Below are 57,671 nucleotides of genomic sequence, written 5' to 3'. Positions count from 1 at the left end.
TATCATGGCCAGTTGGCAGCAGATTATTATGCCGGAAACACGTCTATTTTTGACGCATGGTCACCTTTATCATCCCGGTGCACTTCCCCCGTTGCGTCATGGGGATGTCTTAGTCTATGGTCATACTCATCTGCCGCAGGCAGAGTGGCAGGATGAGGTGATTTGCTTTAATCCTGGCTCCGTTAGCATCCCTAAAGGGGGATATCCGGCGAGTTATGGCATGTTGGACGGCGCTGTTTTACAGGTTCTGACCCTACAAAATGATGAGCCTATCGCCCAGTTGGCATTGAAAAAACCAATAATATAAATAGTATTTACCCCCATTCAGGGTGCGCGTAGCAGAGTGCGGCCTTGAGGCGTCAGGGGAATCTCTTGATTAACAATTGCGCGCGTCTCATCGCGCCTAGATAGAAGGTTTTAGAGGATGGTGGAGCAAAATCCAGCAGCAGTCATCGAGTGGGTTGATATTGTTGATGAGCAAAACGAGGTTATTGCTCAATCCAGTCGTCAACAAATGAGAGCTCAACGACTACGCCACCGTGCTACCTATATTGTGGTGCATGATGGAATGGGCAAAATTCTGGTACAACGCCGAACTGAGAGCAAAGATTTCTATCCCGGCAAGCTTGATGCGACCGCCGGTGGTGTGGTGCAAAGTGGCGAGAATTACCTTGAATCTGCGCGGCGCGAAGCAGAAGAGGAGCTAGGTATCGCGGGTGTTCCGTTTGCCGAGCATGGGCAGTTCTACTTTGAAGAGGCCTGTTGTCGTGTGTGGGGGGCGTTGTTCAGCTGTGTATCTCATGGCCCATTCGCCTTGCAGGTGGAAGAGATTGATGAAGTTCGTTGGATGCTACCGGAGGAGATCACCGCGCGTTGCGACGAGTTTACACCAGACTCTCTGAAAGCCCTGTCACTGTGGTTAACCCGCAACAACGAACAGGATTACGGCAAGATTACGCCACGGGAAGATTGAGTCCAGATTATGGTTAATGTCCCGGCCAGCAGGCCGGGATGCTGAATCAACTTCACTGTGGGGCGGTTGGGCCAGCCAGCTATCTGAGCAAAACATGCTGGCGAATAACAGCGGCGATGCCCGGCTGCTCATTGTCGGCGATAACCAAATCAGCCCGCTGCTTGATGGCGTCAGCGCTGTTACCCATCGCCACGCCCAGACCAGCGCTCTCCAGCATACTCAGGTCATTAAAGTTATCTCCGAAAGCCACCACCTCGCGCATACTGATGCCCTGAGACTCAACCCATTGCTGCAAGCGCATACCTTTACTGTTGCCCGCCTGGGCGATATCCACTTGATCATGCCATGACCATTCACAGGCCAGCCCCATCTCATCTTCAACCATGGTAGCAAAGGCTTTCAGCTGTGCGGTATCGGCGTGGGAGGTGGCGAACTTCCAGATGGCGGTGGCGCTGTGGGCGGCATCTAATAAGCTATCGACGTGGAGCAGTGTCGGGCGCTGGGCGGCGGGTAATGACTCGGCCCAACTCAGTGAGCGGGTGACATGCCCGCTGGTCTGCTGGTAGAGCATTGCATCATCGACATACATCAGCCCGTGGATATGGGTTTGCTCTAGCAACTGCAAGACCTGAACCGCTTGCTTAGGCTGCAATGGATTTGAATCCAACACTTTTTTGCCATGATAATCATAAATATAGGTGCCGTTACAGCAAATGGCGGGTGTATCAAGCTCTAACGCCTGATAAAACGGATGAATAGCCACATGATGACGGCCAGTTACCACCACCACCTTAACCCCTTCGGCACGGGCTTGAGCCAGTGCTGATAAAGATTCCGGCAGAATACGTTTTTTGTGATCCAGTAGTGTTCCATCCAGATCCAGTGCAATTACGCGATAGGTCATAGCAGTCCCAGACTTATTGAAGGGGCGAGTGAAATAGTATGTTTCAATATGATTTTCTGATAGTACACCGGATAAGCCACTGATTAAACCAGACTGTATATCGGCTAAGAGTAAGCAGGGTAAGCTTATCGCCACGAGGTCAGAGTGTTGCTATAGAGTGTTGTTATGCCCACTCAGTCAGGTAAGCTAGGCTAAAATAGTGTGTTAATAATCGATATTTGCTTAAGGCCGAGTGGGATGAATCAGACTCATTCGGCTAAACAGTGTTGCCCAACAGGCTCGACTAAGGAGTAGAGATGAAGCAAGTGGTTTACGTGGCAAGCCCAGACAGTCAGCAGATCCATGTCTGGCAATTAGATTCCGCCGGTGCATTAACCTTGCTGCAACAGGTTGAGGTTCCGGGCCAGGTGCAGCCGATGGTCATCAACCCGAATCAGCGCCATCTGTATGTTGGGGTGCGCCCTGATTTTGCTATTGTCAGCTACAACATTGCCGATGATGGCACCCTGACTGCCGCAGGTATGGCACCGCTCCCCGGTAGCCCGACCCATATTGGCACTGATTTACAAGGCCGTTTCCTGTTCTCTGCCTCTTACAGCTTCAACTGTGTCAGCATTAGCCCTATTGATGAGCATGGCGTGGTTCAGGCACCTATTCAGCAATTGGATGATTTACCAGCACCGCACTCAGCGAATATTGACCCAACGAATCAAATCTTGCTGATACCTTGCCTGAAAGAGGACAAAGTGCGGTTATTTGATTTAAGCACTGATGGCAAGTTAACGCCGCACGCACAGGCTGATATTAAAGTTGCTGCTGGTGCAGGGCCGCGCCACATGGCCTTCCACCCGAATCAGCAGATTGCCTATTGCGTCAATGAGCTTAATAGCTCAGTGGATGTGTATCAAATCAGTGATAACGGGCAGGAGTACCAACTGATTCAGACTCTGGACGCCATGCCTGCTGATTTTACGGGCACCCGCTGGGCTGCTGATATCCATATCACGCCAAATGGTCGCCATCTCTATATCAGCGACCGAACTGCCAGCCTGTTAGCTATTTTCAGCGTATCGGAAGATGGCCGTGAAATCTCACTGGTAGGGCATCATCTGACAGAAGCGCAGCCGCGCGGCTTTAATATTGACCACAGTGGCAACTTCCTAATCGCATCGGGTCAAAAATCTGATCATATCGCAGTGTATCGGATTGATCAGAACAGCGGCGAATTGACGACGCTGAGTCGGTATCCGGTCGGAAAAGGCCCTATGTGGGTCAGTATTGGCGCACCACGGGCGTAACTGCAATTAACAGCCCGAAAGGGCTGTTTCCATACCCGCTACCGCACTTATCACGGCATCGGTGAGTCGGGTCAAAGCTTCGGGTGAGATGATATAAGGCGGCATAAGGTAAATAAGCTTGCCAAAAGGCCGAATCCACACGCCGTGTTCGACAAATCCCCGTTGCAGACGGGCGACATTAACCGGTTCTTTCATCTCCACTACGCCGATCGCCCCCAACACCCTCACATCCGCCACGGCGTGATGCTCTGCCAGCGGCAGTAGCGCCTGCTTCAATTGGCTCTCTATCGCGCTCACCTGCTGTTGCCAGCGATTCTCCGCCAACAGATTAAGAGTGGCGGAAGCCACGGCGCAAGCTAATGGATTTGCCATAAAGGTTGGCCCATGCATAAAGCAGCCAGCATCACCATTACTGATGGTTTCTGCTACCTTACGGCTGGTCAGTGTGGCGGATAATGTCAGATAGCCGCCGGTCAGCGCCTTACCCAGACAGAGAATATCGGGCACGACCTGCGCGTGTTCACAAGCAAAAAGCTTGCCGGTACGGCCAAAGCCAGTGGCTATCTCATCGGCAATCAACAAAATTTGATGCTGATCGCACAGCGCTCTAACCTGCCGTAGATAGGTGGGGTGATAAATTCGCATCCCGCCTGCGCCTTGCACTATCGGCTCTAGGATCACCGCCGCAATCTCGTCACAGTGCGCGGCAATCATGGTGGCGAAATCAGTGATATCGTCAGGGTTCCACGCCTCATCGAAACGGCATTGTGGCGCAGTGGCAAACAGATTTTCGGCTAAATAGCCCTGATACAAGCTGTGCATTGAGTTCTGAGGATCACAAACCGACATCGCACCGAAAGTATCGCCGTGGTAGCCATGGCGCAGGGTCAGGAGCCGCTGACGCCGTTCCCCTTTGGCCTGCCAGTATTGCAGTGCCATTTTCAGCGCCACTTCGACCGCCACCGAACCCGAATCCGCTAAAAAAACGCACTCCAGCGCCGGGGGAGTTATGGCGACCAACTGCCTGCACAGCTCCACAGCGGGGGGGTGGGTAATGCCGCCAAACATCACGTGCGACATCTTATCTAACTGCTGATGTGCGGCCTGATTCAGTGCCGGATGATTATAGCCGTGAATAGCTGACCACCATGAAGACATGCCATCAATCAATCTTCGACCATCTGCCAGCTGTAGCTCAACCCCCTCAGCGGCAACCACCGGATAGCAGGGCAGAGGGTCGGTCATTGAGGTGTAGGGATGCCAGATATGGCGTTGATCAAAAGCCAGGTCAGAAGGTGTCATGAGAGTTTACTGTAAACCAATTTGCTACAAGAATGGTTGACAGTATATCGAGTTTATTTACACTGACGACACTTTTTTCTCTTCTTTGGAGAAGCCGTAATGGCAAATTATATCCGCTGGACAGTCGGGCAAGCCCAGGCCCTGTTTGAGAAACCGCTGCTGGATTTACTGTTTGAAGCTCAGCAGATCCATCGTCAGCATTTTGATCCCCGCCAGGTGCAAGTCAGTACCTTACTCTCGATTAAAACCGGTGCCTGCCCGGAAGATTGCAAATATTGCCCACAAAGCTCGCGTTACAAAACCGGGCTGGAGAGCGAACGGCTGATGCAGGTTGAGCAAGTGTTGGCGTCCGCTAAAAAGGCCAAAGCGGCCGGCTCCACCCGCTTCTGTATGGGGGCTGCGTGGAAAAATCCCCATGAGCGCGACATGCCTTATCTGGAGAAAATGGTTGAGGGCGTCAAGGCGATGGGCATGGAAACTTGCATGACACTCGGCACACTGGATAAACAGCAAGCTCACCGTCTGGCAGATGCAGGGTTGGATTACTACAACCACAATCTCGATACCTCACCGGAATTCTACGGCAGCATCATCACCACCCGCAGCTATCAGGAGCGTTTGGATACCCTCAGCGAAGTACGCGATGCCGGTATCAAAGTCTGTTCCGGCGGCATCCTTGGACTGGGGGAGACAGTCCGTGACCGCGCCGGATTGCTGGTGCAGCTAGCGAATCTGCCCAAGCCCCCTGAAAGTGTCCCCATCAATATGCTGGTCAAAGTGAAAGGCACGCCGCTGGAAAATAACGATGATGTCGATGCGTTTGAGTTTATCCGCGCCATCGCGGTGGCGCGCATCATGATGCCCACCTCTTACGTCCGGCTCTCTGCCGGCCGCGAGCAGATGAACGAACAGACACAAGCCATGTGCTTTATGGCGGGTGCCAACTCCATTTTCTACGGCTGCAAATTGCTTACCACACCGAATCCAGAAGAGGATAAAGATAGGCAACTGTTCCGCAAATTGGGGCTGAATCCCCAACAGACCGCCACTGAGCAAGGGGATCGCGAGCAGCAGCAAGTATTGACCGAGCAATTGTTGCACAGCGATTCATCACCTGAAGACCGCGTTCAATTTTATAACGCGGCGGTGTAATGAGCTGGCAAAGCAAGATAGAGCAAGGGTTGCAACAGCGGCGTGCTGCGGCGGCCTACCGCAGCCGTCAGGTCAATGATGGGGCTAACGGGCGCTGGTTGCAGTCCGGCGAGCGGCAATATCTCAACTTCGCGGGTAATGATTATCTGGGACTCAGCCAGGATGCCGCGGTGATTGCCGCCTGGCAGGAGGGCGCACAGCGCTACGGGGTTGGCAGTGGTGGCTCGGGCCATGTGACCGGTTACAGCCAGCCCCATGCCCGATTGGAACAACAACTGGCCGATTGGCTGGGTTACCCGCGTGCACTGCTCTTTATCTCCGGCTATGGGGCGAATCAGGCGGTGTTGGCGGCCCTAACCAATGCCGATGACCGCATATTGGCCGATAAACTCAGCCACGCCTCGCTACTGGAGGCGGCTACGCACTCGCCGGCTCAGTTGCGGCGTTTTGCGCATAATCAGCCGGATTCACTGCAAAAGCTGCTGAGCAAGCCCTGTTGCGGCCAGACTCTGGTGGTCACCGAAGGCGTTTTTAGCATGGACGGTGACTGCGCGCCGCTGGCCGCGTTACAGCAACACAGCGCCGCCGCAGGGGGCTGGCTGATGGTGGATGATGCGCACGGCATTGGTGTGCATGGCGAGGGGGGGCGTGGCAGCTGCGCGTTACAAGGGGTGAAACCCGAGCTGCTGGTGGTGACCTTTGGCAAGGCATTTGGCCTTAGTGGCGCCGCGGTGTTGTGTCAGGAGCCGGTGGCTGAATATCTGCTGCAATATGCCCGCCACCTGATCTACAGCACGGCGATGCCCCCTGCGCAGGCCGTTGCTCTGCAAGCGGCACTATTACGCATTCAGCAAGGTGATGATCTACGCCAACAGCTTCAGCAACGTATCACACAATTTCGTCGCGGTGCGGCGGATTTACCCCTGTCATTAGGGGCTTCAGACACCGCTATCCAACCGCTATTGGTGGGGGATAACCGGCAAACAGTGGCACTGGCACAGCAATTGCGCGCGGCCGGTTTATGGGTGACGGCAATTTGCCCACCCACTGTCCCGCCGGGCGGGGCCAGATTGCGCATTACCCTTAGCGCCGCGCATCAGCCGGATGATATCGACCGATTACTGGAGGTGCTTTATGGCGCTTGCCACTGAAAATCTGCCGTCAGCATCAGTGGATAAATCCGCGATTGCCGCTGCATTTAGTCGGGCAGCGGGCAGTTATGACACGGCAGCCGATTTACAGCGCCAAACGGGGGAGACCCTGCTGGCGCTGGGCCATCAGCATAGCGGGGTGGCGGTGCTGGATGCAGGATGTGGCACCGGTCATTTCAGTCGCCGCTGGCGTGAGCTGGGCAAGCAGGTCATTGCGCTGGATCTTGCCGCGGGCATGTTGGATCACGCGCGCCTACAGCAGGTCGCAGACCACTATTTACTGGCGGATATTGAGCATATTCCGCTGCCAGATCAATCAGTTGATATCTGCTTCAGTAATCTGGCGGTGCAGTGGTGCGCGGATTTATCGGTGGCATTGGCACAGCTGTATCGCGTTACGCGTCGTGGTGGCATTATCCTCTTCTCTACCCTGGCGGAAGGTTCACTTGATGAGTTGGGGCAGGCGTGGCAACAGGTGGATGGCAAGCGCCACGTCAATGATTTCCTGCCATTTCAGCAGATTAGCGCCGCTTGTCTGGAGTACCGCCATCAGCTGATACCACAGTTATATCAGCAACAATTTCCAGATGTGATAGCCCTTATGCGCTCGCTACAAGGTATTGGCGCTACCCATTTACATCAGGGGCGTGAGGCCGGCTTGAGTGGTCGTCAACGTCTGCTGGGGCTGCAACGGGCTTATAACAGGCAAGCGGATCACTACCCGCTGAGTTACCATTTAGTTTATGGGGTTATCTATCGTGATTAAATCTTGGTTTATTACTGGCACTGATACTGATGTCGGTAAGACGGTCGCCAGTTGCGCCTTATTGCAAGCCGCCGCCCGGCAGGGCCATCGAACTGCTGGCTATAAGCCGGTCGCTTCCGGTAGCCAGATGACGGCGGCTGGTTTACGTAACAGTGATGCGCTGGCACTACAGGCGAATAGCAGTGAGGCGCTCGATTATGTGCAAGTCAACCCGCTGACGCTACTGGAAGCTACCTCGCCACATATTGCCAGCGAAAGTGAAGGGCAGCAGATTCATTTATCTGCCCTATCGCAAGGCTTACGGCAGCTTGAACCATTAGCTGACTGGATAGTGGTAGAGGGGGCTGGCGGCTGGTTTACCCCACTCTCCGCGCAAGCCACTTTTGCTGATTGGGTGCAGCAGGAGCAATTGCCGGTGATTATGGTGGTTGGGATCAAGCTGGGATGCATCAATCATGCACTGCTGACTGCGTTGGCTATTCGGCAAGCGGGTTTGACTCTGGCCGGTTGGGTCGCCAATGAGGTCATGCCAGCAGGAGGGCGGCAAGCAGAGTATCTGGCGACATTGACCCGGATGCTCGATGCACCGCTACTGGGTGTTGTCCCCCATCTGACTGATCTTAATCAGTATCCGGTCACTGAACGTCGTGATCTGGGTGGCTTTCTCGACTTGAGCTTACTCTTCACCACAGACTTACACTCCACCACAGACTTACACTCCACCACAGATAAGTTAACGGCGTAAGTGCGAACTGATAAAAGGGAGGTTGATGACAAACCTATTTTGTCACTCCGAAACTGGCGGGGCGACTGCACCGATGGGCGCTCCGACGGTTCACGCCGTTACGACCCATTCGGCACATTTCCCCGCTTATCAACTTTGCCAGCAGTCTGAGGGCTAATAACCACTATTAGCCCGATAATTTTTGCGGCGCCATCGCCGCGGTCGGCCTGATGAGTTGCTACGCTGGGCTGCATCAACTGGCCAAATGCTCAATAATCATATCCTCATCCAACTGATCCAAAGTCCCTTGCGCCACATTTCTCCCGCCCGCCATCAGGCAAAATCGATCCGCCACATGCTGAATCAGTGGTAATCGATGCTCAACCAATAAAACGGTCAAACCCAGGCTACGACTGAGTTGATGCAGGATATTGCCGATATCTTCACTCAACGGCGGCAAAGTGCCGCTCCCCGGTTCGTCGAGGATCAGTAGCTCCGGCTCCGCCACCAGCGCTCTGGCGATAGCCAACTGCTGTTGTTGATTGCGGGTGAGTTCGCCACCGCGTTGGCCACGTTTGTCATACAACTGGGGGAACAAATCAAATACCCAGCCTGGAATATGGCGCGACTTATGACGGCCCGCCAACACGGCGATCAGCATGTTCTCCTCGACACTCAATTGAGAAAAAATCTGCTGCCCTTGAGGAACATAACCGATACCCAGCGCAGTGCGCCCCTCGACCGGCTGCTGTAGCAAGTTTTGCGGCGGCTCATGGTTGGGCTGCCAAGTCATAGTGCCACTCTTAATTGGCAAATGGCCCATGATGCAATTAATTAACGTGGTCTTCCCGACACCATTGCGCCCAATCAGACAGGTGCATTGCCCACGGGGAAGCTCCAGATTGATATCCCAAAGGATATGATTCTGTCCATAGTATTGATTTACGGCGGTTAAACTCAGCATCAGTGCTTCTCCTCAGTCGATCTCAGTGGTTCACAGGTGGCCCAGTGTTCTGTAACGGCTAGTGAAGGATTAACCAGCAAATCTGCATACTTGATAGTGGCAGTACAGCATAAAACACCACACTTATGGCGGGTGGTTGTTAGTGTAAATTGAGCTAAATTTGGCTAATAGCGGTATAAAAACGCAATAACGGGCTATTTCTACTGCTAATCACCCCGCCTATTGGATAATTATCAGCCTATTGATGCGCTGCACCGATTTAGGTCATTTAACCTCTAATTTCTCTATTTCACAGAGATATAAAGCAACTCTTGGGCCAAGTTGGCGTAGATAGCGGTAAAACGCGTATGTTAACGAGCTGTAAATGGTTTTGACGTGGGGCGATAAGTGAAAGTCATTTAACCGGTGAGAAAAAGGCGGTGAGTGGCGGATGAGTTGCACCCAAGCGGTGCTCTGATGGAGATCTTGGTGCAGAAAAAACAGATCGGTGAAAATGATTGGCGCAGGGAGCGCAGAGGAGGAAACTTTAGACTTAGTAAGTCGAGTAGTTAGTTCTATTTGAAATATATGCTGAAATAAAAATGTAAAAAAAACACTAAAAAAGCTAATTAGTCCCTATTTCATCGTGAAGCTTTGCTTTTCGCCAACTCCCAGCCCCCATGGGGTTGAATGAGTTATCCACCATTCCTGTGGATAACCTTGTGCATTAGCCATAGAAAACTGATGGCAAGCGAGAGCGGGCGCGGCTTCTGACCCTGTTGTCCGGATTCTCTACTTTTAAAAAATACTATTTATTTTCAATTGGTTAATTAAAATCAAGCATCCTAAATTATAATCAGTGGTGATGGGTGGTCTTTAATCAATTAACTATCACTAAAGTGTTTCTGTTAACCCTTGGGGATAAAAATACCTTTACAGTGCAGCTACCGTCTGGGTGTCGCTGTCACGAAGCAATTCGGTGCGTAATTAAAGAAATTCCTACATTTTGGTGCTTGAAGCTGGTTTTATATCCAGTATCATAGGGGTGGCAAAATTTTATGGGGCTTTCATAATTAGCCTCCTGATAGTGTGTGTTCCTCCGGCGGGTAGCAAATTGATGAGTAAAGCATTCAAACTACATTCTGAGTTTAAGCCTGCGGGCGATCAACCTGATGCCATTCGTAAACTGGAGGAGGGGCTGGAGAATGGTCTGGCCCACCAGACACTGTTAGGGGTGACGGGATCAGGTAAAACCTTTACGGTCGCCAATGTCATTGCTGACTTAAATCGGCCAACTATGGTGCTGGCACCGAATAAGACATTGGCCGCCCAGCTTTATGGCGAGATGAAAGAGTTTTTCCCCGATAACGCGGTAGAGTATTTCGTCTCCTACTATGATTATTATCAACCCGAAGCCTACGTCCCCAGCTCCGACACCTTTATCGAAAAAGATGCCTCGGTAAACGAACATATCGAGCAAATGCGGCTGTCCGCCACCAAAGCACTGCTGGAGCGGCGAGATGTGATTGTGGTGGCCTCGGTCTCCGCCATTTATGGTTTGGGTGACCCCGATTTATACCTGAAAATGATGCTGCATCTGACCAAGGGCATGATTATCGATCAGCGCTCAATATTACGCCGCTTATCAGAGTTGCAATACAGCCGTAATGATCAAGTGTTTCAACGGGGTACTTTTCGAGTGCGTGGTGAGGTTATCGACATCTTCCCTGCCGAGTCTGATGAGTGGGCGCTGCGGGTTGAATTGTTCGATGAAGAGGTTGAACGGCTCTCGATATTTGATCCACTGACCGGCCAGTTGCAGCATGAGGTGCCACGTTTTACGGTTTATCCGAAAACGCACTATGTGACCCCAAGAGAGCGCATTTTACAGGCCATGGAAGAGATCAAAGTCGAACTGGCTGAACGGCGTAAGGTACTGTTAGACAACAATAAACTGTTAGAAGAGCAGCGCATTGCTCAGCGGACTCAGTTTGACCTCGAAATGATGAATGAGTTGGGCTATTGCTCCGGCATCGAAAACTACTCCCGCTACCTTTCGGGGCGCGGCCCGGGTGAGCCGCCGCCGACGCTATTCGACTATCTGCCCGCCGATGGTTTGCTGATTGTCGATGAGTCCCACGTGACTATTCCGCAAATTGGCGGCATGTACAAAGGTGACCGTTCACGTAAAGAGACACTGGTCGAGTATGGATTCCGGTTGCCATCGGCACTGGATAACCGCCCGATGCGTTTTGAAGAGTTCGAGGCCTCGGCACCACAAACTATTTATGTTTCAGCAACGCCGGGCAAGTATGAACTGGAGAAGTCCGGTGGTGATATCATTGAGCAAGTGGTGCGGCCGACCGGCCTGCTTGACCCATTGATTGAAGTACGGCCTGTCGCCACGCAAGTAGATGATCTGTTATCCGAGATCCGTATTCGTGCTGCGATTAATGAGCGGGTGCTGGTGACCACCTTGACCAAACGAATGGCTGAGGATCTGACTGAGTATCTCACCGAGCATGGTGCACGGGTGCGTTACCTGCATTCGGATATCGATACCGTGGAGCGGGTAGAGATTATTCGTGATTTACGTCTGGGTGAGTTTGATGTGCTGGTGGGCATCAACTTGCTGCGGGAGGGGTTGGATATGCCAGAAGTTTCACTGGTTGCTATTCTCGACGCCGATAAAGAGGGTTTCCTGCGCTCTGAACGCTCCTTAATCCAGACCATTGGCCGCGCGGCACGTAACCTCAATGGCAAAGCCATTCTCTATGGTGACCGAATTACCGCCTCGATGGAAAAAGCCATTAGTGAAACGGAGCGGCGGCGCGCTAAACAACAAGCTTACAATGAAGAGCGTGGCATTATTCCGCAGGGGCTTAATAAGAAAATTGGTGACCTGCTACAACTGGGTCAACCCTCTACCCGTGGTAAAGGGAAAGGGCGGGGTGGTAAAGCGGCAGATCCTAATAATTACATGTCATTACCACCGAAAGCACTGGATCAGAAAATCCGCGAGTTGGAAGCCAAAATGTACACTTACGCGCAGAATCTGGAGTTTGAGCAGGCGGCAGAACTACGTGATCAAGTTCATCAATTGCGGCAACAGTTTATCGCCATCTCCTGATGAACTTAGCTCGCTAAGGGAACGGGTGATTAATCGGGAATTTTGCTTGTCGCATCAGCCAATCCTGATTACTGTGTGCGGCTGATAAAATTGTCACCTAATAAAGTGTGAGATAAATAATGAGTGATCACTTATCCAAAGACCCGCTGCACGGTATTACGCTGGAGCAATTGCTGACCAAATTGGTGGAGCACTATGGCTGGGAGGAGCTGGGATACCGTATCCAGATCAACTGTTTCACCAGTGATCCCAGCATTAAATCTAGCCTGAAGTTTTTGCGCCGTACCCCATGGGCACGGGCTAAAGTGGAAGCACTCTATATCCATACCATTGATAATGCGGCGTTGCAGGCTAAATCCAGGGAGTCACGCTCTTAGCTCATTCTAGGTGGAAGCAGTACCACCCAGTTGTTGCAAAGTGGCTTCCAGTGCCAGACGCAGTAGCTCGCGGTCATGGCGATAAGGAATATCTTTAGCTTCCAGCGGTTGCTGGACAATAATTCGATCTGTTACGCCACTGATATCAATCTGTGGGCTGACAATTGCCGCATCAATAATTTTGCGGCCAATTTTGCTCTCCATAATAGCCAGTTTTTCTTGCAGTGAGAGCGCCGCCGCCGCCACACTTAGTTCGCGTCCCAGATTGCCAATATAGATCATACTGGCAGAGCTGCGGCGTAAAGCTTGGGTTAAATCATCCAGCAGCAGCAGTGGCATCAGGCTGGTTAAAAAGCTGCCGGGGCCGATCAGAATGACATCTGCCTGACCAATGGCTTCGATTGCCTCCCGCGTCGCGTGGACATGAGGTGACAACAGCATCTCTTGCGGCATCTGAGCTAACTGGTCGATATTCACCTCACCATAAACCGGGTGTCCTTCACTATCGATAGCCAGCAAATCTACCGGGTGTTCGGACATTGGGATGAGCCAGGCATCCACTTTCAGCAAGCTACGTACCAGATTGATGGCTTCAATTGGCCGAATACTAAGATGATCCAGTGCTTTGAGCATTAGATTTCCCAGATTGTGGCCCGCCAATTCACCATTACCAGTAAATCGGTATTCGAACATGGCAGAGGCCACACTTGGCTCAGTAATCAATTGATTAAGGCAGTTTCGGGTATCGCCCCAGGCAATTCCGCCTTCTGAACGGCGTATGCGCCCGGTCGAACCGCCATTATCGGTGGTGGTAACAATACCTGTCAGGCGCGAGCCTAAAGGGGAGAGGGCTGACATCACGCGGCCCAGTCCATGACCGCCGCCTAATGCAACCACCCGATCGAGATCCGCTAATGTGCGATTTCGCATATTTTTCCTGTCTAAATATTGTTGCTTGGTTCTAATTACGGATACCTGCCATCTTTTCAATTGTAGGTGCCTTTATGCACCTTGAAATCTATTGGGTATCGCTAATGGTGGAATTGCTGCATAAGTTAACGGATTTGTCGCGACAACGCGATAAAAGTCATGATTTTCGTGATTTTAAACAAGGTATTAGCCGTCAGTAAAATAATTATCAATCACCGTGAGTTGTATTAGCTAAGTCGTTGTATATAAAAATATATAGCGAAAAACTGCGATTGGCTATCCTGTCGTTTTAGCGTTAGAATCTTGAGGAAAAGTGGGGTTTTTAGCCTGTTGCTGCTGTTATTGACTCCACTTTTTAAAACCATGGTTCAGTACAGTGCACAAACTGCGACTGAACATAAACTCCTAGCCTTGGTGTCTACGTTGTCCGGTGTCGCGAATACGTTTTTCGTTTACCGGCAATATGATGCTCTGGCCGTGGCTTTAAGCCACCAGGGTGCGAGGTAGAAATGCCTGCATCTCCCGTATTTGGAAAGGTGTTATGGTACAACTTACTGACGCATTTGCGCGCAAGTTCTATTATTTGCGCCTATCGATCACCGACGTGTGCAACTTTCGCTGCACCTACTGTCTGCCCGATGGCTATCGCCCCGACGGGCTAAAAAGTTTTCTGAACCTTGACGAGATAAGCCGCGTTAGCCGCGCCTTTGCTCTGTTGGGAACGGAAAAAATCCGCCTGACCGGTGGTGAACCCTCTATGCGGCGTGATTTTACCGATATTATCGCCACTATCCGGCAAAATCCCGCGATCCGCACATTAGCGGTGACCACCAATGGTTATCGTTTAGCGCGTGATGCCGCACAATGGCGGCAAGCTGGGCTGACGGCGATTAACGTCAGTGTCGATAGCCTCGACCCACGGCAATTTCATGCCATCACTGGGCAAGATAAATTTCATCAAGTCATGCAAGGCATTGATGCGGCTTTTGAGGCCGGTTTTGACAAAGTCAAAATCAATGCGGTGTTGATGCGCGATGTCAATGATCGCAATTTGAGCGCCTTCCTGAATTGGATAAAACCGCGACCGATCCAACTGCGATTTATTGAACTGATGGAAACCGGCGAGGGCGGTAATCTGTTCCGCAAACATCATATCTCCGGTGGCGTCATCCGCCAGCAATTACTCCAGCAAGGTTGGCAGCAGAAAGAGCGTGCGCGCAGTGATGGCCCGGCTCAGGTCTTCCATCACCCTGATTACTTGGGGGAAGTGGGGCTAATTATGCCGTACGAAAAAGAGTTCTGCGCCAGTTGTAACCGCTTGCGTGTTTCAGCGCTGGGGAATCTGCATCTATGCTTATTTGGCGAACAGGGCATTACGCTGCGTGATCTGCTGGGTAGCGACGATCAGCAAGATGAGTTGATGGCACGGATTCAGAGTGCACTGCAAACCAAAAAACAGACCCACTTTTTGCATCAGGGCAACAGCGGCATTACGCAGAACTTATCGTTTATTGGCGGCTAATGCCCTAAAACGTCAGCACGAAGGATTGACTTATGACACAACTGACCCACATCAACGCCGCAGGCGAAGCCCACATGGTGGATGTGTCCGCTAAAGCCGAAACCGTGCGCGAAGCGCGGGCGGAAGCTTTTGTTGAGATGCAGGCGGCGACCCTGGCCATGATTATTGAGGGTAGCCACCACAAAGGTGACGTGTTTGCCACGGCACGAATTGCCGGCATCCAAGCCGCTAAGCGCACTTGGGAACTGATCCCTCTGTGTCATCCGCTACTGCTGACCAAAGTGGAGGTTCAACTGGAAGCGCAGCCAGAGCACAACCGGGTGCGTATTGAGTCCTGCTGCCGCCTGACCGGCAAAACTGGGGTCGAAATGGAAGCCCTGACGGCGGCTTCAGTGGCGGCGCTGACCATTTACGATATGTGCAAAGCGGTACAAAAAGATATGATAATTGGCCCGGTTCGCCTGCTGGCGAAAAGTGGCGGGAAGTCCGGTGATTTTAAGGTGAACCCATGATTCAGATCCTCTTTTTTGCTCAAGTACGTGAATTGGTGGGCACTGACCGCCTGCAACTGGCCGCGGAGTTTCCCACCGTCGAAGCCCTGCGACAGTCGCTGTGTCAACGAGGTGAGCGCTGGCAGTTAGCACTTGAAGAGGGCAAGTTGCTCACGGCGGTCAATCAATCATTAGTTAGCGCCCAGCATCCACTGGTAGCGGGTGATGAAGTGGCTTTCTTCCCACCGGTAACCGGGGGTTGATGATGGATCACACCCGAATCTACGTTGGGCCAGAAGCGTTTAACGTCGGCGATGAATATCATTGGTTATCGCAGTGTGATGAAGATGGTGCCGTTGTGACCTTTACCGGCAAAGTGCGCAACCACAATTTGGGTGAGAGTGTCAGTGCATTGACGCTGGAACACTACCCCGGCATGACCGAGAGAGCGCTGGCTGAGATTATTACCGAGGCTCGTAGTCGTTGGGCCTTACAGCGGGTCGCCGTGATCCACCGCGTCGGGCCGCTATTCCCCGGTGATGAAATCGTCTTTGTCGGCGTGACCAGTGCTCATCGTGGCATGGCGTTTGATGCGGCTGAATTCATTATGGATTACCTTAAAACGCGTGCGCCTTTTTGGAAACGGGAAGCTACTGCGCAGGGTGAGCGTTGGGTTGAATCGCGGGACAGTGATCATGCGGCCGCTAAGCGTTGGTAAATGGTACGTAAACCCATGTAAAGATCAGTGCTAAATGCCTATTTTTACTCCCTTGTTTAGGGTGGTTCTGTGGTAACCTAAAAGAGTCGGTGGGCTGTCAGTTGATAGCCTGTTTCATTATTTATATGCATAAGGTAACTACCATGGATCGCTATCCACGCTCTAATGGTTCTATTGTCGAACGTGCCAACACTGGCATTCAGGCATATATGGCGCAGGTATACGGCTGGATGACCTGTGGTCTGTTATTAACGGCGGTTGTCGCCTGGTACGCAGCGAATACCCCTGCGGTACTTAACTTTATCTTCTCTAGCCAAATCACCTTTTTCGGGCTGATTATTGCTCAGTTAGGTTTGGTGTTTGTGATTTCTGGCATGGTTAATCGCCTGAGTGGTTCGATGGCAACCAGCTTGTTTATGCTCTATTCCGCGTTAACGGGTCTTACACTCTCGAGTGTATTGATCATGTATACCGGTGCCTCCATTGCCAGCACCTTTATCATTTGTGCGGGTATGTTTGGCGCGATGAGCTTCTACGGTTACACCACCAAGCGCGATTTGAGCGGCATGGGCAGCATGCTGTTTATGGGTCTGATCGGTATCGTTCTGGCATCGGTTGTTAATATCTGGCTGAAAAGCCCAGCCTTAATGTGGGCTGTGACCTATATCGGCGTGTTGGTGTTTGTTGGCTTGACCGCGTATGACACCCAGAAGCTGAAAAATATGGGTGCACAGCTAGATGCTAACGATAAAGATAGCTTCCGCAAATACTCTATCGTCGGCGCATTGACCCTGTATCTTGATTTTATCAACCTGTTCCTGATGTTGTTGCGGATTTTCGGCAACCGTCGTTAATAGGACGTCGCCAGCTTAAGCTGGTGGCTTGAGGTTTTGAAGAAGGACACGAGGTTATTGATAAAGTGCCGGTTGCGGAGAGAACAGCTAGATCGTAAAGACGCCGTCAATCCATCCCTGGAGGCTCGAGCCGCGCCATCCTTGGCGCGGACGCTTTACTCTTCTATCCGTCCTCTCCGTTCCAGATCGCGTCATCGGGTTTTGTCAGTAGTCTGAAGGACACCAATCTGGTGTCCTTTTTGTTTGGGCCGAATATCAACTGAAACCAGATCTGATCCCCTGCCAACTAAACTTAATCCCTTAGGCTATTTTCCGCCTAAACATCCCATAAGCCGCACTCCCCGTCGTGGCGGTGATCACCAACAGCGGCCACAAACTGTGCCAGATAATATCGAAACTGGCATCCTTGAGATAAATCTGTTTGGTGATATCAGTAAAGTGGCGAATAGGATTTATCCAAGTGATGTTTTGTAGCCAAACTGGCATGTTCTCTACTGGCGAGACATAACCAGAAAGTAGGATCGCCGGCATCATAAACACAAACACGCCGATAAATGCCTGCTGCTGAGTGGAGCACAGTGATGAGATTAGCAAGCCAAAACCCACTAATGACAGCCCATAGAGCAGCATGGTGCCGTAAAATAGTGCCAGTGAGCCGGCAAACGGGATCTGGTAGAAAAAGATGCCAATAAACAACACGATACTTGCCTGGAAGGCGGCAACAATCAGCGCCGGAACGGCCTTGCCGATAAAAATCTGCCAGGTGGTCAGTGGGGAGACCAGCAACTGTTCCAGAGTGCCTTGCTCGCGCTCACGCGCCACCGAGAGTGCAGTCACAATCAGTACGCCGATGGTAGTTATCATCGCAATCAATGACGGCACTACAAACCATTTGTAGTCCAGATTTGGGTTATACCAATTTCGAATTACTAACTCACTGTTATTGGGCTTAATTTGGCCAGCGGTTAGCTCTAGCTGGTAATCACGCACGATTTGCTGAATGTAGTTCGCCGCAATCTGCGCACTATTAGAGTTGCGCCCATCCAGCACTAACTGTAACTGAGTGGTTTTACCGTTCGCCAAATCCGCACTGAATTGTTCCGGGAAGCGAATTAACAGCAGCGCTTTCTGGTTATCAATCACCGGTTGGATCTCTTGCGGGCTATGCAGCAGCAACACATGGGAAAATGCTTCGGCTTTCGCCAAGCGCTGGGTGAGTTCCACCGAGGCTTTGCCGCTATCTTCGCTGTAAATGGCGATAGTGGCGTTGGTCACTTCCAAAGTGGCGGCGAACGGGAATAAGATCACCTGCAATATCACCGGCATGATTAATATCGCACGGGTTTGCGGTTCGCGTAATAGCGACTGTAACTCTTTAATAATCAATGTGTAGAGGCGATGAAACATATTTTGCTTCCTTCCTTTAATCTCACCGATGCTTAATCTAATCTGCGTTGCGTTTTCCATGCCGTCAGGCCGATAAACACGGCCGCCGAGGCTATCAGAAACAGGAGATTAACCACCAACACGGTTGTGATATTTCCCGCCAGGAATAGGGTTTGCAGGCTGCTGACAAAGTAGCGGGCAGGAATGATATAGGTCACAGCGCGCACTATCGCAGGCATGCTATCAATTTCGAAAATAAAGCCCGATAGCATCACCGCCGGCAGAAATGCGGCGTTCAGTGCCACCATGGCCGCATTGAATTGATTGCGGGTGATGGTTGAAATCAGTAGCCCCATCCCCAGCGTGCTGGCTAAAAACAGGCTGGTCATGACAAACAATATCCACAGTGAGCCGCGATAGGGCACGCCCAGAATAAATATCGCCACCACCATGCAGAGTGTCATGGCTATCATGCCGAGGACGTAATAGGGGATAAGTTTTGATAGCAGTAACTCGCTGCGCGTGACCTGAGTCGACAGCAGCGCCTCCATGGTGCCGCGCTCCCATTCACGGGCGATCACCAGTGAGGTCAGAATTGCGCCAATGACCGTCATGATAATGGTAATTGCGCCGGGAATAATAAAGTGTCGGCTGATGGCGGCGGGGTTAAACCAATAACGAACCTGAACTTCAATCAGCGGATCACTCTTTTGCCCTAGATTTTGCGCCTGTTGTTGCTGCCAGAGTTGCCACACGCCTTGCGCGTAGCCTTGCACAAAGTTGGCGGTATTTGGCTCGCTGCCATCGGTAATCACCTGGATCGGCGCCTGACTCTCTGGCCGCGCCAGTTGCTCGGCAAAATCATTTGGAATGACGATTAAGCCGCGAATTTTCCCCGCTTGCATTGCCTGAATCAGTGCCGGACGGTTATCACTGATTTGCGGCGTAATATAGGGCGAGCTGGCAAAGGCATTCGCCAGATCCTGCGCCGGTTTGCTCTGCTGCTCCATTAAAATGCCGAGGTGCAGTTTGCTGGAGTCCAGATTGATGCCATAGCCAAAAATAAACAGCAGCAGCAGCGGGATGACGAAGGCGATCAGCCCGCTGCTGGGATCACGTAGAATTTGGCGGGTCTCTTTCCGGCATAAGGCAAGCAGGCGACGCCAGGAAAACCCGGTGTCCTGATAAGTTTCGCCCTCATTTACCGACGATCTATTTGTCGGCGACTGATTTATTGGTAATGGATGTGGCTCGGTCATGACGATTGCTCCTGATCGTTTTGTTGGTCATAGCGCTGAACCAACCCGATAAATGCCTCTTCCATTGATGGGTTAAGAATTTCATCAGTGGCCACCTGCTGCTTTAGCTCATCCGGTGTGCCCGCCGCAATAATTTTGCCACGGTAAACCAGCCCGATACGGTCGCAGTACTCCGCCTCATCCATAAAGTGGGTGGTCACCATGACGGTCACCCCTTTATCGACCATCCCATTGATATGCAACCAGAACTCGCGGCGAGTTAGCGGGTCGACCCCTGATGTTGGCTCATCAAGAAACAAGATATCCGGCTCATGCATCAAGGCGCAGGCTAGCGCCAGCCGCTGTTTAAACCCCAGTGGTAGTGAGTCCGGCGTCTGCTTAAGAATCGGCGTAAAATTAAAGGCTGAGGTCATGTCTGCTATTTTGTCGCGCTGCGTTTTGCCTCGCAGGCCATAAACACCAGAGAAAAATTTTAGATTTTGTTCAACTGTCAGATTGCCGTACAGCGAGAATTTTTGCGCCATATAGCCCAAATGTTGTCGCGCCTTGCCGGAGCTGGTTTTCAGATCCATCCCCAGCACCAATGCATTACCGGAACTGGGTACTAGCAGGCCACACATCATCTTAAAAGTGGTCGATTTACCGGCACCATTTGGCCCGAGTAGGCCGAAAATCTCACCGCGCTTCACCTTAAAATTCACATGGTCAGTGGCGGCGAAATCACCAAATTTTTTGGTTAACTCTTGGGCTTCAATCACCGTCTCATCATGGCTGCCTTCCACTTTCGGCATGATTTTCGCCAGTGCTGATTCACTGGCTGGGCCACCGCCCAACAGGTCGATAAAGGCATCTTCAAAGCGGGGTTCAGCCTCCATCATCTCGGCATTGGGCTGATTGAGCAGGGGCAGTAGTTGGCGGTGATCAACCTCCGGCTTGAGGATCAGTCGCACATATCTCCCCTGAATCACCCCGTCACTGACCTGCGGCAAGGTGAGGGCGTGTTGCAACAGTTTGCGGTGGGTGCCCGTTTGGGCGGCCACCATAATTGTCCGGCCACTCATGCGCTGGGTGAGACTCTGCGGCGCACCGCTATACAGCAATTGACCCTCATTCAGCAGCAAGACTTCACGGCACTGTTCCGCTTCATCCAAATAGGAGGTGCTCCAGAGGATGAGCATACCGTCGCTCGCCAACTCATGCACCATGCGCCATAACTCGCGGCGTGAGATGGGGTCGACCCCCACACCCGGCTCATCCAGTAGCAGGACTTTAGGTTGACCGACCAGAGTACAGGCCAGGCCCAGCTTCTGTTTCATCCCGCCGGACAGTTTGCCCGCTAAGCGTTCAGTAAAGCGGGTCAAATCAGTAAAGGTCAGCAGGCGTTCAAATGTCTGGCGGCGCTGTTCGCCGGTCACCCCGCGCAGATCGGCATACAGCGTCAGGTTCTCCATCACCGTGAGATCTTCATATAAACCAAACTTCTGCGGCATATAGCCGAGAATTGAGTGCAACTGCCGATCGTTTTCCAGCGGATCGAGGCCCACTACTGTCATCTTGCCCTGACTGGGTTTGAGTAAGCCGGCCAACATACGCAGCAAGGTGGTTTTACCGGCGCCATCCGGCCCGACTAAACCGGTGACCGCGCCACTGCGGATCTCGGTCGTCAGGCTGGCGACAGCAGGATGATCCAGTCCGGGGAAGCGCTTTTCAACGCCATCCAGAGTAATGAGATGCTGGATTCCATTCATAGCTTATGCCGCCTTAAGGTTGTGCAAAACGGACGGTGACCGGCATACCTTGTCGTAGCGACTCATCAGCGTCTGTGATGATAATTCGCAAGCGATAAACCAGGTCGGTGCGCAAATCCGGCGTTTCGACACTTTTAGGGGTAAATTCGGCGGTCGGCGACACGAAACCTATCTTGCCGTGATAAGGCTTGTCCGGGCGTCCATCGGTAAAAACTTCCACCTGTGTACCGGGGATAGCTCTATCTAAGTTGCGCTCACTGACATAGGCGCGCACCCAGACCGGATCGGTCAGTGAGAGGGTAAAGACAGTATTACTGGCGGATAAAATGGTTCCCGGTTCAACCGCCCGGGTCAGCACGGTGCCTGCTGATGGGGAGAGTAGGATGGTGTCTTGCAGATTGAGCTGGGCTTGGGCCAGTTCAGCCTCAGCCTGGGCCAGATTGGCCTCCGCCTGAGCAATTTCCTGCGGACGATTACCACTTAAATATTGAGCGAGCTTATCTTTCGACGCTTGCAGATTGGCCTGCGCCTGATTACGCGCCGTGCGGGCATTTTCCAGCTCGTTAGCGGAGGTCGCTTTGCTGGCCCACAACCCCTGCTGCCGTTTCAGGAAGCTATCGGCGTAGCTGAATGCAGCCTCACGTTGGGAAACCTCAGATTTCACCTGCGCTATCTCTTCGTCGCGATAGCCCGCCTTTAGCAACGCCAGCTGCGCCTGCGCACTTTGCACATTGGCTTGCGCCTGCTTGAGCGCATTGAGATAGGGGCCGTCATCCAGTTTCCCCAGCAGTTGCCCCGGCTGAAGCTCATCCCCCTCATCAACCGCCAGCGATGCCAGACGGCCGCCGACCCGGAAACCCAGATTCACCGTGCGGATATCCACATTGCCGTATAAGGTCAATGATGAGTCATGTTGCTGACGATAATAACGCCATCCGTAACCCATCGTCGCCAACAGGGCGACAATCACAACGGCCACTATAATCTTCTTGCGATTCATAATGCTCCCTATCTGTTACTGGCTTTTATCACCACGGCCATGATCTTGATGAAAAAACAGTCGCGATTTCACTTGGATGCCTTGGCCCGCAATCCGTAAAGAAGCAGGTCAATATGTTCGATAAGCACTTGATTAATCATCTCAATTTCAGCTGGCCCCATCTCCTGCCAACCCGCTTGTCGGCGGATTGTCTCCCGCCCCATACGAAAAGCTAAAACCTCACCAATCAATGCATGGGTATGAAGAATGGTTTTAGTCGCGCTGGCATCAGCACCAATGAATGCGGCCAGTAGCAGGTTCAATTTTTGGTGTAATGGTGCAATGGCTTGAGCATGAATCAGCGGATAGGCCTCACTGGGCGAAAGTTGCTCGCGCGCCATGATTTTGCTTATATTTAAGGTCTCTGGCTGTGTCATCAAATGGCTAAATTCCAGTAATCCACGGCGAATATAGTGCAACTGTTGCTCGGCAGTTTGATCCTGAGGGGGGCGCTGGAGGAATTGATTAATCTCCTGCGCTAATGGCGCAAACGCCTGCTGAATAAAATCAGCAATTTGCTGAGCCACCGCCAGATATAACCCCTCTTTGGAGTTGAAATAGTAAGTGATGGCGGCGATGTTCTGACCCGCCCGCTGTGCAATATCTCGTGTCGTCGCGCCTTTCAGCCCCAGTTCGCCGAATAGTTCGGTTGCTGCCTGAATCAATTGCTGGCGCGCCTGCTCACCACGGCTGGTCACTGACACAGAGGTTGTTAAAGCATGAGGGGTGGAATGGGACATAGGCTCCTTACTCGGTTAACGGGTTTTATACCAATACCATTTGCGCCAATATTAATAGGTGGCCAAATAATAAATCAATCATATGATTAACTTTAGGATCACTCTATGAGTCTGTAAAGTTATGGTGCGTCAAAGCCCTATTTTTGTGAGCAGAGCGGGATTAATAGTCAGTAACAAGTCAGTTTTTTGGATGTATGTCGCATTAAAAAACTGAATAAACGTGTAAATATCCCTTTTATTGCTAAACATCTGTTATAATCAGCCGCAATGGTGCACTGCAGTTTGTGCCAATCCTCGTGGTAATGCCTCAATTCATGCCTCGTCTGATAATCTTCCCTTGAAACTGCACCTGACGATATCGTCGGGATTGGGAAGATCTGGAGCTTCTCGTAATATGTCATTTGATTCTCTCGGCCTAAACGCCGACATCCTGCGTGCTGTTGAAGAGCAGGGCTATCTTGTGCCGACGCCAATACAGCGTCAGGCAATCCCTGTGGTACTGGAAGGCCGTGATTTAATGGCCAGTGCACAAACCGGTACCGGTAAAACGGCGGGCTTCACCTTGCCGCTGTTACAACTGCTTAACCAGAACCAAGAACCAATTAAAGGTCGTCGCCCGGTGCGCGCGTTGATTTTAACGCCAACTCGTGAACTGGCTGCGCAGATTGACGAAAACGTACAGAGTTACAGCAAATACCTGAAGCTGCGTTCGCTGGTGGTATTTGGTGGCGTTAGCATTAACCCACAGATGATGAAATTGCGTGGTGGCGTCGATATCCTGGTCGCAACCCCAGGCCGCTTGCTGGATCTGGAACATCAAAACGCGGTTGACCTCTCCAAAATTGAGATTTTGGTACTGGACGAAGCTGACCGCATGTTGGATATGGGCTTTATTCACGATATCCGTCGTGTATTGGCTAAACTGCCAGCTAAACGCCAGAATCTGCTGTTCTCCGCCACCTTCTCGGATGAGATTAAAGGTTTGGCCAGCAAGCTGCTGCACAATCCGGTCTCGGTTGAAGTGGCGCGCCGTAATACGGCTTCTGAGCAAATCACCCAAAGCGTTCATTTTGTGGATAAAAACCGCAAACGTGAGTTGCTCTCTCAGATGATTGGCGAAGGTAACTGGCAGCAAGTATTGGTGTTTAACCGCACTAAGCACGGCGCGAACCATTTAGCTGAACAGCTAAATAAAGATGGCATCACTGCCGCTGCTATTCACGGCAATAAGAGCCAGGGCGCACGTACTCGTGCACTGGCTGATTTTAAAGATGGCAAAATCCGGGTACTGGTAGCGACTGATATCGCTGCACGTGGTCTGGATATCGATCAGTTACCTCATGTGGTTAACTATGAGTTGCCGAACGTACCAGAAGATTATGTGCACCGTATTGGCCGTACTGGTCGTGCGGAACGTACCGGTGAAGCGATTTCACTGGTTTGCGTTGATGAGCACAAACTGCTGCGTGATATCGAACGTTTACTGAAACGTGAAATCCCACGTATTGCGCTGGATGGCTATGAGCCGGACCCAAGCATTAAAGCTGATCCGATTCAAAATGGTCGTCAGGGCCGTGGTGCGCAACGTCCGGGTATGGGCCGTGGTAGCAGTGCGGGTCGTCCACAAAATGGTGGTGGTGCAGCAGGTCGCGGCGATAGCCGTAACAGCCGTCCGCGCAGCCAGGCTGATGGTCAACGTCGTCCAGCAGGCCCGTCCTCTCGCGGACGTAGCCGCAATCCGGGCGAATAAGCTGTAAATGCTATTTGCTGATGGAACCGCCTCTTTGAGGCGGTTTTTTTTCATCTCAATCACCGCAACCAAGCGGTTATTCCTTGTTATACGCCGCTTTTCCCCCGTATTATTGCCGCTCTTTTTTGCGGTTATGCTGAGTGGGATTTATAGTCAGGGGCCGCTGAGTGTGATGGTACGGATAATGGATCAGGGTAATTAGCATGCGGGTAATATTGGCACCGATGGAAGGTGTATTAGATTCACTGGTGCGCCAATTACTCAGTGAAGTGAATGATTATGACCTTTGTATCACCGAGTTCTTGCGGGTGGTCGATCAACTCTTGCCGGCGAAATCCTTCTACCGCCTGTGTCCAGAGTTGCATAATCAAAGCCGTACGCAGTCCGGCTCATTAGTGCGAATCCAATTACTGGGCCAGTATCCAAAATGGCTGGCGGAAAACGCGGCCCGTGCCGTTGAACTTGGCTCATATGGCGTAGATTTAAACTGTGGTTGCCCTTCAAAACTGGTCAACGGCAGTGGCGGTGGGGCCACGTTGCTAAAAGATCCTGAACTGATTTATCAGGGAGCAAAAGCGATGCGCGAAGCCGTACCGGCGCATTTACCGGTTACCGTCAAAATCCGCTTAGGCTGGGATTCTGGTGATCGTCAGTTTGAAATTGCTGATGCTGTGCAGCAAGCCGGTGCGACCGAACTGGCAGTGCATGGTCGAACCAAAGAAGATGGCTATCAGGCTGAACGGATCAACTGGCAGGCAATTGGCGAAATCCGTCAGCGCCTCACTATTCCGGTGATAGCTAACGGTGAAATTTGGGATTATCAGAGTGCTCAAGAGTGCATGAATGTCACCGGCTGTGATGCTGTAATGCTAGGGCGCGGTGCGCTGAATGTGCCCAATCTGAGTCGCGTCGTAAAGTATAACGAACCGCGTATGCCGTGGCCGGAAGTGGTCAAATTACTGCAAAAATATGTGCAGTTGGAAAAGCAGGGCGATACCGGCTTGTATCATGTGGCGCGTATCAAACAGTGGTTAGGTTATCTGCGTAAAGAGTATGCCGAAGCGACAGATTTATTCAGTGAAATACGTGGGTTAAAAACCTCGAAAGATATTGCGCTAGCTATTCAGCGTATTTGATTGACAGATATCTATATTTGCAGATATTTATTAAGTCTTAGCGCTCAATAACTCAGTAAGTAACTTATCCCGTGCGGAAATATGAAAGTAATCGCTGCTGCAAACGAGCCAATGAGGCATGTTTGCAACAGTCGTTTTTATTAGATATTAATGACCGTCATGCTGCATTGTTTTAAGGATTTTACCGAAACTGATTGTTTTACTTCCCACCTTTCTCATCCCATCTTCTGGAAGATAGCTGAACTTAACATAAAGTACTTTACCTTCTGCTTTATCTTTATGGCTTAAATGCTTAATAACCTGATACATTTCATTTATATCAGAAGGCATACCGGCAGCATCGGTTAAAATAGTGCCTACCGGAACGAATTTTAACGCCTGCTCGACAGTTTTGCTCAACAGGTCATGTAGTGGAAATAAGCCGCTAAAGCGCTTATGCGGCACATAATTTGTGATACCCATATAGATGTCAGGAAGTTCTTTAATATGATTCTCTATGCCGCGAGTCTCGTTCTTAATCAAAAATTCTGAAATTTCGAGTGGGGTGCCGATAAGTACTAAAGGCTTAACGCCACTCCCTTTCTCAGAAAAAAGATAATCGTTATGACTACTTTTGACTGCTTTTTGTAGTTCACCTCGATCAAGTATAAGGCTGTAATACTCCCCCTCTTTCACCACAGGCGCGGGTTCACGCCATAACGTAATTTCATTGGCAGATACAGAGCCAACTTCCATTGCGCCGGCCATTAGCAATATTAATGGAATTATGGTCTTTTTCATCAATAAGTTCCTTCTTAAAGTGGTTGCAGTATAAGGGTCAACAATCATGACATAATAATATAATATCTTTACTTAGCATAAGGATAGATAGAGTAAGAATACCCACACAATAAGATATAATACACGGAATATGCTTACTCATGAAAGTGCCGAAGTAAAAAATAACATTCAAAATATTAATGATTAAGTTCCGAGTTGATACTTAGCTATAAATTTTGACAGTTTGTAGTAACGATTAAATAACATGTTGTTATGCTAACAAAAGACGCATTACACGCCTTTTGTCATCAATGATAGTGAATTGCTATCTCTTCTTACGCCCGATAAATTTAGCAACTCCTAGCAGGAATACCGCGCCAACAAAGATCAGTAAAGCATCAACCCAGAATGTCAGTGATGCTAGATTTTCATCATGAATATCAGCTAAACCTGCAGCTATCAAAAATACACCAAAGAAAATACCAAAAATTGTTGTTCCCATAGTAATACCTATAAATCCGAATTATTAAAAAATCATTCTGACAATTATAAGTTAATAATTAATTTGGCAGGATCTTTTTTACTACTATTGAGACCCCGTTTAGGTTTCTGCGGCTAATGGCTGCGCTAATTTACCTCACCGCCATATAATCTACTTAAATTGATATCCCTAGCGGGCCTTGATTGTCTTATAAACAACCACTATCGTTCAAAATAGACCTTTCAATCACGGCATACCCCGTTATCACTGAGAAATGTTTACCTTTGGGCAGTGATTAGTCAGCTTTAATCTTTGTAACAATCATTTGAAGAATGTGTGATGCGAAGGGCATTACTGTAATTTATAATGCGCTAGCTCAACCACAACCACTCCCAATAACCTATTTAAGCTGATGAACATGCATGTGAAAATCCGTTCTGCACTATTAAGTATTTTGCTTTTATCGACTGGTATCAGTGCTGCTCCTTTAGCCGTCGCCAGTGGTGGAACGACTGAAACTAAAGGGAAAGCCCCCCTGGAGTTGGCGTCCGGGAGTGCAATGGTGGTTGACCTACAAACCAATAAAGTCATTTATGCTAATAATCCAGATGAGGTCGTACCGATCGCGTCAATCACCAAACTGATGACAGCAATGGTGGTATTGGATGCTAAATTACCGCTTGATGAAATTATTTCGGTCGATGTTCATCAAACTAAAGAGATGAAAGGGGTATTTTCGCGAGTACGTGTAAACAGCGAAATTAGTCGCAAGGATATGCTGCTGTTGGCGTTGATGTCGTCAGAAAATCGTGCTGCGGCCAGCTTAGCTCATCACTACCCAGGCGGTTATAATGCATTTGTTAACGCAATGAATGTGAAAGCTAAATCTTTGGGAATGACGAAAACCCATTATACCGAACCCACGGGCCTATCGATTGATAATGTATCCACAGCACGTGACCTGACAAAACTATTGATAGCGACCAAACAGTATCCGCTGATTGGGCAGTTGAGCACCACGACAGAGAAAATGGCCACTTTCCGTGAGCCAAATTACACACTGCCTTTCCGTAACACTAACCATTTGGTTTATAATGATAAATGGAATATTCAGCTAACAAAAACAGGTTTTACTAATCAGGCTGGGCACTGTTTGGCGATGCGTACCGTCATTGGCAGTCGTCCTGTTGCACTCGTCGTGTTAGATGCTTTTGGTAAATATACCCATTTTGCTGATGCAAACCGCCTGCGTAGCTGGATGGAAACTGGCAAAGCTGCGCCGATTCCAGGTGCGGCGAAAAGTTACCGCCAACAGAAAGATAGCCAGGCACGTTTAGCTCAGGTCTCAGAATAAGCATCACAACGGAATTGAATGGCGGAGTTTGCAGCTAGGGCTGTAAACTCTGCCTATAGCTTTAGTCTGAATGACGACAATATAGTCAGGCACTGATATAACACTTTATTCAATGTGGCCGGTATTCAATACGATAGATGGGTATCACCCTCAGTGCCGTCATTTTTCTTGCCACTGTTTTAATTTTGAAGTTTTGCCGATCCCCGGATTAAAGCTATTGGTTGGATCTATCTGCTGATAAAAATCCTTTAATGCGGGTTTTGCTATATAAAGATGCCCGACATTATGCTCAGCTGGGTATTCCGCACCTTTGTCACTCAATAGTGCCAGCATCTTTTGCTTTAATGCTTGGGTATCGACGCCTTTCTTCACAATATAATCCTGATGGAAAACATGACACAGGAAATGACCATAATAGAGCTTGGCGACCAGACATTGATCTATTTCTGGTGGAAGTGTCTCAAACCACTGCTCTTCATTGCGTTGTAAGGCAATATCCAGCGCCAGAATATCTTCCACTTTGTCGGCGTGAACGGCGTGATAGCGCACCGCCGCACCTGCTGCGGCAAAGCGGTGCAAAAAGGCCTTTTTACCCTCCTCAGCGGTGCAGGTGATAAAGTTACCCTCAGCAGTGGCAAAAAAGTTTTTTAAGAATTGCTGTGCTTCCTCGATACCGCTACCTGACATTTTAAGCATCAGATGATGCTCATATTTATTGCGATACATCTTAAGGCGCTTAGGTAAATGATTAGGCAGTATCTGGCTGAAGCCCTGCATTATCCGATCAGTTAAGTGGTCGATTAGAAAAGGAACTTTACTCAGGCGGGCATCAATTTTTCCTTTTAAGGTAAAGACGCGGGGGATGTTATTAGTACCCATACTATTGATCATCACAAAAGTGTCTTTTCCGTACACTTCGGCAATATCAAAAATATCGCGATGCATATATTCACCCGCTACCGGTAACTGCTTGAAGTCACGTAAAATAGCACGGCGTAATTCAGTTAATACCTGAGTTTGATTAGTGCCGATATAAAAGACTTGCTGCTGCTTTTCACTTGGGAAGGTATCCAGCCGTACTGCAAATACCGCTAATTTACCGGCACATCCAGAAGCTTCAAATAATCGTCTGGGATCGGCATTAAAGCGGGAAGGGGTCGGTGCATCAATATCTCGCACTCGAGTGGCATATTCGTGGTCTGAGGTTTGTTGTGCGCCTTGGCTAATATCACTGGCTCGGTATTTACCACGTTCCAGACGTTGCAGAATTTCTTCTGGTGTATTACCTAGATTTATTCCTAAGTGATTAATTAACTGTAATTCACCTTGCGCATCAATTTGTGCATATAGTGCCATTTCAGTGTATGCCGGCCCTCGTTGAACTAAAGAGCCACCCGAGTTATTACAAATACCACCAACTACGGAAGCACCAATACAAGAGGAGCCAATCACTGAGTGTGGTTCACGGTCATAAGGTTTCAGCAGCTTTTCCAACTGATTCAGAGTACTACCAGGGAAACCAATGACTTGCTTCCCATTATTCAATAATTGAATTTGATTGAGGCGTAAAGTATTTAGTATAACAATCGGTCTGTCATAATCATTGCCGCTGGGTGTGGAGCCTTCAGTCAATCCGGTATTCGCTGCCTGCATGATAACAATGGTATCGGCAGCCACACAGAGTTGTAGTAACTGCCATTGCTGCCATAACGTTGAAGGGAATACCACTGCGAGAGCCGCTCCTACTCCTGATCGGAACCCCTTACGATATCGCTCGGTTTGCCGTTCGCTGGTGAGCAAATAACGTGCACCCACAATCTGCTGTAATTGATTCAGCAAGGTTTGCGTTTTTTCATCATTGAAGTGATTCATTGGTGCGATTTCCTGTAGTGACATCGATTTTTTATATCACCGGGCATTACACCCGCGCGCAGATTAATATGAAATAGATATATTAGTGTCATAAAGTAAACATGAGGTAGGAGAGGCTTTCTCGATAAATCGTTTTATTTGTGATCAGTCTCACATTCTTAGTGCTTAAACTGCTTTTAACCATCGCAGTAATCGCAGCTTAAATATTACTAACATTAATGATTAAATTAGATAGTGACTCAATAAATATGGGCTTGTTAGATCCTCCCGGTCTTTTGATAATAATTTTGATTATTGCATGATGAGGTATAGGATCGGACTTCATTATTACACGGATCAGTAAGGTACCCATGAGTGAGCATTTTGTTGGTAAATATGAAGTTGAGTTAAAGTTTCATATATCGAATATTGGCCAATTACATGAGCAGTTGAAAATATATCAAGCAACACCATTTACCCTCAATAATCATGAAAAAGATATCTATCTGGAAGCTAACGGTGGTGATTTAGCGGTGAACCAGATCAGTATGGTTTTACGGGAGATGAACCCATCTGGCATTCGGTTATGGATAGTCAAAGGGCCAGGTACAGAGCGCTGTGAAGCCAGCAATATTGAAGATATAGATAAAGTGAAAAGCATGTTGGGCACTTTAGGGTATCAGCCGGCATTTACACTGGAAAAACAACGTAGTATCTATTTTATTGGGAGGTTTCACGTTACGCTGGATCACTTGGTAGGGCTTGGCGATTTTGCTGAAATTGCCATCATGACTGATGATGCAGCCGCGCTTAATAGTCTGGAGACTGAATGCCGACATTTAGCCGACAAGCTAGGATTATTGCCAGAACAGCAGGAGCATCGTTCATACCGGCAATTATTGGGTTTTTAATCACTCAATGCCAATTAAGCAATATTGGTCGCCATAAATTCCGCGACCAAGCAGGCTTATTTTTTCATCAATGATTTTAGGTTTGCGAATGGATTATGGGTTGCAACTCCCTGATCATTCTGGGCGTCATCGCCTGCTATCACGGTTGAACCATATTGATCCGCTTCAGTGTATTTAGAGTGTTCATGATCATGGCAAAAAAGGCATAACATCTCCCAATTACTGCCATCTTCGGGATTATTACTGTGATCATGGTCAATATGGTGAACCGTCAATTCTCGCAGATTGGAATAAACAAACTCTCGAGAACATTTGCCACAAACCCATGGGAAAATCTTTAGTGCTTTCTCCCGATAGCCACTCTCCAGACGGGTATAGTTCTTCGGTATATATGCCATGTTAACCTTCAATTTCGTGCAAAATAATACTTTTATTTTAGCGTGAAATCAGGTTGTAGACTATCAACTATTGATGATAAATATCTCGATAGTGAACTATCCTGCCCGCAGGATGACTTAGGAAGATACTGAATCAATTATTATAAAAAGGGTTTAGATATTAATCGTATCCAACGTGTTTTTGAGACTTTTGCTGATGATTTAAAGGGCAAGAGCGTTTTACACTATCAGTAAGTGTTTACCACCTCATGTTGTGACTACCAGCATGTTTTACATTATCAGTATAAAGTTATTAGCATGAGATTATCAGTATCCCGCTAATAGACTTACTTTACGGCAGGCATGCAGTGTGTTTCGCCTGAAATCCTTTGCCGAAACAGTTGAGGCGATATGAAAGAATCTGAAGTGCTGGCCGAAGTCAGTAATGAAAACCAGACATTAGTCGCCGTGGTGCAGCAGGACCAACGGGTCGTGTATTTCTATATCTATCCGCAGGAGGCATTTGAAGAGCGCTTCCCAGTTCGTGCTTGTTGGGTAAGAAATTTGGTTGCCGCCCCCCAATCTGCTGATAATGCTGCCCTTGAACAAGGCTTAGCCCCGCGATTAGCGGCCGAGTTTTGCCGTAATGTAGCCGGTGAGGCAGAACTTGATCCACAATTTATTACGATAGTCTGGTCTGAAAGTGATGATGGTGCTGCATTATGGTATCAGGGCCAATTACTGGCGATTATTCCTGGCTGGAGCTTATATATCGATCACTCCATTTGTTATTCTGCCAGCTGTATTAAAGATAATCCCCTGACATTACCCCTTGGCTCAGCTTCAACCAATACTCAATATGCCAACGCACAAAATACCCGTCAATTTTGGCGGAGTTGGCAGCAGGAAGAGGGAAATCCGTGGCCCGCATTACAGGCTGAATATATTCAATGCTATGAACAACACTTTGGTCCATCGTTGAAATATTATGCCATCGACCAAGGCAAGTGGCCGCCAATGGCCATTTCTCAGCACGAAAAAGAGGGAATATATTATTTTCTGACATTGGGGGTCAGTATTCGCCCTCAGCCGTGGGTTGAAATATTATTCAATGATGATGCCGCTAAATATCGGCGTTTGGAGATGGCAATAGCGATAGATGGGCAATATGTGGATGAGGACAATGCTATTCATATGGCCAGCGCTTTGGCTGGGTTCTCTCATGTTCCCTGGAGCAAAATAACTTGGCTAGGGGAGGGGCATACATTGGAGTCGTCAGTTGCCCCTCAGGGCTACGAAGGCTACATTTTATCGTCAGAGTTATATGCTGATGCAGACAATCTTACATTGCCCCAACAACAAGGCGACCCGGTCAATATATATTGGGCCAGCCCCATCTTTACTAGTGAAAGGGAGTTCGCTCATAGCATGCCAAATGGGGGGATTGATTTGTTGAAAAAGTTACAACAACAGGGTGTTAACCAGATTGTCATACCGCGTCAGCCAGTTATTTGATTTGTGCTGAACATGCTGATCTGATTTGCAGATTTTGTTATTCGGGTCTTAACTTAATAATGATGATAGCTGTTTAAGCTTGTAATAGTGAGTTTGTCATGTTTGTTTGAGATCTTATGCTTAAGGCCAAAAGCAAGACGTGAACGACGGATTATTTACAGAGTCGCTAAATCAGCTGTCAGCGAAAATTAATTTTATGGAGGTGCTTATGGGCATACTATCTTGGATTATTTTTGGTCTTATTGCCGGTATTTTGGCTAAATGGATTATGCCCGGGGAGGATGGCGGTGGCTTTATTATGACCATCATTCTCGGTGTGGTCGGGGCTTTGGTCGGGGGCTATATCAGCACCTTCTTTGGTATGGGGCGAGTTGATGGATTTAACCTTGGTAGCTTTGTGGTTGCAGTTATCGGTTCGTTGGTCGTGCTATTTGTCTACCGAAAGTTAAGAAGTTAGCCCCGCCAAAGAGATTTGTGATAATGACATAAAATAATCATTACTCACTACAATCTATGCGCTTAAAAAGATATGAAAGGTGGCTATTTTTTTGTCACCTTTCTCTCATAAAACTATCATCGATATGCAATAAAAATATACGTTAATGGCTCATGACTACAGGCAATCTGAGAGACATGATATGGGCCAGGCATTGCGTAAATTCACTGTGGCTGATTATCCGGCTACGGTGCAAGAACCGCGTAAGAAGGTACTTGCCGTTAAAGGATTAGTTAAAGCATACAAATCACAGCATCGCGTTTTAGATGATATTAATTTCGAACTTCATGCTGGTGAATTTGTCGCAATTATTGGCCGTTCAGGTGCCGGTAAATCCACATTGCTGCATGTGTTAAATGGCACGATCCCTAGCAGTGCTGGTGAAATTATTAATTATCATGACAATGGCGATATGCAAAATATTGCAGCACTCACAGCAAAGCAGATGCGCAAATGGCGTGCCAAATGCGGTATGATTTTTCAGGACTTTTGTCTGGTCCCCCGTCTTGATGTTATTACCAATGTCTTATTAGGCCGCCTCAGCTATACCTCAACACTAAAATCATTCTTCAAAATATTCGCTGAGCAAGATCGAGCCAGAGCAATCGAGTTATTACAATGGCTTAATATGTTGCCCCATGCTCTACAGCGTGCCGAGAATCTCTCTGGTGGCCAAATGCAGCGAGTTGCTATTTGTCGTGCCATGATGCAGAACCCCAAAATATTATTGGCCGACGAACCCGTTGCTTCTTTGGACCCAAAGAACACAACACGTATTATGAATACATTACAGAAAATAAGTGAAAACGATATTGCAGTGGTCGTGAATTTGCACTCTGTTGATTTAGTTAAGGACTATTGTACCCGCGTTATTGGTATAGCACATGGAAGAGTTGTTTTTGACGGGCCTCCGGCACTACTGAATGACACCATTATTCAAGATATTTATAGCGATGAATCAACTGATCTTTTGCATTAATCCCTACTTATCCCTTTATCATAATAGGTTATTTTAATGAAAAAAGTATTTTGTCTTACCTCATTATTGGCAAGCATGATGGTATTTAATGCTACAGCAGCGGATGCACCGAAAGAGATTAATCTGGGTATTCTTGGCGGGCAGAATGCGACACAGCAAATTGGCGATAACATGTGCGTCAAAGAGTTCTTGGATAAAGAATTAAGTGTAAAAACGAATTTGCACAATGCATCTGATTATTCTGGTGTTATCCAAGGTCTATTGGGTGGAAAGATTGACCTGGTATTAAGTATGTCCCCCTCATCTTTTGCCTCTGTTTATATTAAAGATCCTAAAGCTGTTGATATTGTTGGCATTGCAATCGATGATACAGATAAATCGCGCGGCTATCATTCAGTTGTCGTGGTAAAAGCAGATAGCCCTTATCAGAAAATTGAAGACTTGAAAGGCAAAGCATTTGGTTTTGCTGATCCTGATTCAACGTCAGGTTTCCTGATCCCTAACCAAAGTTTTAAGCAGAAATTTGGTGGGACGGCAGATAATAAATATAACGATTTCTTCTCTAGTGTGACTTTTTCTGGTGGTCATGAGCAAGATATTCTCGGGGTTATTAATGGTCAGTTTGCCGGTGCGGTGACTTGGGCCTCAATGATCGGTGATTATAATACCGGTTATACCAGCGGAGCATTTACTCGCATGATCCGCATGGGCCACCCTGATTTAATGAAACAGATCCGCATCATCTGGCAATCTCCATTGATTCCTAATGGCCCGATTTTAGTTCGCAGTGCATTGCCAGCTGAATTTAAAGCGCAATTAGTTGCAGCGGTTAAAAAGTTGGACAAAGAAGATCACGGTTGCTTTATTAAAGCGATGGGCGGTAAACAGCATATTGGTGAAACATCACTTAGCGAGTATCAAAATATCATTGATATGAAGCGTGAATTAACCAAAGGCGATCGTTAAGCCGATCCGGCGGATAAATAATATATCCCCAAGGGACTTGGAGTTGTAGGCAGCAAACAGATAAATCCCGACTCACTTATATCTGTAAGCGAGTCGGGTGAGTGTGGGCCGCTAATCTCCTGTCAGCTCAAGTCAGTAGGGTATAGCTCTGGCTTAGCTGGGGTTATTGCTCTTAGGTGGTAGCTAATTTTGAATACAGACTTTAACCACTACTATCAGCAGATACGCGGTAAACAGAAACGTGAAACGTTGATTTGGTCATTAACATTGGCAATTATCTATCTTGGCGCGGGAAGTATTGCTGAGTTTAATTTGCATACTGTTTTTATTTCCATTCCAAATTTCTTTGATTATTTGGCTGAGACCATACCCGTACTCCATTGGCAAAGTTTATTTGCGGACGGTCGTACAGAAGGCTCTTTTGCTTATTGGGGCTATCGGCTTCCTATTCAGTTACCGCTGATTTGGGAAACACTACAATTGGCGGTGGCATCAACTATTTTATCCGTAATAGTTGCCACTATCCTCGCCTTTTTGGCCGCGAATAATACGCAAAGCCCACCTTGGTTACGCTTATTTATTCGAACTTTTGTTGCATTTTTGCGTACCATGCCTGAATTAGCTTGGGCGGTGATGTTTGTAATGGCCTTTGGTATTGGCGCGATCCCTGGTTTTCTAGCACTTGCATTGCACACCATTGGCAGCCTGACCAAGCTATTTTATGAGTCGCTGGAAACAGCATCAGATAAACCTGTTCGCGGCTTGGCAGCTTGTGGTGCTGGTAAATTGCAACGAATGCGTTTTGCTCTCTGGCCACAGGTAAAACCAATTTTCCTCTCTTATAGTTTTATGCGTCTGGAGATCAACTTCCGCCAATCAACAATTTTAGGTTTGGTGGGGGCTGGAGGAATAGGACAAGAGCTGATGACCTCGATAAAACTGGATCGTTATGACCAAGTGAGCATGACGCTATTGCTAATTATCATTGTGGTTTCATTGTTGGATTACACATCCGGTAAATTACGTAAGCGAGTGGTAGAAGGAGCATAATAATGTTGACTTATCAGCTGACAACGGAGCAGATATCAGCGCTCAAACAGCAACATCCGCAGCTTTTTTTACAGCAAAAACGTTATGTTAGACTGGTTGCAGCTATTGCTGTGGGGATCTTTTTGTATTACATTTTTTTCTTCAAGGTTTTTGGTATTCCTTGGCAGACATTGACTCATGGAAGTCAGCAAATAAGCCGCTATTTTTTACGAATGTTTGTTTGGCATGATTTTATTAACTGGCCATTTAAATATTATTTCAGTCAGATATTTATCACCTTAGCTATTGTTTTTGCCGGGACACTCACGGCGACATTGATCGCTTTGCCCTTATCATTTTTGGCTGCGCGGAATGTCATGTCGACACCGGGTTTGCGTATTATTTCCTTTATGATTCGTCGCTTTTTAGATATCTTCCGGGGCATTGATATGGCCATTTGGGGGTTGATTTTTGTCCGTGCCGTGGGCATGGGGCCACTGGCTGGGGTGCTGGCGATTATCATGCAAGATATGGGATTACTGGGTAAACTCTATGCTGAAGGGCATGAAGCTGTGGATAAATCGCCCAATCGTGGCCTGACGGCTATGGGAGCGAACGCACTACAAAAACATCGTTTTGGCATATTTACTCAGTCCTTTCCAACATTTCTGGCGTTAAGTCTTTATCAAATTGAATCTAATACCCGTTCGGCAGCGGTCTTAGGTTTTGTGGGGGCGGGGGGTATTGGCTTGGTTTATGCTGAGAATATGCGGCTATGGAACTGGGATGTCGTGATGTTTATTACATTAATCATGGTGGTTATTGTCATGATCATGGATAAGATATCTGCCATCCTACGCAGAAAATATATCATTGGTGATGATATCTCGCTTTATCAGCCTGTCAATGGTATTAAGGCTAGTGTCTGAGATTACATAATAATAAAAGGTTAAGATGATAGTTAAGTAATATGTTTCATTGATATTTTAATGCTCATCTTAATATAATATTAGTCATTCCCTATAAATAATAGTGTTAACAGCCGTCTATTATCTATTTTGAGCTATGACCATTAATCAGATTTACATTGAGAAAATCAACGTTGATCTATACAATACTGCCCGCTAGACGTTAAAGAAATGTTTTTTTCTTGCGATATTCGCCACGTCTAATCTAAATAATAGGAATAGGGCAGTAATATGATGAACAACGATGTGCTCCGTAGTGTTCGCTACATGCTTAACGTAAATGATACCAAGATAACAGAAATCATTAAGCTGGCTGATTTTGACGTGAACAATGCGGATGTCGTTAATTTCCTTAAAAAAGAAGATGAAGCTGGTTATCAGGATTGCCCTGATCTGGTGATGGCACATTTCCTTAATGGCCTGATCTTCTTTCGTCGCGGTAAAGATGACAAGTTCCCAGCACCTGCGGTAGAACCCGTCATTACTAACAATATTGTGCTAAAAAAACTGCGTGTAGCATTTGAGTTGAAAGATACCGATATGCACGATGTGTTCAACGCGGTTGAATTCCCAGTGTCAAAGCCTGAGCTGAATGCCTTGTTCCGTAAAGAGGGCAGCAAAAACTTCCGCCCTTGCGGTGATCAGGTTTTACGTTATTTCCTGAAAGGTTTGACTTTACGTATTCGTGGCCCTAAAAAGTAAAATTAATGATATCGGCCAACAGTTGTTATATCGATATAAGCAACTGATACATATTAGTGATAAGAAAACAGGAGTGGCAATTGTCATTCCTGTTTTTCGTTAAAATCAATGCTCCCATTTCTGAACTGATTCATCTCTTTTTTATTTCTCATATTAATGATCCCTCACATTAAGACTCAAGTTTTTTGCACTATCTGTGCTCATGCATTGCGCATTAATGGTGCAGATAATTCGCTGATATATTCAGTTATTTGACCATTATATATATATTCTTCAATTAAATTATCAAGATATAAAACTGGCATGGCGATTGCGCAGAGTAATTCGATCTTGTGTATTTTACTCAACGACCAGAGGTTAACGCAATGCAACATCGTAACTTAATTAAGGTTTTTGCACTTTCGGCTTCGGTTATCAACATGGGGGTGGCTTTTGGCTCGCTGGCTGCGGATACCATTAAAGTGGGCATTTTGCACTCGTTGTCCGGCACGATGGCTATCTCTGAAACACCATTGAAAGATATGGCTCTGATGAGTATTGATGATATCAATGCCCATGGTGGCGTGTTGGGTAAACAACTTGAGCCAGTTATTGTTGATCCCGCATCTAACTGGCCGCTTTTTGCTGAGAAAGCACGACAATTATTAACCCAAGATAAAGTTGCGGTGGTATTTGGCGCCTGGACTTCGGTTTCCCGTAAATCTGTATTACCGGTATTTGAAGAGTTGAATGGTTTACTGTTCTATCCGGTGCAATACGAGGGAGAGGAGATGTCGCCGAATGTTTTCTATACCGGTGCTGCACCCAACCAACAAGCTATCCCCGCCGTGGAGTATTTATTAAGTGAAGATGGCGGTGCAGCTAAACGCTTTATTTTGTTGGGTACTGATTATGTTTATCCGCGTACCACTAATAAAATTCTGCGCGCTTTCTTACACACCAAAGGCATTCAGGATAAAGATATTGAGGAGATTTATACCCCATTCGGCTACAGCGATTATCAAACCATTGTTGGCAATATTAAAAAATTCTCTGCTGATGGAAAAACAGCTGTTATCTCCACTATTAATGGTGATTCGAATGTTCCTTTCTACAAAGAGTTAACCAACCAAGGTATTAAAGCGACTGATGTTCCGGTAATTGCTTTCTCAGTGGGAGAGGAGGAGTTACGTGGCATTGATACCAAACCATTAGTGGGTAATCTGGCTGCCTGGAACTATTTCCAATCGGTGGATAATCCGACTAATAAGAAGTTTGTTGAGCAATGGAAAGCTTACGCCAAAGCACACAAGTTGCCGAATGCGGATACAGCCGTCACTAATGACCCGATGGAGGCGACTTGGGTCGGTATGCATATGTGGGCACAGGCGGCCGAAAAAGCCAAATCAACGGATGTGGATAAGGTTCGTGCTGCCATGGCAGGGCAAACTTATCCGGCACCTTCAGGTTTTACGCTGACGATGGATAAAACTAATCATCATCTGCATAAACCTGTGATGATCGGTGAAATTGAGGCGAACGGGCAGTTCAATGTGGTATGGCAGACGGATGCTCCAATTCGTGCTCAGCCATGGAGCCCGTTTATCGCAGGGAATGACAAAAAACCAGACCATCCAGTAAAAAGCACTCAGTAGCGGTGACTTTCCAGAGTTGGCTTTTGTCGATGACGACAACTGACTCTGGATCTCTTTTGCCATATATCAGTGATGAGTGAGCCTATGAAATCATTAATTCCTGTGTGGGGGCGAGCGGCCAATTATATGCTCAGGCTGATGATTGGCCTGTTACTGGGGATGTCGACATTGGCAGTTGCTGGGCCAGCCCATGATTTTGCCGCGGCCAATCGCTCACAACAAGCCACTCTGTTACAGCAATGGGCGACAGAGCCAGATGCCAGCCGATTGCCTTTATTGCAGGCACTGAAACAGGAGACGTTGGTAATAGATAGCGCGGGGCAGGCTTTCGTCCAGAGTAATCAGGGGTTTACCCCGCTAGAAGGGCAATTGCAACCAACAGACACACCGAAGAAAGTGTGGCTTAACAACCGGTTACGAATCTTGATTGCCAACGCGCTGGCGTCTCAACGGTTGGTGAGTGCGGATGAGTCAGTGCGCTTACAGGCCGCATTAGAGTTACAGCAGCAGGCCAAAAGTGACCAATTGCCGCTACTTAACCAGCGTCTGAAATTGGAAACTGATAGCAAAGTTAAAGAAGCATTAGGCATCGCACTGGCTAATTTACAACTGACTGACAGCAATCCGCAGGTGCGTCTGAATGCTGTTCAGCTGTTGGGGCAATCCGGTTCACCCCAGACACAGTCACGGCTGCAAATCTTAACCGATGCTAAGGTTGAACCTGATGCGCAAGTCCGCACTGCGGCGGCCAGTAGCCTAAAACAGGTGCAAAACCGATTATTGGTGGGCGATATTATTGGCCAAGTGTTCAGCGGGTTATCACTGGGTTCCATCTTATTGCTGGCGGCATTGGGCCTGGCTATTACTTATGGTTTATTGGGGGTCATTAATATGGCCCATGGTGAGATGCTGATGCTGGGGGCCTATTGCGCTTATTTGGTGCAATCACTGTTTCAACAATTTGCACCGCACTGGTTGGCACTGTATCCGCTGGTCGCTTTGCCAGTCGCCTTCTTTATCACTGCCGGTATTGGCATGGCGCTAGAACGTACGGTGATCCGACACCTCTATGGGCGGCCATTGGAAACGCTGTTGGCGACTTGGGGGATCAGCCTAATGCTGATTCAGAGTGTGCGGATGATTTTTGGTGCACAAAATTTAGAAGTCGCCAACCCGGCGTGGCTCTCTGGCGGGCTACAGATTTTGCCGAATTTAGTTTTACCCTGGAATCGTATTGCGGTGATTGCATTCGTAGTCGTTATTCTGCTGCTCACTTGGTTACTGTTGAATAAAACCCGCCTTGGATTACAGGTGCGGGCCGTGACACAAAACCGAGCAATGGCCGCTTGCTGTGGGGTGGCGACAGGGCGGGTAGATATGTTGGCCTTTGGCCTCGGCTCAGGTATTGCTGGGTTAGGTGGGGTGGCACTATCTCAACTGGGGAATGTCGGCCCAGAGTTAGGGCAGGGTTACATCATCGACTCTTTCCTGGTGGTCGTTCTCGGTGGTGTCGGGCAATTAGCGGGCAGTGTGGTTGCGGCGCTGGGGCTGGGAATGCTGAATAAAATTCTGGAACCGCAGATTGGCGCAGTACTAGGTAAGATTTTGATTTTAGTGCTGATCATTTTGTTTATTCAAAAACGACCACAAGGTCTGTTTGCCCTCAAGGGCAGGGTGAGTGACTGATGAATCAACCTCTAGCGATCACTTTGACGCAAAAAGCACCAATTGTCAGTCGGTCATTGGGTGCCGTAGCGGTGGTGGCACTAATGATTCTGCCTTTTCTGGTGTTGTTGCCTGCGGAGAATCCACTGGCAATATCGACCTATACCTTAACACTTATCGGTAAAATTCTATGTTACGCGGTGGTCGCTATTGCACTCGACCTGGTGTGGGGGTATGCCGGATTACTATCACTTGGGCATGGCCTATTTTTCGCCCTCGGCGGTTATGCCATGGGGATGTATCTGATGCGGCAGGCGGCAGGCGATGGGCTACCCGCATTTATGTCTTTTCTGTCATGGTCTGAGTTGCCGTGGTTTTGGAGTGGTAGCCAACACTTTGCTTGGGCGTTGTGCCTGATCGTGTTGGTGCCCGGCTTACTGGCTTTTATTTTTGGCTATTTTGCATTTCGTTCCAAAATAAAAGGGGTCTATTTTTCCATCATGACACAGGCATTAACCTATGCGGGGATGCTACTCTTTTTTCGCAATGAAACCGGCTTTGGTGGTAATAACGGCTTCACGGGTTTCACCACCATGCTGGGATTTCCGGTATCGGCAACCTCGACTCGTATTGCCCTGTTCCTCGCAACACTTATCCTATTAATCGCCAGCCTGGCACTGGGGTTTGCATTAGCTCGTACCAAGTTTGGCCGGGTACTGACCGCAGTGCGTGATGCTGAAAATCGGCTGACATTTTGTGGTTATGATCCGAAAGGTTTCAAGCTGTTTGTCTGGACACTATCCGCCGTGCTGTGTGCTTTGGCAGGTGCTCTATATGTGCCACAGGTCGGTATTATCAACCCCAGTGAAATGTCGCCGACTAACTCCATTGAAGCCGCTATCTGGGTGGCACTTGGTGGGCGCGGCACTCTTATTGGCCCAGTACTGGGGGCGGGAATTGTTAACGGCGCAAAAAGTTGGTTCACCATGGCTATGCCGGAATATTGGCAATTCTTCCTCGGCTTAATATTTATTCTGGTGACCTTGTTCTTGCCGAAAGGTGTTATTGGCTTGCTGAAGCGGGGGAGAGAAAAATGAGCCGATTTCAAATTACTGAGCAACTGATTTATCCAGAGATCATCGCTCAGGAGCCAGGAGCTATTGAGTATGCGGCTGATAAGTATCGCCAGCAACGTGATCCCGTGCTGACATTGGAAAATATCAATGTCAGCTTTGATGGTTTTCACGCGTTACGTGATCTCTCATTACAAATTGGTGTCGGAGAGTTACGCTGCATTATTGGCCCAAATGGTGCGGGTAAAACGACCTTGATGGATGTGATAACCGGTAAAACGCGCCCACAGACCGGCAAGATGATGTATGACCAACAGCATGATCTTTCAACGATGAATACGATTGAAATTGCCCAAGCGGGGATCGGGCGGAAATTTCAAAAACCCACAGTATTTGAAGCGCTAAGTGTCTTTGAAAATCTAGAGCTGGCGCAAAAAAGTACCAAAACAGTTTGGGCGAGTCTAGGTGCCAAGTTAAACAGTGAGCAGCGGGATCAAATTGATGAAACGTTGACCATGTTACGCCTCAGTGATATGCGGCAACGGCAGGCAGGGCTGCTATCTCATGGTCAAAAGCAATTTCTTGAAATTGGTATGTTATTAATGCAAGACCCACATTTACTACTATTAGATGAGCCAGCCGCTGGGATGACTGATGCAGAAACCGCCTATACTGCCGAGTTATTTAATCAACTGGCAGGAAAGCATTCACTGATGGTTGTGGAGCACGATATGGGATTCGTTGAGACTATTGCCGATCATGTCACGGTATTGCATCAAGGGCAGGTGTTGGCCGAAGGCTCACTAGCAGAGGTGCAAGCTAATGAACAGGTGATCGAGGTGTATCTCGGGCGCTGATTTGCCTCCCTATTATGGGTTAACCAAATGCTGGATGAGGTTTGATTGTTTTTTGATCGATCACTATCCGTTGAGTTGAGGGTAAAATATGCTGCAAGTAAATGAACTCGAACAGTATTATGGCGGCAGTCATATCTTGCGTAACTTGTCATTCGAGGCTGCTGTAGGGGAGATTACCTGCTTATTGGGCCGTAATGGCGTCGGTAAAACTACGTTGCTTAAATGCCTGATGGGACTCGTGCCACTCAAAAATGGTAGCATCACTTGGGAAGGTAAAAATATTAGCCATCAAGCACCACACCAACGGGTAAAAGGTGGAATTGCTTATGTGCCACAAGGGCGAGAAATTTTCCCCCGACTCACAGTAGAAGAGAATATCTTGTTAGGCCTTTCGCGCTTTCCCGGCTCACAGAGCAAGGTTGTGCCAGAGAGTATTTATCAACTTTTCCCCATCTTACAAGAGATGAAGCATCGCCGTGGTGGGGATTTATCCGGTGGTCAGCAGCAGCAACTGGCGATTGGTCGGGCATTGGCTTGCCAACCTCGGTTACTCATTCTGGATGAGCCAACCGAGGGAATTCAGCCCTCAGTTATCAAGGAGATCGGCGTGGTTATTAAAAAACTGGCCGCCCAAGGAGATATGGCCATTCTTTTGGTTGAGCAGTTTTACGATTTTGCCGCAGAACTGGCTGATAACTATTTAGTGATGTCCCGCGGAAAAATTATTCAGCGGGGGCGTGGCACTGATATGGAACAGGATGGCGTCCGTGGGCTGGTTGCTATTTAGCTCTCCTTTATGGAAGGCGAGTTTCATCAATTGGCAGAGAGTCCGATGCGCCCCATTCAGCCCACGAGCCGTCATAGAGTGATACCGATGGTGCATTTACGGCTGCCAACCCCAGAGCAACGACGGCGGCTGTTACACCAGAACCACAACTGGTAATTATAGGTTTGGTTAAATCTACCCCTTGGGCTGCAAAAATTTTTGCCAGCTCTTGTGGTGATTTTAAATTGCCATTCTCTACCATGCTCCCCCAAGGAGTATTGATACTGCCGGGGATCCGCCCAAGGCGTAAACCGGGGCGAGGTTCTGGTTCCTGTGCTTTAAATCTACCTGCTGGTCGGGCATCTAAAATCTGTATTTGATCATTGCCAAGTGCGGCGATAACCTCATCAACACTTTTGACGGCTGCTTTATTAAAACTCACATTGAAAGTTTGATGGGTTGGTTTAGTCGTACCACTTTCTAATACGTAACCAGCCTGATGCCATCCGCTAATACCGCCGGCCAAGATACGTACATTTTTGGCACCGAATATACGGAACGTCCACCAAACCCGTGGTGCAGAAAAGAGATTACCATCATCATAAATCACTAAGGTATGTTGCTCACTGATCCCTAATTGGCCAACCATCTCACTGAACTGCTGTGGGGATGGCAGCATATGAGGTAAGTCAGTGCTGTGATCTGCTATTGCATCAATATCAAAGTAAACGGCGCCGGGAATATGCCCCTGCTTAAACTCGGCCTGAATATCTCTCTTAGGTATCAATCCTGGCGGCGACATTCTTGCATCCAAAATAACGATTTTTCCATCGTTCTTATGTTCAGCCAGCCACTGCGGTGTAACCAGAAAAGGTGAGCTCATAGCGAATTACCTGTAAAAATCAAAAGGAGCAATTGAGTGATCGCTTCATCGTGGTGCTCACTATATAACGAAATTACGCGATTGAAACCCTGACTTATCAGCTATGCGTAACATCTTGCATTTTTCGAAATCTATTTTTCAAAAAATTACATAATGAAAATATATAATTATGTTCACTGTTCGATTTTTGTGAATTGGTCTCTGAGGATTTCTTCTGTTTATGCAATATTCATCAGCTTGAGAATATTTTTCGTAGTACATCGCAAAAAGAGTCTTTTATTCTATTTCTATCTTGATAATGAAATTTTGATTTCGTATAACCATTGGCATGTAAAGCCTCTGATGGGGGCAATAATCTATAAGCAAGCAGGGGAAATAGGATGAAAAAGGTTCGAATTGGCCTTATCGGTACGGGTTATATTGGTCTTTGTCATACCATTGCTTATGCGCAGGTTGCGACTGTTTTCCCATTAAAGGGCTGCCAGTATTAGAAATGCTGGCAGAAGTCACCCCAGAACTAGCCCGGTAGCGTGCCGTAGAGTTTGGGTTTCCCCTGAGTTTCCCTACCACTAATCCCACAAACAAAAAAACCAACCCTAATGGATTGGTTTTCTTAAGGTATTTTGGTCGGCATGAAAGGATTTGAACCTTCGACCCCCGACACCCCATGACGGTGCGCTACCAGGCTGCGCTACATGCCGATGCTACGGCTTTTATAGTACATTTTATCGTTACTAATGCAAGGCTTGGCAAAACAACCGCCTATTTTTCGAACACTCAATGTTCTGTTTTTAGAACTAGTTCGCAATAAAACGTTTTATATCTGTCAGCACTTGCAATAACAGTGGGAGCTGTGGCTTTTCATCTTTGATTTCATTGCCTTGCTCATCATAGGTACGATATTCACCGTTGTTATCTAACACAATCGTTTGTGTCGGCGTAGTGATAACGAGGGTGCCATTGTCGCCTGTCGCCACCCAGTTGTTATTACGCTGTGCAGCAAATAAATCTTCCCCTTGCGAGTAATCTTCTGATGCCGTTTTGACATGTAATAACCGCTGCATCAGTGTGGTCATGATATCTTCATGATTGGTTAGCTTATTCACGGTCTGTGCGGGGGTTCCCGGCCAGTGAACCACTAATGGTACTTGGAGCTGTTGGCGATTAAAGCGACTACCCGCGCCCCAAGTATTATTACCGCTGTCATTAAATTCAACGCCATGGGCTGCAGTAATAATAACCACGGTTTTATCGAGCTGCCCACTCTGCTTTAGGGTGTCCAGAATAGTGGCAATCTGCTGATCCACATCTCTCGCACCTGATTGATAGTTTTGGATAAAGTCAGTCGGCAGTGCTACTTTTTTCCCGGTGATCGGATCTTGCGCTTCCTTTGCCCCGTTCAGGTTAATGTATGAGAACCAAGGCGCATTGTTTTTGGCTGTTGATAGCCATTGTTGCCATTGGGCCGTGGTTTCGCTGTCTGTTTGTGTCACTGGCGCTGGCAATGTGAAGTCAGCTAACAGCGCCTGACGGTAGAGTGGCGACTCAAAGCCATCGGATGAGAACAGACCAAACTGATAACTCTGCGCACTCAATGCCGTCATAAATACAGATGGTTCGCGGGCAGAGAGAACACCGTCTAAATAGGTAGGCGATATTCCATAAAACAGGCCAAACAAACCGGTGTCCTGGCGGTTTCCCGAGCTGTAGTGGTGATCAAATTGGATGTTTTCCCGGCCAAACTCTGCCAGTGCTGGCATATCTTTTTGTAGGCTACTGGTGCGAATACCGTCCACCACAATCAATAGCAGGTTATAGCCGCTGCCTTTATCGCTGAAAGTAATCGGGTTTAGCGGATATTCAACCGCCAGTGCATCCGGCGTGCCTTGTTCCATCAGGCGGCGCTGATACTCTTGCTGATCAAGCAAGCCGTGTTTCTCGAGGAATTTACGGGCGGTCATCGGGTAGGAGAGTGGCAAGTTTGCTCGCTGCATACTGATTGGGCGATAGAAGTTGGCATCAGCCCAGATATACATCAGATGCGAGGCAAAGAATGCGGAAATAAATACTGCCACCAGTGGCTTAACAAAGCGCTGCCGATTAAGACTGCGCAGTTTTTGCCAGGCCCAGGTGCCAAAAAGCATCTCGACCAAAAAAATGACCGGCACTGAGATAAACATCAATTGCCAATCGCGCGCGAGTTCTGTTTGATCCGGGTTAACCACTAACTCCCATACCACCGAATTAAGGTGTAAATGGAAACGGGTGAAGACCTCGGTATCCACCAATAGCAGGGTTAAACCGGCAGTAGCGAAGGCGGCGGAAAGAAAACGCAGTAGCCGTTGTGACATCACCACAAAGGTGAGGGGGAATATCACCAGCAAATAGGCGGCAAAAACGATAAAGCTAAAGTGCCCAAGCCAGCTAACGAGGGCATAGATACGGCCAATCAGCGATGAGGGCCAATCGGAGACAAACAGATAGCGACTACCCAGCACCAGGCTGAACAGAATATTAAATAGGGCGAACCAGTGCCCCCAGCTGATCATCTGGGAGACTTTTTCACGATAGCGCTGACGATTTGTCACCATATTGAGATTGCAGTTTTGGCCGATAAATTAATGAGCTTTATCTTCACGTACCGAAGCCTGAAGAGCCTCAGCGAAAGAACGTGCCAATACTTTGCGTTGCGCAGGGGCAATGCTGGTATTGATCAGATTTGTTACCATATTTCCCAACACCATCAATGAAAGATCGGTTGGGGTACGATGTTTTTCCAGTACGCAGACCAATTCAGACAGTAGTTGTTCAACGTGTTCGTCACTATAACGGGATGATTGTGCCATAAAAATTGTACTCAACACCTGATAAAGTCCCACATCTTACCGTATAGAGACGCGCTTTTCCGCTATTTTATAGCATTAAGAATCATTAGCCATTAATTGAGGGGTGCCGTCGCTTTTGGGTTGCAGCTCTCAGGTATCAGTGATTGAATACGCCCCTAGCCAAAAGGAGTATTTATCATGAGTCTGGATATCGACCAGATTGCCTTACATCAACTGATTAAGCGTGATGAACAAACGCTTGATGTGGTGTTGCGCGATTCCCTGTTACCTGCCAATGCTGTCGTTGAAGAGATGATGGCCGAGCTGCATCGTGTTTACAGTGCCAAAAACAAAGCTTATGGCTTGTTTAATGAGCAAAGTGAGCTGGCGGATGCGCTGAAACGATGCCGTAAGGGTGATGAAGACTTCCTCAGCTTTAGCCGTGCGGCGACTGGGCGTTTACGTGACGAGTTAGCCAAATATCCGTTTGCTGAAGGTGGTGTGGTGCTGTTTTGCCAGTACCGCTATCTGGCAACCGAATATTTGCTGATCTCGGTGCTGAGCAGCTGTAATAGTATGCGAGTGAATGAGCAGCTTGATCTGAGTACCACCCACTATCTTGATATTAACCGCGCTGATATTGTGGCCCGTATTGATTTGACTGAGTGGGAAAATAATCCAGAATCGACCCGTTACCTGACCTTCCTGAAAGGGCGGATAGGGCGAAAAGTATCTGATTTCTTTATGGATTTCCTGTCAGCAGCCGAAGGGTTGGATACCAAAGCGCAAAACCGTGGTTTATTACAAGCCGTCGATGACTATTGCGCAGATGCTGAGTTAGGCAAAAATGAGCGCCAGGCATACCGTCAGCAGGTCTATAGCTACTGCAATGAGCAGTTACAGTCTGGCGAAGAGATTGCTTTGCAGGAGTTGGCTCAAGAGTTGCCGAAGTTTGGTGAAAAAGATTTTCAGCAATTCACGGCTGAGCAGGGTTATGCATTGGAAGAGAGCTTCCCGGCGGATCGCGGCACCTTGCGTCAGTTGACCAAGTTCGCGGGCAGTGGCGGTGGGTTGAGTATCAATTTTGATGCATTACTGCTGGGTGAGCGTATTTTCTGGGATGCGGCAACAGATACACTGACTATTAAAGGTACGCCACCGAATCTGCGTGATCAGTTGCAGCGTCATTCAGGTAAGCCGTAACAGTTTGTATTGTAATGTTATTGAGCCAATAAAAAACGCCGCATAAGCGGCGTTTTTTATTTCGGCGTCCCGAATATTGACAGCGACGCGATTAAACGCGAACGAAGTCGATATGAGTCAGTTTTGGCTTGAAAGCGTGACGCTGAACAGCCTGTACTTTAACTTTGGTCTCTTTACCGTCGATAACCAGAGTCAGTACGGAATCATAAAAGCCCGGTTTCAGTTCAAGGTTTTTGGTGGTGTCATGGTCAAGAGCAATAGAAATAGCTGCTTCTGTGCCACCGTAAACGATTGCCGGGAATTTATTTGCTGCACGCAGGCGGCGGCTCGCACCCTTACCCTGGTCGTTACGTACTTCTACTTTGATAGTGGTCATTTTGTTTTCTCTTAAGAAATTTACCCTGCTACAGGCGACCCAGCAACAGGTTCGATACTCGGCTTTGATTGGGTAAACCCAGAGCAAAGCGGGCGACATTCTAGCGAAATATCAGCCAGACAGCAAATAAAACTGCGAAAATCTCAGGCTAGATGCGGCTTAAGCTAGGGAGTCAGCTCGGCGAAAACGGCCCTGATAATCAAATATCTTTTCTCTGATTTGCCACCACTGCCCACGCCGACGGGCAACGACAAAATCGGGGTAACGTAACAGCGCTTGTTGCGCGATGATATCGGCTGCGGTTTGCCATTTGAGGGCAATACCCGGTGCGCGTTGGTGGGGGCGCAGGAAAATCTGCTCAAATGCCATACGCTGTGCGGCTGTGGTTAAGCGAAAGCGCTCACTGGTATGGGTGCCGTCTTCATCGTAATAGGTGATTTTCAGCCACTCGCCTTTAGCGTCATGGCCGGTTTCCAGACTCATGCCGCCACAACGTAACACTAGCGCATCTTTCAGTTTTAGCGCGGCTTTCAGCATGTCGTCAGGATCAACCAGCACCTCCTGACACTGATGACAGCGGCGTGCGGCGATATCATTTTCTGCGCCACAATGGGGGCAGGATTTGCAGCGGAAGCGGTAGTCACATTGCGCTCGCGCGCCCTGGTCATTCTCAAACCAGCCCTGACACCGACGGCCATAGTGCTCAATTATCTCGCCAGACTCGGTACATTTCCCCCAGAAGATATTGGCGAAACCGCAATCTGGGCAGAAGACCTGCACCGGCTGGCTGCCGCTATGAGGTTTGCTAGTACCCACTTCGGGAGTGAACAGGTCGTGGGGATTACCAGCATAATCCAGAATCAGGCAATCTTTTTTACCCGGTGAGAGCCGTAAGCCCCGGCCGACAATCTGCTGATATAAACTGACCGACTCTGTGGGGCGCAAAATGGCAATCAGATCCACATGAGGCGCATCAAAGCCGGTGGTCAGCACTGCCACATTAACCAGATAGCGCAGTTGTTGCTGCTTAAATGCGGTGATTAGCGCATCTCGCTCGGCAGGGGGAGTGCCAGCGCTCACTAACGCGGCCTCGCCTTTGGGCAGTAATCCGTGTACTTCTTTGGCGTGCTCGACGGTGGCGGCAAAAATCATCACCCCGCGCCGTTGGGTGGCGTACTCCACTATCTGGCTAACAATATGTGGGGTGATGCGCTGTTGCTGTTTAAGCTCCCGATCAAGATCCGCCTCACGGAACATGCCATCGCTATTGCTGGTCAGGCGGCTGAAATCATATTGCACGACCGGCATATCCAGCCGCTCCGGCGGTACTAGAAAGCCGTGTTTGATCATGTAACGCAGCGGCAATTCATAGATACAATCGCGGAACAGTGTTTTTTCATCACCACGGGTAATGCCATGATAGTGGAATTGATAGATCCAGCCTTTGCCCAACCGGTAGGGGGTCGCCGTCAGTCCCAATAACCGTAGCCGTGGGTTAGTGGTGCGTAAATGCTGGATAATTTGCTGATACTGGCTGTCATCTTCGTCACTGATGCGGTGACACTCATCGATAATGAGCAGCGAAAAGGCGCTATCAAATAGCGGGAGATTGCGTGCCACAGACTGTACGCTACCAAAGACCACTTTCCCTTCGCTTTGGCGCTGCTGTAGCCCGGCGGCGAAGATATCAGCCTCTAAATCGTAGGCACAGTATTTGGCGTGATTCTGCGCCACCAGCTCTTTGACATGGGCCAACACCAGCACGCGACCACGGGCCAGTTTCGCCAATTCGGCGATAACTAAACTTTTACCCGCGCCAGTGGGTAAGACAATCAGTGCTGGCTCGGCATGGCGACGAAAGTGGGTGAGAGTGGCGTCTACCGCTTCTTGCTGATAGGGGCGTAGCGTAAAGGCCATTAAAGCACTTGCCCGAAGTGGGGCGTTATCGCGCTTAATCCATTCACCATTTGCAACAATTGCCTGCATTGTATGAGTGACATTTATCTCTCCTCATAACGAAAAACTTTCTATTATTATGCCTGTCTGATGTGGTCAACGCGAGAGCCTTGGCCGTGAATGACGAGGAGTCAGGATGTACATTGCGTCAGCAGGGGCTGATCCTTTCTCAATAGTGTTTTTTTGAGTAACTGTTCCTAGGATGATAGGGCAACCGCCGCTATACTGATGAATCAGGTCGGTTAGGCAGCAAATGATTTTCCCCTATACAACTTTACTGCTTCATTCTTTCATACCGTATTATTAGCACTCTGTCGTCGTTGGCAGGTGTGAGTGCGGGTATCGTGCCCGTCAGTGGCACGACAATACAACAGGCAAAGTAGATTCAATGCGATTGGACAAGTTTTTATCTCAGCAATTAGGTGTTAGCCGGGCGTTGGTAGCGCGCGAGCTGCGGGCCAAACGGGTCACGATTGATGGCGAAGTGGTCAAAAGTGGTGCAATTAAGCTGACACCAGAGAGCGACGTGAGATTCGATGGCAACCCATTACAGCAAACCCTTGGCCCACGTTACTTTATGCTGAATAAGCCGCAGGGTTATGTGTGTTCGACAGAAGATCCCGATCACCCGACGGTACTCTATTTCCTTGATGAGCCAGTGGCTTACAAGCTGCATGCTGCCGGGCGGTTGGATATTGATACCACGGGGTTAGTGCTGATGACCGATGATGGTCAATGGTCGCACCGGATTACCTCCCCACGCCATCATTGTGAAAAAACCTATTTGGTGACACTGGAGCATCCGGTCGCGGAAGATACGGCGCAGCGGTTTGCTGACGGCGTACAGTTGCATAATGAAACGTCGCTGACCAAGCCCGCTCAGCTCGAGATTATCGAGCCACAGCTGGTGCGGTTAACCCTCAGCGAGGGGCGCTATCATCAGGTAAAACGTATGTTTGGAGCCGTCGGGAATCGGGTATTGGCGCTGCACCGTGAACGTATCGGCGCGATGAAACTTGATGACGATTTGGCCCCCGGTGAGTATCGCCCGCTCACGGCGGAAGAGATTGCCAGCGTAGGCGCTCCCCATCTGTAATCGCTTTTCTATCGTCGCGTGGGTGAGCGGTTCCCACGCGACCCGCAGTCGATATCACCTGCCGTAAGTTATTGAAGGAGTTGTTGAACGTGCATGCCAGTAACCAAAATGAAGCGCAGAACCGGACATCCCACTTTGGCTTAATCTTTATCCTGGGTTTGCTGTCGATGCTGATGCCGCTGGCGATAGATATGTATCTGCCGAGTATGCCCATTATTGCGCAAGAGTTTGGCGTCGAGAGTGGTGCGGTGCAGATGACTCTGAGCGCGTATGTGCTGGGGTTTGCTATCGGGCAGATGTTCTATGGGCCAATGGCTGACAGCATAGGGCGCAAGCCGGTTATCTTCTGGGGCACGCTAATCTTTGCACTGGCAGGAATGGCTTGTGCCATGGCGCAGTCGGTTGAGCAACTGATTAACTTGCGCTTCCTGCATGGTTTATCTGCCGCCGCCGCCAGTGTGGTGATTAATGCATTGATGCGTGACATGTTCACCAAAGATGATTTCTCCCGAATGATGTCTTTCGTGGTGTTGGTGATGACTATCGCACCGCTGCTGGCACCGATTATCGGTGGCGCACTGCTGGTGTGGTTTAGCTGGCATGCTATTTTCTGGACCATGGCCGGCGCGGCATTGATTGGTGCGGTGCTGGTGTTTCTGTTTATTAAGGAGACCCTGCCACCAGAGAAGCGGCAACGCTTTCATCTGCGCACCACCATCGGTAATTTCGCCACGCTATTTCGCCATAAACAAGCTCTGAGCTATATGTTAGCGAGTGCTTTCTCTTTTGCCGGGATGTTCTCGTTCCTCAGTGCCGGGCCTTTTGTTTATATCGACTTAAACGGCGTTTCACCGCAGAACTTTGGCTATTATTTTGCACTGAATATCGTCTTTTTATTCTTGATGACGCTGATTAACAGCCGCAATGTTCGCCGTTTTGGCGCCCTGAAAATGTTCCGCTTTGGTATGTTGGTTCAATTCGTGATGGGGATCTGGCTGCTGGTGGTTTGTGCTACCGGGCTGGGATTCTGGGCATTGGTTCTAGGGGTGGCGGCCTATGTCGGCTGTATCGCGATGATCACCTCGAATGCTATGGCGGTTATTCTGGATGGCTTCCCACATATGGCGGGAACCGCCTCTTCTTTGGCGGGGACTTTACGGTTTGGTATCGGTGCTATCGTGGGGACGTTGCTGTCGATGGCTCCCTCCCGGAGTGCCTGGCCGATGGTAAGCTCGATGGCGTTTTGTATTATTGTTGCCATGCTGTTGTATCTCTATGCCAGTCGCCCGCAAAAAAATGCGATGAAAAAAGCATAGTGAGTAAAAAGTGAAGGGCAGACGCCGCAGGCGCTCCCTTTGCCGCTATTATCCCCCGCAGTTCCTCTTGCCTATTTGTTAAATTTCGCCCTAATTGCACCCAATAAGCCGCCGTTTTTTGCGCTCAATCAATATAGTAAGCATGCGTATCATAATTCATTGCATAGTTATGCCCGGACACATATTGTTAATTTTTTGAGCGATAATACAAAAAAGTGAAAAATAGTTATCGGCGGGTTTTGCTAAGATAATTCTGTCATTAAAATGGTGCCAATACTAATTTATTTGTATGTTTATCAATTGGTTAATGTATTTTTATTGTGTCGATCTCACCTTGAATTGTTCCTCAATTGTAAAATATTGGCAGCGATTAGGTAACATGTTTGCAAGAAAAATGGTTGAGCTAACCGCCATAAAGGTATAAATATAACGAAAAATGGGATCTAAATCCCAAACTGGCAGTTTTAGCCTTGGCAGCAATAGCTGAAAAAGGGTTAAAAACAACGCAAAAATGACATTGTTAGTTTTTAGTTTCTAAATTGTTACCAATGTTGTGTTTTGATGGGGTCTGAATCAGGCACAATGGCAACTTAGCGGCTATAACTTTAGTGAGTGTGAGTCATCGTGGTGCCTTTGTAATTTTTGAATTTTTATTTTGACTAGGAAAAACACGTGAATAATATCCAACTTTCGGTAGTACATCGTCTGCCGCAAAGTTACCGTTGGTTATCTGGGTTTATCGGGGTCAATGTTGAGCCGATACCACTGACGGCGATAGACGATACCCAAAATAACCTAATGGGGCTGAAATTGCTCAGCCACGATGGTAAACATGCGCAGATTATCATGCAGCGGCTCCATCTCTCGCTTCAAGAGATACAAGTGGACTCCGCAATTGTTGAGTGGGAAGGTGAGCCTTGCCTCTTCGTTCATCGGCAGGATGAGAGTGCGACTATGTGTCGCCTGAAAGATGTCGGTGTCGCCATCGCCGAGACCATGACGGCACTTTACCCCTTCTGATACGTGATTAAGCGTTCATCGGCGCTATTCGTCGGCTCTATGTATTCATCGATGATATGGTCAGTCCGCTATGCTGGCACTTTTTTATGTCTGCGTCATTAATCAGCGAATTGTAGCAGCTGCTGTGTATATTGCTGTTTTGGCGCGGCAAATATCGTCTGACAGTCACCTTGCTCCACCACTTCCCCCTGCTTCAACACAATCACCTGATGGCAAAGCGAGCGCACGACTTGTAAGTCATGGCTGATAAACAGGTAGCTAAGCTGGTAACGCTGCTGGAGGGATTTGAGTAGGGCCAGAATCTGTGCCTGTACCGATTTATCCAGCGACGAGGTTGGCTCATCTAAGATCAGCAATTGAGGTTGCAGGATTAATGCCCGTGCAATAGCGATGCGCTGGCGCTGCCCACCGGAGAATTCAGTCGGGTAACGATAGCGGCTCACCGGATCCAGACCCACCTCTTCCATGGCCTTAATCACCCGCTGTTCACGGTGTATGGCACTGAGTTTCTGATGAACTTCTAGCCCTTCAGCGATGATCTGCTGAACATTCAAGCGCGGGTTGAGCGCTGAATAGGGGTCTTGGAACACCACCTGAATGCGGCTGCGATAGGGCAGCATCTGTTTTGAGGTAAAACTGTGCAGCGGTTGCCCGTTAAACCAAATCTCACCTTTTGATGGCAGTAAGCGTAACAGCGCCAGCCCGGTGGTGCTTTTCCCTGATCCCGACTCCCCGACCAATCCCAGACTTTCTCCCGGTTTTAGCTCAAAACTGAGATCTTTTAGCGCATAGTGGTGATCGACTGTCCGGCGTAGCAAGCCACGTTTGATGGGGAACGCCACTTGCAGCCCTTTGACCTCAAGCAGTGGCGCAAGACCTGCTGCGAGGGGCAAGGGGTCGCCCTGTGGCTCGGCATCCAGTAGCTGGCGAGTGTAGGGGTGCTGTGGCGCACTGAACAGCGCCTGACGGCTATTGTGCTCTACAATACGCCCTTCCCGCATCACGGCTACGTTATCTGCCAGTCGGCGGACAATATTCAGGTTATGAGTGATAAACAGCAGACTCATGCCCATCTCTTGCTTTAACTCTTTCAGCAAACTCAAAATTTGCGCCTGTACCGAGACATCCAGTGCGGTGGTGGGTTCATCGGCAATCAGTAATTTGGGTTGGGTCAATACCGCCATGGCAATCATCACTCGCTGACGCTCGCCCCCGGAGAGCTGATGCGGGAAATCAGCTAATCGACCTTTGGCATGACGAATACCGACGCGGTCGAGACACTGAATAATTTCCGCTCTGGCCGCCTCCTGACGCATACCGCGATGCAGTGACAGCACTTCGGCTAACTGCTTCTCGATGGTGTGCAGCGGGTTGAGTGACACCATTGGCTCTTGAAAAATCATGGCGATCTGATTGCCGCGAATACCACGCAGTGTGGGTTCATCGGCATGGAGTAGTGATTGGCCAGCAAACAGAATATCGCCAGCAGGATAGACCACCGGTGGCGAGGGCAGTAAGCGCAATACCGACAACGCGGTAACACTCTTGCCGGAGCCAGACTCCCCGACTAACGCTACTGTTTCACCGCTATTGACCTGCAATGAGAGCGCGCTGACCACTTCACGGTCAACGCCCGCCTGGCGAAATGCCACACTGAGGTTTTGAATATCCAGGAGTGGAGAGGTCGCCATATCAGTACACCTTACTGGGGTCAAAGGCGTCACGTACTGCTTCGCCAATAAAGATCAATAGAGATAACAGCACGGCCAATACCAGAAATGCCGTGATGCCAAGCCATGGCGCTTGAAGGTTATTTTTGCCCTCCAATAACAGCCCGCCCAAGGATGGCGACCCCATGGGTAAACCAAAACCGAGGAAGTCGAGTGAGGTCAGGGTGGTGATTGATCCACATAAAATAAAGGGCAGGAAGGTCAGTGTTGCCACCATCGCATTGGGCAACATATGACGCGACATAATCGTCCGGTCACGCACGCCCATGGCCCGTGCTGCACGGATATAGTCATAATTACGGGTGCGCAGGAACTCGGCCCGCACCACCCCTACTAACCCCATCCAGCCGAATAGCACTGTGATGGCGAGTAGCCACCAGAAATTGGGCTGCACGATGCTGGAGAGTAAAATGACTAAAAACAGTGTCGGCATCCCCGACCAGACCTCAATAAATCGCTGACCCCATAAGTCGACTCTGCCGCCGTAATAGCCTTGAATGGCCCCAGCACAGATACCTATCACGCTGGAGAATAGGGTCAGCGTCAGGCCAAATAACAGTGAAATGCGGAATCCATAAATAACTTTGGTC

At 48.6% G+C, this 57,671-nt stretch carries 54 protein-coding genes, 1 tRNA gene, 1 pseudogene and 1 riboswitch (2 of these 57 running past the window's edge); of the genes and pseudogenes, 35 read left to right on the top strand and 21 right to left on the bottom strand.

Translation table 11 applies throughout. The features are described 5' to 3' along the window. Both yfcE and yfcD read left to right on the top strand, forming a co-directional pair. On the top strand, nt 1-307 hold the 3' portion of the coding sequence (gene yfcE / locus HRK25_RS19030; RefSeq protein ID WP_032898395.1) for a phosphodiesterase. 254 nt of this gene lie to the left of the window's left edge; only the last 307 of its 561 coding nucleotides appear in the window; its start codon lies beyond the left edge, outside the window; the stop codon is at nt 305-307. Nucleotides 308-424: 117 nt separating this feature from the next. After that, the gene (gene yfcD, locus HRK25_RS19025) at nt 425-973 is read left to right on the top strand and encodes an NUDIX hydrolase YfcD (RefSeq protein WP_005276741.1); all 549 of its coding nucleotides are present in this window, start codon (nt 425-427) and stop codon (nt 971-973) included. 79 nt (nt 974-1,052) lie between these two features. Here the strand turns inward: yfcD and HRK25_RS19020 are convergent, their stop codons facing one another. Then, nucleotides 1,053-1,877 (bottom strand): pyridoxal phosphatase, encoded by an 825-nt coding sequence (locus HRK25_RS19020; protein WP_005276743.1) that lies wholly within the window; start codon nt 1,875-1,877, stop codon nt 1,053-1,055. A gap of 296 nt (nt 1,878-2,173) precedes the next feature. On the opposite strand from HRK25_RS19020, the gene pgl reads away from it, so the two are divergent. Next, entirely contained in the window at nt 2,174-3,175 is a 1,002-nt protein-coding gene (gene pgl, locus HRK25_RS19015; RefSeq protein WP_005276745.1) for a 6-phosphogluconolactonase, read from the top strand. A 6-nt stretch (nt 3,176-3,181) separates the two neighbouring features. Here pgl and bioA read toward each other — a convergent pair whose 3' ends face one another. Further along, entirely contained in the window at nt 3,182-4,477 is a 1,296-nt protein-coding gene (gene bioA, locus HRK25_RS19010; RefSeq protein ID WP_005276747.1) for an adenosylmethionine--8-amino-7-oxononanoate transaminase, read from the bottom strand. A gap of 99 nt (nt 4,478-4,576) precedes the next feature. Here bioA and bioB point away from each other — a divergent pair, with 99 nt between their 5' ends. The 4 genes from bioB to bioD are packed head-to-tail and all read left to right on the top strand — an operon-like array spanning nt 4,577 to nt 8,291. Continuing rightward, the gene (gene bioB, locus HRK25_RS19005; RefSeq protein WP_032898396.1) at nt 4,577-5,629 is read left to right on the top strand and encodes a biotin synthase BioB; all 1,053 of its coding nucleotides are present in this window, start codon (nt 4,577-4,579) and stop codon (nt 5,627-5,629) included. Further along, entirely contained in the window at nt 5,629-6,780 is a 1,152-nt protein-coding gene (gene bioF / locus HRK25_RS19000) for an 8-amino-7-oxononanoate synthase (RefSeq protein ID WP_005276748.1), read from the top strand. The genes bioB and bioF overlap by 1 nt, the downstream gene beginning before the upstream one ends. Next, entirely contained in the window at nt 6,764-7,546 is a 783-nt protein-coding gene (gene bioC / locus HRK25_RS18995) for a malonyl-ACP O-methyltransferase BioC (RefSeq protein ID WP_032898397.1), read from the top strand. Before bioF ends, bioC begins: the two co-directional genes overlap by 17 nt. Further along, nucleotides 7,539-8,291, top strand: coding sequence for a dethiobiotin synthase (gene bioD, locus HRK25_RS18990; RefSeq protein ID WP_086018788.1), 753 nt, complete (start codon nt 7,539-7,541; stop codon nt 8,289-8,291). The genes bioC and bioD overlap by 8 nt, the downstream gene beginning before the upstream one ends. A gap of 232 nt (nt 8,292-8,523) precedes the next feature. Here the strand turns inward: bioD and HRK25_RS18985 are convergent, their stop codons facing one another. Beyond that, the gene (locus HRK25_RS18985) at nt 8,524-9,234 is read right to left on the bottom strand and encodes a branched-chain amino acid ABC transporter ATP-binding protein (protein WP_005276754.1); all 711 of its coding nucleotides are present in this window, start codon (nt 9,232-9,234) and stop codon (nt 8,524-8,526) included. 1,096 nt (nt 9,235-10,330) lie between these two features. On the opposite strand from HRK25_RS18985, the gene uvrB reads away from it, so the two are divergent. Together uvrB and HRK25_RS18975 are read left to right on the top strand one after the other, a co-directional pair. Beyond that, a complete protein-coding gene (uvrB, locus tag HRK25_RS18980; protein ID WP_032898398.1) occupies nt 10,331-12,343 on the top strand; it encodes an excinuclease ABC subunit UvrB in 2,013 nt (670 codons plus the stop codon). A 119-nt stretch (nt 12,344-12,462) separates the two neighbouring features. Beyond that, nucleotides 12,463-12,720 carry a VF530 family protein gene (locus HRK25_RS18975; RefSeq protein WP_005276758.1) on the top strand — a complete coding sequence of 86 codons (258 nt, stop codon included), beginning with the start codon at nt 12,463-12,465 and terminating at the stop codon, nt 12,718-12,720. A 6-nt stretch (nt 12,721-12,726) separates the two neighbouring features. On the opposite strand, the gene yvcK is transcribed toward HRK25_RS18975, so the two are convergent. Continuing rightward, nucleotides 12,727-13,650 carry a uridine diphosphate-N-acetylglucosamine-binding protein YvcK gene (yvcK, locus tag HRK25_RS18970; RefSeq protein ID WP_005276760.1) on the bottom strand — a complete coding sequence of 308 codons (924 nt, stop codon included), beginning with the start codon at nt 13,648-13,650 and terminating at the stop codon, nt 12,727-12,729. Nucleotides 13,651-14,040: 390 nt separating this feature from the next. Further along, nucleotides 14,041-14,205: riboswitch (molybdenum cofactor riboswitch) on the top strand. Between yvcK and moaA the strand changes: the two genes are divergently transcribed. The 5 genes from moaA (at nt 14,192) to HRK25_RS18945 (ending at nt 17,235) form a co-directional block, all read left to right on the top strand. Then, nucleotides 14,192-15,172 carry a GTP 3',8-cyclase MoaA gene (gene moaA / locus HRK25_RS18965; RefSeq protein ID WP_032898399.1) on the top strand — a complete coding sequence of 327 codons (981 nt, stop codon included), beginning with the start codon at nt 14,192-14,194 and terminating at the stop codon, nt 15,170-15,172. (Overlaps the previous riboswitch by 14 nt.) Nucleotides 15,173-15,204: 32 nt before the next feature. Then, nucleotides 15,205-15,684: a cyclic pyranopterin monophosphate synthase MoaC gene (gene moaC / locus HRK25_RS18960; RefSeq protein ID WP_005276766.1), complete on the top strand. Its 480-nt coding sequence runs from the start codon at nt 15,205-15,207 to the stop codon at nt 15,682-15,684. Beyond that, the gene (gene moaD / locus HRK25_RS18955) at nt 15,681-15,926 is read left to right on the top strand and encodes a molybdopterin synthase sulfur carrier subunit (RefSeq protein ID WP_032898400.1); all 246 of its coding nucleotides are present in this window, start codon (nt 15,681-15,683) and stop codon (nt 15,924-15,926) included. Before moaC ends, moaD begins: the two co-directional genes overlap by 4 nt. A gap of 2 nt (nt 15,927-15,928) precedes the next feature. Beyond that, nucleotides 15,929-16,381 carry a molybdopterin synthase catalytic subunit MoaE gene (gene moaE / locus HRK25_RS18950; protein WP_032898401.1) on the top strand — a complete coding sequence of 151 codons (453 nt, stop codon included), beginning with the start codon at nt 15,929-15,931 and terminating at the stop codon, nt 16,379-16,381. Between the two features lie 143 nt (nt 16,382-16,524). Continuing rightward, on the top strand, nt 16,525-17,235 hold the full coding sequence (locus HRK25_RS18945; RefSeq protein ID WP_005276770.1) for a Bax inhibitor-1/YccA family protein: 711 nt from the start codon (nt 16,525-16,527) through the stop codon (nt 17,233-17,235). Nucleotides 17,236-17,535: 300 nt separating this feature from the next. On the opposite strand, the gene HRK25_RS18940 is transcribed toward HRK25_RS18945, so the two are convergent. The 5 genes from HRK25_RS18940 to HRK25_RS18920 all read right to left on the bottom strand — a co-directional run bounded on the left by HRK25_RS18940 (nt 17,536) and on the right by HRK25_RS18920 (nt 23,407). Then, nucleotides 17,536-18,642 carry an ABC transporter permease gene (locus HRK25_RS18940; protein ID WP_005274364.1) on the bottom strand — a complete coding sequence of 369 codons (1,107 nt, stop codon included), beginning with the start codon at nt 18,640-18,642 and terminating at the stop codon, nt 17,536-17,538. A gap of 32 nt (nt 18,643-18,674) precedes the next feature. After that, nucleotides 18,675-19,880, bottom strand: coding sequence for an ABC transporter permease (locus HRK25_RS18935; protein WP_032897924.1), 1,206 nt, complete (start codon nt 19,878-19,880; stop codon nt 18,675-18,677). Beyond that, nucleotides 19,877-21,628 (bottom strand): ATP-binding cassette domain-containing protein, encoded by a 1,752-nt coding sequence (locus tag HRK25_RS18930; protein WP_005274369.1) that lies wholly within the window; start codon nt 21,626-21,628, stop codon nt 19,877-19,879. The genes HRK25_RS18935 and HRK25_RS18930 overlap by 4 nt, the downstream gene beginning before the upstream one ends. Nucleotides 21,629-21,641: 13 nt before the next feature. Next, the gene (gene hlyD, locus HRK25_RS18925; RefSeq protein ID WP_032897925.1) at nt 21,642-22,628 is read right to left on the bottom strand and encodes a secretion protein HlyD; all 987 of its coding nucleotides are present in this window, start codon (nt 22,626-22,628) and stop codon (nt 21,642-21,644) included. Nucleotides 22,629-22,696: 68 nt separating this feature from the next. Beyond that, nucleotides 22,697-23,407 (bottom strand): transcriptional regulator, encoded by a 711-nt coding sequence (locus HRK25_RS18920; RefSeq protein WP_032897926.1) that lies wholly within the window; start codon nt 23,405-23,407, stop codon nt 22,697-22,699. A gap of 394 nt (nt 23,408-23,801) precedes the next feature. Between HRK25_RS18920 and rhlE the strand changes: the two genes are divergently transcribed. Next, a complete protein-coding gene (gene rhlE / locus HRK25_RS18915; RefSeq protein WP_005274375.1) occupies nt 23,802-25,157 on the top strand; it encodes an ATP-dependent RNA helicase RhlE in 1,356 nt (451 codons plus the stop codon). A gap of 203 nt (nt 25,158-25,360) precedes the next feature. After that, entirely contained in the window at nt 25,361-26,293 is a 933-nt protein-coding gene (dusC, locus tag HRK25_RS18910) for a tRNA dihydrouridine(16) synthase DusC (protein ID WP_005274378.1), read from the top strand. Between the two features lie 147 nt (nt 26,294-26,440). Here dusC and HRK25_RS18905 read toward each other — a convergent pair whose 3' ends face one another. Both HRK25_RS18905 and HRK25_RS18900 read right to left on the bottom strand, forming a co-directional pair. Beyond that, entirely contained in the window at nt 26,441-27,073 is a 633-nt protein-coding gene (locus HRK25_RS18905) for a hypothetical protein (RefSeq protein WP_032897930.1), read from the bottom strand. A 304-nt stretch (nt 27,074-27,377) separates the two neighbouring features. Next, the gene (locus HRK25_RS18900; RefSeq protein ID WP_005274383.1) at nt 27,378-27,554 is read right to left on the bottom strand and encodes a hypothetical protein; all 177 of its coding nucleotides are present in this window, start codon (nt 27,552-27,554) and stop codon (nt 27,378-27,380) included. Nucleotides 27,555-27,951: 397 nt separating this feature from the next. Here HRK25_RS18900 and pbpG point away from each other — a divergent pair, with 397 nt between their 5' ends. After that, nucleotides 27,952-28,887 carry a D-alanyl-D-alanine endopeptidase gene (gene pbpG, locus HRK25_RS18895; RefSeq protein WP_032897931.1) on the top strand — a complete coding sequence of 312 codons (936 nt, stop codon included), beginning with the start codon at nt 27,952-27,954 and terminating at the stop codon, nt 28,885-28,887. A 159-nt stretch (nt 28,888-29,046) separates the two neighbouring features. Here the strand turns inward: pbpG and dld are convergent, their stop codons facing one another. Then, nucleotides 29,047-30,759 carry a D-lactate dehydrogenase gene (gene dld / locus HRK25_RS18890; protein ID WP_032897932.1) on the bottom strand — a complete coding sequence of 571 codons (1,713 nt, stop codon included), beginning with the start codon at nt 30,757-30,759 and terminating at the stop codon, nt 29,047-29,049. Between the two features lie 350 nt (nt 30,760-31,109). Here dld and HRK25_RS18885 point away from each other — a divergent pair, with 350 nt between their 5' ends. After that, nucleotides 31,110-31,649 (top strand): class IV adenylate cyclase, encoded by a 540-nt coding sequence (locus tag HRK25_RS18885; RefSeq protein ID WP_005274388.1) that lies wholly within the window; start codon nt 31,110-31,112, stop codon nt 31,647-31,649. Nucleotides 31,650-31,705: 56 nt separating this feature from the next. On the opposite strand, the gene yajD is transcribed toward HRK25_RS18885, so the two are convergent. Further along, the gene (gene yajD / locus HRK25_RS18880; RefSeq protein ID WP_005189583.1) at nt 31,706-32,047 is read right to left on the bottom strand and encodes an HNH nuclease YajD; all 342 of its coding nucleotides are present in this window, start codon (nt 32,045-32,047) and stop codon (nt 31,706-31,708) included. 390 nt (nt 32,048-32,437) lie between these two features. On the opposite strand from yajD, the gene HRK25_RS18875 reads away from it, so the two are divergent. The 12 genes from HRK25_RS18875 to urtE all read left to right on the top strand — a co-directional run bounded on the left by HRK25_RS18875 (nt 32,438) and on the right by urtE (nt 44,697). Next, nucleotides 32,438-33,541, top strand: coding sequence for a suppressor of fused domain protein (locus HRK25_RS18875; protein WP_005274392.1), 1,104 nt, complete (start codon nt 32,438-32,440; stop codon nt 33,539-33,541). 208 nt (nt 33,542-33,749) lie between these two features. Beyond that, nucleotides 33,750-33,998, top strand: a complete 249-nt coding sequence (locus HRK25_RS18870) for a GlsB/YeaQ/YmgE family stress response membrane protein (RefSeq protein ID WP_005274394.1) — start codon at nt 33,750-33,752, stop codon at nt 33,996-33,998. Between the two features lie 181 nt (nt 33,999-34,179). Then, nucleotides 34,180-35,016 carry a phosphonate ABC transporter ATP-binding protein gene (gene phnC, locus HRK25_RS18865; protein ID WP_005274396.1) on the top strand — a complete coding sequence of 279 codons (837 nt, stop codon included), beginning with the start codon at nt 34,180-34,182 and terminating at the stop codon, nt 35,014-35,016. A gap of 36 nt (nt 35,017-35,052) precedes the next feature. Continuing rightward, entirely contained in the window at nt 35,053-35,982 is a 930-nt protein-coding gene (phnD, locus tag HRK25_RS18860) for a phosphonate ABC transporter substrate-binding protein (protein WP_005274398.1), read from the top strand. A 189-nt stretch (nt 35,983-36,171) separates the two neighbouring features. Further along, nucleotides 36,172-37,032: a phosphonate ABC transporter, permease protein PhnE gene (gene phnE / locus HRK25_RS18855; protein ID WP_005274400.1), complete on the top strand. Its 861-nt coding sequence runs from the start codon at nt 36,172-36,174 to the stop codon at nt 37,030-37,032. A 2-nt stretch (nt 37,033-37,034) separates the two neighbouring features. Then, entirely contained in the window at nt 37,035-37,940 is a 906-nt protein-coding gene (phnE, locus tag HRK25_RS18850) for a phosphonate ABC transporter, permease protein PhnE (RefSeq protein WP_049601542.1), read from the top strand. 270 nt (nt 37,941-38,210) lie between these two features. Continuing rightward, entirely contained in the window at nt 38,211-38,681 is a 471-nt protein-coding gene (locus tag HRK25_RS18845; RefSeq protein ID WP_005274408.1) for a YehS family protein, read from the top strand. A 365-nt stretch (nt 38,682-39,046) separates the two neighbouring features. Further along, nucleotides 39,047-40,315, top strand: a complete 1,269-nt coding sequence (gene urtA, locus HRK25_RS18840) for an urea ABC transporter substrate-binding protein (RefSeq protein WP_005274413.1) — start codon at nt 39,047-39,049, stop codon at nt 40,313-40,315. Between the two features lie 84 nt (nt 40,316-40,399). Continuing rightward, nucleotides 40,400-42,001, top strand: coding sequence for an urea ABC transporter permease subunit UrtB (gene urtB / locus HRK25_RS18835; RefSeq protein WP_032897935.1), 1,602 nt, complete (start codon nt 40,400-40,402; stop codon nt 41,999-42,001). Further along, on the top strand, nt 42,001-43,077 hold the full coding sequence (gene urtC, locus HRK25_RS18830) for an urea ABC transporter permease subunit UrtC (RefSeq protein ID WP_032897937.1): 1,077 nt from the start codon (nt 42,001-42,003) through the stop codon (nt 43,075-43,077). The genes urtB and urtC overlap by 1 nt, the downstream gene beginning before the upstream one ends. Continuing rightward, nucleotides 43,074-43,910 carry an urea ABC transporter ATP-binding protein UrtD gene (urtD, locus tag HRK25_RS18825; RefSeq protein ID WP_050413690.1) on the top strand — a complete coding sequence of 279 codons (837 nt, stop codon included), beginning with the start codon at nt 43,074-43,076 and terminating at the stop codon, nt 43,908-43,910. Before urtC ends, urtD begins: the two co-directional genes overlap by 4 nt. An 88-nt stretch (nt 43,911-43,998) precedes the next feature. Then, the gene (gene urtE, locus HRK25_RS18820) at nt 43,999-44,697 is read left to right on the top strand and encodes an urea ABC transporter ATP-binding subunit UrtE (protein WP_005274418.1); all 699 of its coding nucleotides are present in this window, start codon (nt 43,999-44,001) and stop codon (nt 44,695-44,697) included. A gap of 7 nt (nt 44,698-44,704) precedes the next feature. Here the strand turns inward: urtE and sseA are convergent, their stop codons facing one another. Further along, on the bottom strand, nt 44,705-45,559 hold the full coding sequence (gene sseA, locus HRK25_RS18815; protein ID WP_005274421.1) for a 3-mercaptopyruvate sulfurtransferase: 855 nt from the start codon (nt 45,557-45,559) through the stop codon (nt 44,705-44,707). A gap of 380 nt (nt 45,560-45,939) precedes the next feature. Here sseA and HRK25_RS18810 point away from each other — a divergent pair. Beyond that, nucleotides 45,940-46,085: pseudogene (locus HRK25_RS18810) on the top strand (Gfo/Idh/MocA family protein); the annotation flags it as partial. Nucleotides 46,086-46,183: 98 nt separating this feature from the next. On the opposite strand, the gene HRK25_RS18805 reads toward HRK25_RS18810, so the two are convergent. The 3 genes from HRK25_RS18805 to HRK25_RS18795 all read right to left on the bottom strand — a co-directional run bounded on the left by HRK25_RS18805 (nt 46,184) and on the right by HRK25_RS18795 (nt 48,405). Then, nucleotides 46,184-46,260: transfer RNA gene (locus tag HRK25_RS18805), tRNA-Pro, on the bottom strand. Between the two features lie 96 nt (nt 46,261-46,356). Then, a complete protein-coding gene (gene yejM / locus HRK25_RS18800; protein ID WP_005274424.1) occupies nt 46,357-48,150 on the bottom strand; it encodes an LPS biosynthesis-modulating metalloenzyme YejM in 1,794 nt (597 codons plus the stop codon). A gap of 27 nt (nt 48,151-48,177) precedes the next feature. Further along, a complete protein-coding gene (locus HRK25_RS18795; RefSeq protein ID WP_005274427.1) occupies nt 48,178-48,405 on the bottom strand; it encodes a YejL family protein in 228 nt (75 codons plus the stop codon). A gap of 177 nt (nt 48,406-48,582) precedes the next feature. Between HRK25_RS18795 and yejK the strand changes: the two genes are divergently transcribed. Continuing rightward, nucleotides 48,583-49,587, top strand: coding sequence for a nucleoid-associated protein YejK (gene yejK, locus HRK25_RS18790; RefSeq protein ID WP_005274431.1), 1,005 nt, complete (start codon nt 48,583-48,585; stop codon nt 49,585-49,587). A gap of 91 nt (nt 49,588-49,678) precedes the next feature. Here yejK and rplY read toward each other — a convergent pair whose 3' ends face one another. Beyond that, entirely contained in the window at nt 49,679-49,963 is a 285-nt protein-coding gene (gene rplY, locus HRK25_RS18785) for a 50S ribosomal protein L25 (protein ID WP_005274435.1), read from the bottom strand. Nucleotides 49,964-50,122: 159 nt separating this feature from the next. Then, entirely contained in the window at nt 50,123-51,880 is a 1,758-nt protein-coding gene (gene radD, locus HRK25_RS18780) for a DNA repair helicase RadD (RefSeq protein WP_032897950.1), read from the bottom strand. 427 nt (nt 51,881-52,307) lie between these two features. Between radD and rsuA the strand changes: the two genes are divergently transcribed. From rsuA to HRK25_RS18765, 3 genes are all read left to right on the top strand, one after another. Further along, nucleotides 52,308-53,015 carry a 16S rRNA pseudouridine(516) synthase RsuA gene (rsuA, locus tag HRK25_RS18775; protein ID WP_005274441.1) on the top strand — a complete coding sequence of 236 codons (708 nt, stop codon included), beginning with the start codon at nt 52,308-52,310 and terminating at the stop codon, nt 53,013-53,015. Between the two features lie 89 nt (nt 53,016-53,104). Next, nucleotides 53,105-54,331 (top strand): Bcr/CflA family multidrug efflux MFS transporter, encoded by a 1,227-nt coding sequence (locus tag HRK25_RS18770; protein ID WP_005274444.1) that lies wholly within the window; start codon nt 53,105-53,107, stop codon nt 54,329-54,331. 672 nt (nt 54,332-55,003) lie between these two features. Beyond that, nucleotides 55,004-55,351: a YejG family protein gene (locus tag HRK25_RS18765; protein ID WP_005274448.1), complete on the top strand. Its 348-nt coding sequence runs from the start codon at nt 55,004-55,006 to the stop codon at nt 55,349-55,351. A 98-nt stretch (nt 55,352-55,449) separates the two neighbouring features. On the opposite strand, the gene yejF is transcribed toward HRK25_RS18765, so the two are convergent. Both yejF and HRK25_RS18755 read right to left on the bottom strand, forming a co-directional pair. Continuing rightward, a complete protein-coding gene (gene yejF, locus HRK25_RS18760; RefSeq protein WP_005274451.1) occupies nt 55,450-57,042 on the bottom strand; it encodes a microcin C ABC transporter ATP-binding protein YejF in 1,593 nt (530 codons plus the stop codon). Nucleotide 57,043: 1 nt separating this feature from the next. Further along, nucleotides 57,044-57,671: the 3' portion of an ABC transporter permease gene (locus HRK25_RS18755; RefSeq protein ID WP_032897938.1), read on the bottom strand. 398 nt of this gene lie beyond the right edge of the window; 628 of the gene's 1,026 nt are visible here — the last part of the coding sequence; the start codon falls outside the window, past its right edge; the stop codon is at nt 57,044-57,046.

The sequence above is a fragment of the Yersinia bercovieri ATCC 43970 genome (assembly GCF_013282745.1).
GTDB lineage: Bacteria > Pseudomonadota > Gammaproteobacteria > Enterobacterales > Enterobacteriaceae > Yersinia > Yersinia bercovieri.
This window is presented reverse-complemented; position numbering and strand designations above follow the sequence as displayed.

What these genes read in the sequence shown, in the direction of transcription:
- yfcD (WP_005276741.1), top strand. Translation starts at nt 425, where the DNA reads ATGGTGGAGCAAAATCCAGCAGCAGTCATCGAGTGGGTTGATATTGTT.
- HRK25_RS19020 (WP_005276743.1), bottom strand. Translation starts at nt 1,877, where the DNA reads ATGACCTATCGCGTAATTGCACTGGATCTGGATGGAACACTACTGGAT.
- pgl (WP_005276745.1), top strand. Translation starts at nt 2,174, where the DNA reads ATGAAGCAAGTGGTTTACGTGGCAAGCCCAGACAGTCAGCAGATCCAT.
- bioA (WP_005276747.1), bottom strand. Translation starts at nt 4,477, where the DNA reads ATGACACCTTCTGACCTGGCTTTTGATCAACGCCATATCTGGCATCCC.
- bioB (WP_032898396.1), top strand. Translation starts at nt 4,577, where the DNA reads ATGGCAAATTATATCCGCTGGACAGTCGGGCAAGCCCAGGCCCTGTTT.
- bioF (WP_005276748.1), top strand. Translation starts at nt 5,629, where the DNA reads ATGAGCTGGCAAAGCAAGATAGAGCAAGGGTTGCAACAGCGGCGTGCT.
- bioC (WP_032898397.1), top strand. Translation starts at nt 6,764, where the DNA reads ATGGCGCTTGCCACTGAAAATCTGCCGTCAGCATCAGTGGATAAATCC.
- HRK25_RS18985 (WP_005276754.1), bottom strand. Translation starts at nt 9,234, where the DNA reads ATGCTGAGTTTAACCGCCGTAAATCAATACTATGGACAGAATCATATC.
- uvrB (WP_032898398.1), top strand. Translation starts at nt 10,331, where the DNA reads ATGAGTAAAGCATTCAAACTACATTCTGAGTTTAAGCCTGCGGGCGAT.
- HRK25_RS18975 (WP_005276758.1), top strand. Translation starts at nt 12,463, where the DNA reads ATGAGTGATCACTTATCCAAAGACCCGCTGCACGGTATTACGCTGGAG.
- yvcK (WP_005276760.1), bottom strand. Translation starts at nt 13,650, where the DNA reads ATGCGAAATCGCACATTAGCGGATCTCGATCGGGTGGTTGCATTAGGC.
- moaA (WP_032898399.1), top strand. Translation starts at nt 14,192, where the DNA reads ATGGTACAACTTACTGACGCATTTGCGCGCAAGTTCTATTATTTGCGC.
- moaC (WP_005276766.1), top strand. Translation starts at nt 15,205, where the DNA reads ATGACACAACTGACCCACATCAACGCCGCAGGCGAAGCCCACATGGTG.
- moaD (WP_032898400.1), top strand. Translation starts at nt 15,681, where the DNA reads ATGATTCAGATCCTCTTTTTTGCTCAAGTACGTGAATTGGTGGGCACT.
- moaE (WP_032898401.1), top strand. Translation starts at nt 15,929, where the DNA reads ATGGATCACACCCGAATCTACGTTGGGCCAGAAGCGTTTAACGTCGGC.
- HRK25_RS18945 (WP_005276770.1), top strand. Translation starts at nt 16,525, where the DNA reads ATGGATCGCTATCCACGCTCTAATGGTTCTATTGTCGAACGTGCCAAC.
- HRK25_RS18940 (WP_005274364.1), bottom strand. Translation starts at nt 18,642, where the DNA reads ATGTTTCATCGCCTCTACACATTGATTATTAAAGAGTTACAGTCGCTA.
- HRK25_RS18935 (WP_032897924.1), bottom strand. Translation starts at nt 19,880, where the DNA reads ATGACCGAGCCACATCCATTACCAATAAATCAGTCGCCGACAAATAGA.
- HRK25_RS18930 (WP_005274369.1), bottom strand. Translation starts at nt 21,628, where the DNA reads ATGAATGGAATCCAGCATCTCATTACTCTGGATGGCGTTGAAAAGCGC.
- hlyD (WP_032897925.1), bottom strand. Translation starts at nt 22,628, where the DNA reads ATGAATCGCAAGAAGATTATAGTGGCCGTTGTGATTGTCGCCCTGTTG.
- HRK25_RS18920 (WP_032897926.1), bottom strand. Translation starts at nt 23,407, where the DNA reads ATGTCCCATTCCACCCCTCATGCTTTAACAACCTCTGTGTCAGTGACC.
- rhlE (WP_005274375.1), top strand. Translation starts at nt 23,802, where the DNA reads ATGTCATTTGATTCTCTCGGCCTAAACGCCGACATCCTGCGTGCTGTT.
- dusC (WP_005274378.1), top strand. Translation starts at nt 25,361, where the DNA reads ATGCGGGTAATATTGGCACCGATGGAAGGTGTATTAGATTCACTGGTG.
- HRK25_RS18905 (WP_032897930.1), bottom strand. Translation starts at nt 27,073, where the DNA reads ATGAAAAAGACCATAATTCCATTAATATTGCTAATGGCCGGCGCAATG.
- HRK25_RS18900 (WP_005274383.1), bottom strand. Translation starts at nt 27,554, where the DNA reads ATGGGAACAACAATTTTTGGTATTTTCTTTGGTGTATTTTTGATAGCT.
- pbpG (WP_032897931.1), top strand. Translation starts at nt 27,952, where the DNA reads ATGCATGTGAAAATCCGTTCTGCACTATTAAGTATTTTGCTTTTATCG.
- dld (WP_032897932.1), bottom strand. Translation starts at nt 30,759, where the DNA reads ATGAATCACTTCAATGATGAAAAAACGCAAACCTTGCTGAATCAATTA.
- HRK25_RS18885 (WP_005274388.1), top strand. Translation starts at nt 31,110, where the DNA reads ATGAGTGAGCATTTTGTTGGTAAATATGAAGTTGAGTTAAAGTTTCAT.
- yajD (WP_005189583.1), bottom strand. Translation starts at nt 32,047, where the DNA reads ATGGCATATATACCGAAGAACTATACCCGTCTGGAGAGTGGCTATCGG.
- HRK25_RS18875 (WP_005274392.1), top strand. Translation starts at nt 32,438, where the DNA reads ATGAAAGAATCTGAAGTGCTGGCCGAAGTCAGTAATGAAAACCAGACA.
- HRK25_RS18870 (WP_005274394.1), top strand. Translation starts at nt 33,750, where the DNA reads ATGGGCATACTATCTTGGATTATTTTTGGTCTTATTGCCGGTATTTTG.
- phnC (WP_005274396.1), top strand. Translation starts at nt 34,180, where the DNA reads ATGGGCCAGGCATTGCGTAAATTCACTGTGGCTGATTATCCGGCTACG.
- phnD (WP_005274398.1), top strand. Translation starts at nt 35,053, where the DNA reads ATGAAAAAAGTATTTTGTCTTACCTCATTATTGGCAAGCATGATGGTA.
- phnE (WP_049601542.1), top strand. Translation starts at nt 37,035, where the DNA reads ATGTTGACTTATCAGCTGACAACGGAGCAGATATCAGCGCTCAAACAG.
- HRK25_RS18845 (WP_005274408.1), top strand. Translation starts at nt 38,211, where the DNA reads ATGATGAACAACGATGTGCTCCGTAGTGTTCGCTACATGCTTAACGTA.
- urtA (WP_005274413.1), top strand. Translation starts at nt 39,047, where the DNA reads ATGCAACATCGTAACTTAATTAAGGTTTTTGCACTTTCGGCTTCGGTT.
- urtB (WP_032897935.1), top strand. Translation starts at nt 40,400, where the DNA reads ATGAAATCATTAATTCCTGTGTGGGGGCGAGCGGCCAATTATATGCTC.
- urtC (WP_032897937.1), top strand. Translation starts at nt 42,001, where the DNA reads ATGAATCAACCTCTAGCGATCACTTTGACGCAAAAAGCACCAATTGTC.
- urtD (WP_050413690.1), top strand. Translation starts at nt 43,074, where the DNA reads ATGAGCCGATTTCAAATTACTGAGCAACTGATTTATCCAGAGATCATC.
- urtE (WP_005274418.1), top strand. Translation starts at nt 43,999, where the DNA reads ATGCTGCAAGTAAATGAACTCGAACAGTATTATGGCGGCAGTCATATC.
- sseA (WP_005274421.1), bottom strand. Translation starts at nt 45,559, where the DNA reads ATGAGCTCACCTTTTCTGGTTACACCGCAGTGGCTGGCTGAACATAAG.
- yejM (WP_005274424.1), bottom strand. Translation starts at nt 48,150, where the DNA reads ATGGTGACAAATCGTCAGCGCTATCGTGAAAAAGTCTCCCAGATGATC.
- HRK25_RS18795 (WP_005274427.1), bottom strand. Translation starts at nt 48,405, where the DNA reads ATGGCACAATCATCCCGTTATAGTGACGAACACGTTGAACAACTACTG.
- yejK (WP_005274431.1), top strand. Translation starts at nt 48,583, where the DNA reads ATGAGTCTGGATATCGACCAGATTGCCTTACATCAACTGATTAAGCGT.
- rplY (WP_005274435.1), bottom strand. Translation starts at nt 49,963, where the DNA reads ATGACCACTATCAAAGTAGAAGTACGTAACGACCAGGGTAAGGGTGCG.
- radD (WP_032897950.1), bottom strand. Translation starts at nt 51,880, where the DNA reads ATGGCCTTTACGCTACGCCCCTATCAGCAAGAAGCGGTAGACGCCACT.
- rsuA (WP_005274441.1), top strand. Translation starts at nt 52,308, where the DNA reads ATGCGATTGGACAAGTTTTTATCTCAGCAATTAGGTGTTAGCCGGGCG.
- yejF (WP_005274451.1), bottom strand. Translation starts at nt 57,042, where the DNA reads ATGGCGACCTCTCCACTCCTGGATATTCAAAACCTCAGTGTGGCATTT.